Source organism: Psychrobacter sp. 1176_08, assembly GCF_052850615.1.
On the sequence record NZ_VXCU01000002.1, the window covers coordinates 230,686 to 288,356 of the forward strand.

General features: G+C 43.0%; 53 protein-coding genes (2 of these 53 only partly in view). 29 read left to right on the forward strand and 24 right to left on the reverse strand.

The window, feature by feature from the left end:
- Positions 1-801, forward strand: partial view of a DUF2628 domain-containing protein gene (locus tag FW759_RS03595; RefSeq protein ID WP_062845336.1) — the 3' portion only. The gene continues 129 nt to the left of window position 1, outside the view; the window shows 801 of its 930 coding nt (coding positions 130-930); its start codon lies off the left edge, out of view; the stop codon is at positions 799-801.
- Positions 802-814: 13 nt separating this feature from the next.
- Here FW759_RS03595 and FW759_RS03600 read toward each other — a convergent pair whose 3' ends face one another.
- The 8 genes from FW759_RS03600 to gmk all read right to left on the reverse strand — a co-directional run bounded on the left by FW759_RS03600 (position 815) and on the right by gmk (position 11,671).
- Positions 815-2,701, reverse strand: a complete 1,887-nt coding sequence (locus FW759_RS03600; protein WP_095569879.1) for a monovalent cation:proton antiporter-2 (CPA2) family protein — start codon at positions 2,699-2,701, stop codon at positions 815-817.
- A gap of 84 nt (positions 2,702-2,785) precedes the next feature.
- Entirely contained in the window at positions 2,786-3,490 is a 705-nt protein-coding gene (locus tag FW759_RS03605) for a hypothetical protein (protein ID WP_446442218.1), read from the reverse strand.
- Between the two features lie 181 nt (positions 3,491-3,671).
- Positions 3,672-4,829, reverse strand: coding sequence for a cation diffusion facilitator family transporter (locus FW759_RS03610; protein WP_446442219.1), 1,158 nt, complete (start codon positions 4,827-4,829; stop codon positions 3,672-3,674).
- 150 nt (positions 4,830-4,979) lie between these two features.
- A complete protein-coding gene (locus FW759_RS03615) occupies positions 4,980-7,256 on the reverse strand; it encodes a primosomal protein N' (RefSeq protein ID WP_446442220.1) in 2,277 nt (758 codons plus the stop codon).
- Positions 7,257-7,416: 160 nt separating this feature from the next.
- Entirely contained in the window at positions 7,417-7,797 is a 381-nt protein-coding gene (locus FW759_RS03620) for a RidA family protein (protein WP_062845331.1), read from the reverse strand.
- Positions 7,798-8,028: 231 nt separating this feature from the next.
- Positions 8,029-10,227 (reverse strand): RelA/SpoT family protein, encoded by a 2,199-nt coding sequence (locus FW759_RS03625; protein WP_062845330.1) that lies wholly within the window; start codon positions 10,225-10,227, stop codon positions 8,029-8,031.
- Between the two features lie 381 nt (positions 10,228-10,608).
- Entirely contained in the window at positions 10,609-10,869 is a 261-nt protein-coding gene (rpoZ, locus tag FW759_RS03630) for a DNA-directed RNA polymerase subunit omega (RefSeq protein WP_062845329.1), read from the reverse strand.
- A 175-nt stretch (positions 10,870-11,044) separates the two neighbouring features.
- A complete protein-coding gene (gene gmk / locus FW759_RS03635) occupies positions 11,045-11,671 on the reverse strand; it encodes a guanylate kinase (RefSeq protein WP_062845328.1) in 627 nt (208 codons plus the stop codon).
- Positions 11,672-11,990: 319 nt separating this feature from the next.
- On the opposite strand from gmk, the gene ispH reads away from it, so the two are divergent.
- The 11 genes from ispH to FW759_RS03690 all read left to right on the forward strand — a co-directional run bounded on the left by ispH (position 11,991) and on the right by FW759_RS03690 (position 22,273).
- Complete coding sequence (ispH, locus tag FW759_RS03640; protein WP_446442221.1) at positions 11,991-12,947, forward strand: 4-hydroxy-3-methylbut-2-enyl diphosphate reductase; 957 nt, start codon at positions 11,991-11,993, stop codon at positions 12,945-12,947.
- Between the two features lie 98 nt (positions 12,948-13,045).
- Complete coding sequence (locus FW759_RS03645) at positions 13,046-13,297, forward strand: hypothetical protein (RefSeq protein ID WP_446442222.1); 252 nt, start codon at positions 13,046-13,048, stop codon at positions 13,295-13,297.
- A gap of 157 nt (positions 13,298-13,454) precedes the next feature.
- Positions 13,455-14,270 carry a thioesterase family protein gene (locus tag FW759_RS03650; RefSeq protein WP_446442223.1) on the forward strand — a complete coding sequence of 272 codons (816 nt, stop codon included), beginning with the start codon at positions 13,455-13,457 and terminating at the stop codon, positions 14,268-14,270.
- Between the two features lie 487 nt (positions 14,271-14,757).
- On the forward strand, positions 14,758-16,719 hold the full coding sequence (gene htpG / locus FW759_RS03655; protein WP_446442224.1) for a molecular chaperone HtpG: 1,962 nt from the start codon (positions 14,758-14,760) through the stop codon (positions 16,717-16,719).
- Between the two features lie 317 nt (positions 16,720-17,036).
- On the forward strand, positions 17,037-18,515 hold the full coding sequence (locus FW759_RS03660; RefSeq protein WP_446442225.1) for a C13 family peptidase: 1,479 nt from the start codon (positions 17,037-17,039) through the stop codon (positions 18,513-18,515).
- Positions 18,516-18,616: 101 nt separating this feature from the next.
- A complete protein-coding gene (gene fghA / locus FW759_RS03665; protein ID WP_131392667.1) occupies positions 18,617-19,525 on the forward strand; it encodes an S-formylglutathione hydrolase in 909 nt (302 codons plus the stop codon).
- Between the two features lie 250 nt (positions 19,526-19,775).
- A complete protein-coding gene (locus FW759_RS03670; RefSeq protein ID WP_353671590.1) occupies positions 19,776-20,060 on the forward strand; it encodes a TIGR03643 family protein in 285 nt (94 codons plus the stop codon).
- Between the two features lie 123 nt (positions 20,061-20,183).
- A complete protein-coding gene (rpe, locus tag FW759_RS03675; protein WP_446442226.1) occupies positions 20,184-20,876 on the forward strand; it encodes a ribulose-phosphate 3-epimerase in 693 nt (230 codons plus the stop codon).
- 68 nt (positions 20,877-20,944) lie between these two features.
- Positions 20,945-21,301, forward strand: a complete 357-nt coding sequence (locus FW759_RS03680; RefSeq protein ID WP_062845319.1) for a hypothetical protein — start codon at positions 20,945-20,947, stop codon at positions 21,299-21,301.
- Positions 21,302-21,422: 121 nt separating this feature from the next.
- Positions 21,423-21,734, forward strand: coding sequence for a hypothetical protein (locus FW759_RS03685; protein WP_131392661.1), 312 nt, complete (start codon positions 21,423-21,425; stop codon positions 21,732-21,734).
- 227 nt (positions 21,735-21,961) lie between these two features.
- A complete protein-coding gene (locus FW759_RS03690; RefSeq protein WP_095569891.1) occupies positions 21,962-22,273 on the forward strand; it encodes a hypothetical protein in 312 nt (103 codons plus the stop codon).
- A gap of 113 nt (positions 22,274-22,386) precedes the next feature.
- On the opposite strand, the gene rpmG is transcribed toward FW759_RS03690, so the two are convergent.
- Both rpmG and rpmB read right to left on the reverse strand, forming a co-directional pair.
- Positions 22,387-22,542 (reverse strand): 50S ribosomal protein L33, encoded by a 156-nt coding sequence (gene rpmG / locus FW759_RS03695; RefSeq protein WP_010201403.1) that lies wholly within the window; start codon positions 22,540-22,542, stop codon positions 22,387-22,389.
- Positions 22,543-22,676: 134 nt separating this feature from the next.
- Positions 22,677-22,913: a 50S ribosomal protein L28 gene (gene rpmB / locus FW759_RS03700; protein WP_057761372.1), complete on the reverse strand. Its 237-nt coding sequence runs from the start codon at positions 22,911-22,913 to the stop codon at positions 22,677-22,679.
- A gap of 483 nt (positions 22,914-23,396) precedes the next feature.
- Between rpmB and FW759_RS03705 the strand changes: the two genes are divergently transcribed.
- Together FW759_RS03705 and purU are read left to right on the forward strand one after the other, a co-directional pair.
- Positions 23,397-29,099 (forward strand): hypothetical protein, encoded by a 5,703-nt coding sequence (locus tag FW759_RS03705; RefSeq protein ID WP_446442227.1) that lies wholly within the window; start codon positions 23,397-23,399, stop codon positions 29,097-29,099.
- Positions 29,100-29,314: 215 nt separating this feature from the next.
- A complete protein-coding gene (gene purU / locus FW759_RS03710) occupies positions 29,315-30,247 on the forward strand; it encodes a formyltetrahydrofolate deformylase (protein ID WP_227681072.1) in 933 nt (310 codons plus the stop codon).
- A gap of 105 nt (positions 30,248-30,352) precedes the next feature.
- Here the strand turns inward: purU and FW759_RS03715 are convergent, their stop codons facing one another.
- A complete protein-coding gene (locus FW759_RS03715) occupies positions 30,353-31,156 on the reverse strand; it encodes a cytochrome C assembly family protein (protein ID WP_062845315.1) in 804 nt (267 codons plus the stop codon).
- Positions 31,157-31,566: 410 nt separating this feature from the next.
- On the opposite strand from FW759_RS03715, the gene ffh reads away from it, so the two are divergent.
- The 7 genes from ffh to FW759_RS03750 all read left to right on the forward strand — a co-directional run bounded on the left by ffh (position 31,567) and on the right by FW759_RS03750 (position 38,033).
- The gene (gene ffh / locus FW759_RS03720; protein ID WP_095569893.1) at positions 31,567-33,114 is read left to right on the forward strand and encodes a signal recognition particle protein; all 1,548 of its coding nucleotides are present in this window, start codon (positions 31,567-31,569) and stop codon (positions 33,112-33,114) included.
- Between the two features lie 256 nt (positions 33,115-33,370).
- Positions 33,371-34,075 carry a tRNA (adenosine(37)-N6)-threonylcarbamoyltransferase complex dimerization subunit type 1 TsaB gene (gene tsaB, locus FW759_RS03725; protein WP_446442228.1) on the forward strand — a complete coding sequence of 235 codons (705 nt, stop codon included), beginning with the start codon at positions 33,371-33,373 and terminating at the stop codon, positions 34,073-34,075.
- A 90-nt stretch (positions 34,076-34,165) separates the two neighbouring features.
- Positions 34,166-35,008 carry an undecaprenyl-diphosphate phosphatase gene (locus FW759_RS03730; RefSeq protein WP_095569895.1) on the forward strand — a complete coding sequence of 281 codons (843 nt, stop codon included), beginning with the start codon at positions 34,166-34,168 and terminating at the stop codon, positions 35,006-35,008.
- Between the two features lie 207 nt (positions 35,009-35,215).
- Positions 35,216-36,109, forward strand: coding sequence for a class I SAM-dependent methyltransferase (locus FW759_RS03735; protein WP_446442229.1), 894 nt, complete (start codon positions 35,216-35,218; stop codon positions 36,107-36,109).
- 80 nt (positions 36,110-36,189) lie between these two features.
- Entirely contained in the window at positions 36,190-36,429 is a 240-nt protein-coding gene (locus tag FW759_RS03740) for a hypothetical protein (protein ID WP_131392648.1), read from the forward strand.
- A gap of 34 nt (positions 36,430-36,463) precedes the next feature.
- On the forward strand, positions 36,464-37,381 hold the full coding sequence (gene ubiA / locus FW759_RS03745) for a 4-hydroxybenzoate octaprenyltransferase (protein ID WP_446442308.1): 918 nt from the start codon (positions 36,464-36,466) through the stop codon (positions 37,379-37,381).
- A gap of 40 nt (positions 37,382-37,421) precedes the next feature.
- Positions 37,422-38,033 carry a DUF4112 domain-containing protein gene (locus tag FW759_RS03750; protein ID WP_446442230.1) on the forward strand — a complete coding sequence of 204 codons (612 nt, stop codon included), beginning with the start codon at positions 37,422-37,424 and terminating at the stop codon, positions 38,031-38,033.
- 130 nt (positions 38,034-38,163) lie between these two features.
- Here the strand turns inward: FW759_RS03750 and FW759_RS03755 are convergent, their stop codons facing one another.
- The 6 genes from FW759_RS03755 to FW759_RS03780 all read right to left on the reverse strand — a co-directional run bounded on the left by FW759_RS03755 (position 38,164) and on the right by FW759_RS03780 (position 43,041).
- Positions 38,164-38,790, reverse strand: coding sequence for a hypothetical protein (locus tag FW759_RS03755; protein ID WP_446442231.1), 627 nt, complete (start codon positions 38,788-38,790; stop codon positions 38,164-38,166).
- A gap of 83 nt (positions 38,791-38,873) precedes the next feature.
- Complete coding sequence (locus tag FW759_RS03760; protein WP_446442232.1) at positions 38,874-39,299, reverse strand: secondary thiamine-phosphate synthase enzyme YjbQ; 426 nt, start codon at positions 39,297-39,299, stop codon at positions 38,874-38,876.
- 84 nt (positions 39,300-39,383) lie between these two features.
- Positions 39,384-41,447 carry a tRNA (5-methylaminomethyl-2-thiouridine)(34)-methyltransferase MnmD gene (gene mnmD / locus FW759_RS03765; RefSeq protein WP_446442233.1) on the reverse strand — a complete coding sequence of 688 codons (2,064 nt, stop codon included), beginning with the start codon at positions 41,445-41,447 and terminating at the stop codon, positions 39,384-39,386.
- 132 nt (positions 41,448-41,579) lie between these two features.
- On the reverse strand, positions 41,580-42,026 hold the full coding sequence (locus FW759_RS03770; protein WP_443505034.1) for a hypothetical protein: 447 nt from the start codon (positions 42,024-42,026) through the stop codon (positions 41,580-41,582).
- A complete protein-coding gene (locus FW759_RS03775) occupies positions 42,023-42,364 on the reverse strand; it encodes a YciI family protein (RefSeq protein WP_062845305.1) in 342 nt (113 codons plus the stop codon). The genes FW759_RS03770 and FW759_RS03775 overlap by 4 nt, the downstream gene beginning before the upstream one ends.
- 125 nt (positions 42,365-42,489) lie before the next feature.
- A complete protein-coding gene (locus tag FW759_RS03780; RefSeq protein WP_446442234.1) occupies positions 42,490-43,041 on the reverse strand; it encodes an inner membrane-spanning protein YciB in 552 nt (183 codons plus the stop codon).
- A gap of 189 nt (positions 43,042-43,230) precedes the next feature.
- On the opposite strand from FW759_RS03780, the gene FW759_RS03785 reads away from it, so the two are divergent.
- Together FW759_RS03785 and FW759_RS03790 are read left to right on the forward strand one after the other, a co-directional pair.
- Positions 43,231-44,112, forward strand: coding sequence for a PHP domain-containing protein (locus tag FW759_RS03785; RefSeq protein WP_443529784.1), 882 nt, complete (start codon positions 43,231-43,233; stop codon positions 44,110-44,112).
- Between the two features lie 200 nt (positions 44,113-44,312).
- Positions 44,313-45,788, forward strand: coding sequence for a diguanylate cyclase (locus FW759_RS03790; protein ID WP_446442235.1), 1,476 nt, complete (start codon positions 44,313-44,315; stop codon positions 45,786-45,788).
- A gap of 22 nt (positions 45,789-45,810) precedes the next feature.
- Here FW759_RS03790 and truD read toward each other — a convergent pair whose 3' ends face one another.
- A complete protein-coding gene (gene truD, locus FW759_RS03795) occupies positions 45,811-47,010 on the reverse strand; it encodes a tRNA pseudouridine(13) synthase TruD (RefSeq protein WP_446442309.1) in 1,200 nt (399 codons plus the stop codon).
- A gap of 258 nt (positions 47,011-47,268) precedes the next feature.
- Here truD and FW759_RS03800 point away from each other — a divergent pair, with 258 nt between their 5' ends.
- The gene (locus FW759_RS03800) at positions 47,269-48,876 is read left to right on the forward strand and encodes an FAD-dependent oxidoreductase (protein ID WP_446442236.1); all 1,608 of its coding nucleotides are present in this window, start codon (positions 47,269-47,271) and stop codon (positions 48,874-48,876) included.
- A gap of 88 nt (positions 48,877-48,964) precedes the next feature.
- Complete coding sequence (locus FW759_RS03805; protein WP_443529779.1) at positions 48,965-49,561, forward strand: GNAT family N-acetyltransferase; 597 nt, start codon at positions 48,965-48,967, stop codon at positions 49,559-49,561.
- Between the two features lie 144 nt (positions 49,562-49,705).
- Here the strand turns inward: FW759_RS03805 and FW759_RS03810 are convergent, their stop codons facing one another.
- Complete coding sequence (locus tag FW759_RS03810) at positions 49,706-49,915, reverse strand: hypothetical protein (RefSeq protein ID WP_443505037.1); 210 nt, start codon at positions 49,913-49,915, stop codon at positions 49,706-49,708.
- Between the two features lie 303 nt (positions 49,916-50,218).
- Between FW759_RS03810 and FW759_RS03815 the strand changes: the two genes are divergently transcribed.
- Entirely contained in the window at positions 50,219-50,587 is a 369-nt protein-coding gene (locus tag FW759_RS03815) for a hypothetical protein (RefSeq protein ID WP_446442237.1), read from the forward strand.
- A 56-nt stretch (positions 50,588-50,643) separates the two neighbouring features.
- A complete protein-coding gene (locus FW759_RS03820; RefSeq protein ID WP_446442238.1) occupies positions 50,644-51,711 on the forward strand; it encodes an XAC2610-related protein in 1,068 nt (355 codons plus the stop codon).
- Positions 51,712-51,744: 33 nt separating this feature from the next.
- Here the strand turns inward: FW759_RS03820 and FW759_RS03825 are convergent, their stop codons facing one another.
- Together FW759_RS03825 and FW759_RS03830 are read right to left on the reverse strand one after the other, a co-directional pair.
- Positions 51,745-52,197 carry a threonine/serine exporter family protein gene (locus FW759_RS03825; protein ID WP_062845298.1) on the reverse strand — a complete coding sequence of 151 codons (453 nt, stop codon included), beginning with the start codon at positions 52,195-52,197 and terminating at the stop codon, positions 51,745-51,747.
- Position 52,198: 1 nt separating this feature from the next.
- Positions 52,199-52,987, reverse strand: coding sequence for a threonine/serine ThrE exporter family protein (locus FW759_RS03830; protein ID WP_443508661.1), 789 nt, complete (start codon positions 52,985-52,987; stop codon positions 52,199-52,201).
- A 134-nt stretch (positions 52,988-53,121) separates the two neighbouring features.
- On the opposite strand from FW759_RS03830, the gene FW759_RS03835 reads away from it, so the two are divergent.
- Positions 53,122-53,403 carry a DUF503 domain-containing protein gene (locus tag FW759_RS03835; protein ID WP_446442239.1) on the forward strand — a complete coding sequence of 94 codons (282 nt, stop codon included), beginning with the start codon at positions 53,122-53,124 and terminating at the stop codon, positions 53,401-53,403.
- Between the two features lie 26 nt (positions 53,404-53,429).
- Here FW759_RS03835 and FW759_RS03840 read toward each other — a convergent pair whose 3' ends face one another.
- Together FW759_RS03840 and FW759_RS03845 are read right to left on the reverse strand one after the other, a co-directional pair.
- Positions 53,430-54,398: a hypothetical protein gene (locus FW759_RS03840; protein WP_446442240.1), complete on the reverse strand. Its 969-nt coding sequence runs from the start codon at positions 54,396-54,398 to the stop codon at positions 53,430-53,432.
- Positions 54,399-54,506: 108 nt separating this feature from the next.
- Positions 54,507-55,202 (reverse strand): P-loop NTPase fold protein, encoded by a 696-nt coding sequence (locus FW759_RS03845; protein WP_446442241.1) that lies wholly within the window; start codon positions 55,200-55,202, stop codon positions 54,507-54,509.
- A gap of 233 nt (positions 55,203-55,435) precedes the next feature.
- Between FW759_RS03845 and FW759_RS03850 the strand changes: the two genes are divergently transcribed.
- The gene (locus FW759_RS03850) at positions 55,436-56,065 is read left to right on the forward strand and encodes a LysE family translocator (RefSeq protein ID WP_446442242.1); all 630 of its coding nucleotides are present in this window, start codon (positions 55,436-55,438) and stop codon (positions 56,063-56,065) included.
- A 114-nt stretch (positions 56,066-56,179) separates the two neighbouring features.
- Here the strand turns inward: FW759_RS03850 and uvrA are convergent, their stop codons facing one another.
- Positions 56,180-57,671, reverse strand: the 3' portion of a protein-coding gene (uvrA, locus tag FW759_RS03855) for an excinuclease ABC subunit UvrA (protein ID WP_062845293.1). It continues 1,415 nt past the right edge of the window; only the last 1,492 of its 2,907 coding nucleotides appear in the window; the start codon falls outside the window, past its right edge — the gene reads right to left on this strand; its stop codon occupies positions 56,180-56,182.

Sequence of the window (57,671 nt, forward strand, 5' to 3'; positions counted from 1 at the left end):
CAATTTGATCGGCAAGGGTATCTATCGCCACAATGGCATTGGGCAGCATTTTTTGTAACTTTTCCTTGGCTACTCTATCGTAAGCGTTATATGGATGCCATTGTATACAGCGTAGCAGGGTGGTCATTTATACAGCTTAATATTGCCATTGTGTTGGTCATGTTCGAGTTTGTGGCTATGCCTTATGTTCCTGACATTTATCAGATGGCAGTACGTATAGGGATTGCTGCACTCATTTGGGTGTTTTGGTCGTTTATGGTGGCACGTTGGACGGATGCTTATTATTATCGAATGGCGCGACGTGAAATTGCTGATGCGCTCAATGACCATCCACGAGATGAAGCCATGCAGCAAGCACATTTGCGACGAGAAGGCGGGGTCAGTTTATTTGGTTTGGGATTAGGCTTTGGGCTTTTCGCCTTTGCTTTAATAGTGATTAAGGTGCAGTTTTTGCCTCTAGTTGCTAAGCCAAAAGCAAATGAAGTATTGTTCGACGCTTATGATACAGTCAAAACTGCACAAAATCGGGTGGCATTAATTTATCAGCAAACAGGTCAATGTCCGGTTGATTTGCCTTTAACAATGGGCAGTCAGCAAATACGTATTGATATAGACACCAAAGCTGCAGGTGTTGCCAAAACAGATTGCGCCGTTATTGCAACCATCCAAAACGTGACATTTCCAATACGTTACCTAAATGATCAAACGCTGGTCTTTTATCACCTATCCGATAGTGATGATTGGCGCTGCATGAGTTCACTGAGTAAAAAACAAGCTCCTGAAAGTTGCAGCGCTGATTAGAGGATTCTAGCGATTAATTTTTAGAGTCGGTAGCGATGTCATTGCTGCTATCAGTAGGTGTCGCTTGACTCTTTAATGCATCATAAAACTCGCTTAAATCCATCTTACGAGCTTTATCAATGTCTTCATCAAACAAACTCTCAAGTTCTGCAATTGCTGATTGTGCTGATTCTATCATACTGGCCTCATCATCATAGATGGCTTGCTGGCGCTCAATCAAATCATCGTCATAATCACGGAAGGTTTTTACGGTTTCTCGCGCTTTTTCTGGTGAGATACCAAGCAGCTGTAGTGACTCTCGCGACATGTCTAAAGATGATAAATAGGTCTCACGCCAAATGTGACGTACGCCAACCTCGCGTAAACGGTAATAATGCTGACGGTCACGAGCGCGTGCTAATACGATAATTTTGGGATAGTTTTTGCGTAGGTATTGAGCCGTTGTAATGGAACGTTCTAAATCATCAATAGCGAGAATAAAGAGGCGGGCTTTTTTGATACCAGCTGCGCGCAATATTTCTGGATTTTTTGGGTCACCGTAATAAACCTGATTACCGAATTTACGGACAAAATCTACGCGATTTGCCGAGCGTTCAATCGCGGTAAACTCGATGTTATGCATACGTAGTACACGACCAATAATCTGACCGACTCGTCCAAAACCAGCAATAATGACCTGATGTTCATGGTCTGGAATAGCATCATACTCCCGGCTAGGTTTACTCTTAGCAAATAAAGGCTCACCGATTTTTTCTAACAATAAAAATGCCAAGGGCGTTAGCGCCATAGAAATGGTAACGATGAGATTGAGCGTATTGGCAAGCTCTGGTCGCAAAACATTTTGAGCAGTTGCAACACTGAATAAGACAAAGGCAAATTCACCACCTTGAGCCAAAGTCACACCCAGTCTGATACTAGTCGGCCACCGATTGCCCAAAACCTTAGCAATTGCGGCAATGACACCAAACTTGATGACCATAAGTCCTACAGCACAGCCAATAATAAAGAGGGGCTCTGACAAAATGAGCTTGACGTCGGTTAACATACCAACCGACATAAAAAACAAGCCTAACAACAGTCCTTTGAAAGGTTCGATACTGGCTTCTAGCTCATGACGATACTCTGAATCCGCCAGCAACACCCCTGTCAAAAATGCGCCCAATGCCATCGATAGACCAATTTGCCCCATCAAAATAGACACACCCATCACGATAAATAATGCGACAGCTGTGAGTAATTCTGATGCACCGCTTGATGCGACAAACTTAAAAAATGGTCGAATGATATAACGACTAGCAAAGATGAGACCGGCAAAAACGGCAAAAACCTTACCAAAATAAATCAAATCATAGCTTTGTTCACGTACGCCTGATAAAAACGGAATGACAGCCAGTAGTGGAATGACAGCGATATCTTGGAATAATAAAATTGTAAATGCTTCACGGCCATGCGTGCTTGAGAGCTGCTGTTTTTCGGTTAATATCTGAAGTACAAAAGCGGTAGAAGAAAGGGCAAGGCCAAAACCGACGATAAAAGCGGTGTCCAGTTGTAAGCCAAAAAACTGATGTAAAAGCCCCATTAGTAATGTGCCGGTAAGACCGACCTGTAGACCACCCAACACAAATATAGAGCGCCTCAATGCCCAAAGCCGTGATGGCTGAAGTTCAAGACCAATGATGAACAATAGCATGACCACGCCAAACTCAGAAAAATGCAATAGGCTCTCAGCATCGCCCGCTACATCTAAAGCACTTGGTCCCAGTATCAACCCTGTGATGAGATAGCCTAATACAGTTGCAATACCGAAGCGTTTGCCAAGAGGTACAAAGAGCAGCGCTGCGCCCAAGAAAATCGTAGCTTGTAACATTAAATTTGGTGAGCCGGCGGCGGCAGCGAACATTTTGTATCCTTAAGGGTGACGATAAAATAAATAATATAGAATGGTAAAGCTTAAGCCGATGTTACGATAAGCCATCGAATTGAGTTATTTTTTACGGTAAATTTTCCAAATGCCATTATCCGCAAGTGGATTGCTATAAGCATCATTACGGCGCTTACGCGGCGTCTGCCGACTATCTACGATCTTAAAATCAGGTAGGGCATGTACGATAAGCCCTGTACGATAAAAGCGAACGCGCTCTGGCTCTAACATCTCACCTTTGCTATTACGGCAAAAAACATACGCGCGCAAATCGATAAATTCACGGTGCGCAACCAAACGTGCTTCCTCATCATTATCAAACACGGCAGACATGCGCGCAATTTCATCAGGCGTATAATCACCGCATTTGTCAGTCAGTGCCCCTACCGAGCCGAAGCTTTTGGATTCTTTGGCGCGTGTCTTGGTCAGATGTAGGCGTTGAACATGATAAATAAACTGCGGTATCTCAAGGCTGGCAGGTAATGGCAGGTAATCAGGTGGCAGATTGGCAGCAGGATAAAAAGCCATTGCGCGCGTAAGCAATGGCTGCCAATCCTGTTGATAAGCCTGCACTTCGGCTAAATTGCCTTCATAAATAGGCATGTCACGAATTTGACGCAAAATATCAGGTGGAAACTGCTCATTACGAAAACGGGCGATGTCTTCTTGTAGCGTTGACAGCAAAACTTTGGCGTGTTTTTTGCCGTCCTTTGACGTAGGGTCTTCGATATGGTCTGGGGCAACAAAGGGCGCTGAGCGTTTAGACATAATAGAAGGTCACCGTGATGATGAATAAAGCGTGTAAGCCTCAAGTATACAGAATTTATATAAAAAATATGACAATAAGACCGATTTTTTCAACGTTTTTCATGTGCAATTGCAATGACAAAAATGAATGTAACGTGTGCTCAACTCAGATGACGTCTCTTGTAAATTTGCTCTGTTTATTTCAATGATGATGACCCATATGGCTATCCATAATTTCTGTACGTTCTGATATATCACAAACCAGCGCACTGCTATGCGCTTGAGTTTGCGGATGTGACGAGCTTTCAATCTGAATGGTGGCATGATGAATATCAAGGGCAAGCAGTCTTTGCTCAAGATTGGCAATCAATATACTTGAGTCATGAATACTCATATCTCCATCGACAGTCACATGACAGGATAAAGCGTTTAAACCGCTAGTAATGCTCCAAACATGCAGATCATGGACTTCTTTTACTTGTGGGTGTTCTTGTAGTTCTTGCTCAATCTCGACTAAAGATATGTGAGACGGCGTACCTTCCATGAGAATATGGACGGAGTTACGTACGACACGATACCCACTGACTAATATCAGGACGGCGACGATCACTGAGGCGACTGCATCTGCCCAGACCCACCCAAATCCCATCATCAATAGAGCAGCAATGATGGCAGCAACTGAACCCATCAAATCACTCAATACATGCAAATAAGCACTATGCATATTGAGATTGACAGGTTCTTTTTTACTTGATGGTTGATTTTCTTCTTTACCATGACTGTGTGTATGATCGCTGTCATTGTGTTGGCTTCGATGCATGAGCCACGCCACCAAGATATTGATCAACATGCCGACTATCGCCACAATCAGCATACCTTGAGTCGCAATTTCAGGAGGTGAGCTAAAGCGTTTGATGGCTTCATAGAAAATCATTAAAGCAATGACAATCAATGTTGCCCCATTTACCGTCGCAACTAAAATCTCAAAGCGCTTATAACCAAAGGTTTTTTGATGCGTGGCAGATTTTTCGCCAATTTTAAAAGCCATCAAGGTGACACCAAGTGCTATGGAATCACTCAGCATGTGACCTGCGTCAGACAATAACGCTAAGCTTCCTGTCAGCCAGCCACCAATCGCTTCGATGAACATATAACTGGTAATAATAATAAAGCTAAAAAGTAACGTTCGCTGATAGCCTTTCGTATCTCGCGCTGCGACACACCGTGTAGAGTGTGGCTCATGCTCATGACTGTCATGTGTATCGTATCCATCATGCGTATCATCAGAGTGCGGCTGATGTGTATGAGCAGCACTTTGATGAGGATTGTTGGATGTAGAGTCTGACTTTTCTGGCGTCATAGCAACACTCAAATTCAGAAGGGTGGGAGGAACTAGTCTACACTGACTCTGCACCGTACAGCGATGCAGCTTTAAGTAGTAGCCTATATCGTGATTATAAATTTAACATAGCTAGGTATCAGAGGTTGTAGTGACGACGTAAAACTCACATCACCAGCCTATAGGATCAATATCTAAAGTAAGCTTGAGGTATTTGGCGCTTGGAAGCGCGATTGCAGGTTGCCACCACTGGTTTAAGACGCGGTGTAATTGTTGTCGATCCTTAGCTAATAGTAGTACTTGCGCATGGTAACGGCTGTTTTTTTTACTCATTGGTGCATCGATAGGGCCAAGCACGGCTAGATTATGGGCAGTTGGTAACAGCTCAATGGCATCTTTTAGGGCTTGCGTGGTAGCTGCCATTGTTTTGCCTTCACAGCGTATGAGCGCGGCATGGCTATAAGGAGGCAGACCCATTATTTTGCGTTCTTGTAGCAATTCACGAGCAAACGACAGATAACCGTCCTTGACTAGTTTTAATAATAGCTCATTGTCAGGTTGCAAGGTTTGAATCAGTACGCGTCCTGCTTTGTCACCACGTCCAGCGCGTCCAGCTACTTGAACCATCAATTGGGCAGTATGCTCAGGCGAGCGAAAATCTGCTGATAAAAACCCGCGATCGGCATTGGGCAAACAAACAAGGGTGACATTGGGAAAATGATGACCTTTGGCAACCATTTGTGTACCGACTAAGATAGCAGACTTACCTTCATTGATACGTTGATAAATATTTTCCCAGCTGTTCTTCAACCGTGTGGTGTCACGATCAATCTGAATAATAGGGTAGAGATTTTTACTGGTTTGTGGGTTGGCAAAGATGGCATGTAGGTTTTCGCTCAGTCTGGTGGTCCCCATACCTTTAGCGTCTAAGTTTTGACTGCCACAATCAGGACAGGCAGCAGGGATGTAAGCTTGCCAATCGCAGTGATGACATTTTAAATAAGAATGGCTGTGCTGAGCTTGATTATTATAATGAACCGTTAAATGAGCATCGCAACGAGGACAGTCTGCCTGCCAGCCGCAGGCTTTGCAGAGCAAAACAGGCGCATAGCCACGACGGTTTAAAAAGATCAATACTTGATCGCCTGCCTCTAGCGTTTGACGTATTGCACCAATGAGTGCATCGGTCAGACCAGTGTCATAACGTGCGCCATCGTCAGTGGTTTGCTGATGAGTACTTTGTAGCCGAGCATCAATGAGCTGCATCGTCGCAGGGTTAGCATTACCAGGCCGAGTCAGCAGTTGATACTCTACTAGTTTACCTTCATCGACCAATTTTAGATGCTCAAGAGAAGGCGTGGCTGTACCAAGTACGACAGGTATGTTGTGCTGAAAGCCACGATATAGAGCAACGTCAGCGGCATGATAACGCAACGTGTCTTGCTGCTTATATGAGCCATCATGTGCTTCATCAACGACAATAAGTCCCAGATCTGCAAAAGAATATAAAAGAGCTGAGCGTGTACCAATGATGATTTGTGCATGACCAGTACGGCAGTCTTGCCATCCTTGTAAGCGGTGGGTGTTGTTCATTCCTGAATGTAGTAAGACGATGTGCGCTGCAAATCGACTGGCAAAGCGCGCACGTGTCTGCGGTGTCAAACCAATCTCTGGCACAAGAATCAAAACCTGCTTTCCAGCTTCTAATACCGCTTGCATCGCTTGCAAATAGACTTCCGTCTTACCACTACCTGTAATGCCATTTAACAAAATACCTGTGTAGCGCTTGGCTTCATGGGCTGCAATAATGGCATCAACGGCACGCTGTTGCTCCGCATTCAGATCCAACGGCATTTTTGCTAATTTGACAGGAGAAGGGGCTTGTTTTGACTCAATATAACGTTCGATGAGTCCTTTGTCTTCGAGTGTCTTCAAGAACTCTCTTTGCATTCCTTCTAGTAACAGAATGTCCTCACTGGCGCCGCGTTCGCCATGCAGCTTTAGCATATCAAATTGCTGTTTTTGCTTTTTGGCATTGGCACGGAAATCATCATCCGTCACATGAGGCAAAATCCGCCAATGGGTGATCAGAAGATCTAAAGGTTTACCTTGTCGCACCAAGCTTGGCAAAATGACGGCTAAGACATCCCCCAATGGGTAATGGTAATAGCGCGCCAGCCAATAGGCCAGCTTTAGCATACTATCGTCTAAGATGGGGTCAGCATCCAAGCACTTATTAATAGGTTTTATCTTATTCAAAGGAACGCTACTGTCTGCCTCAGAAATATGGGCAATGACAATACCGATTAAGGTTTGGCGACCAAATGACACTTCGACACGAGTGCCAATTTTCGGTATCGATGCATTTGGCAACGCGCTCATCTCTGCTGGTAGACTATAGTCAAATACCCGATAAAGGGGGACGGGCAGAGCAACTTGTACCAACATAAAATACACCCATCGCCTTTAGGCAGTTAAATTTTAGACAATTGCATGATGATTGAGAAAAGATAATAGCAATAAGCCCAAATAGTGATATTTGGGCTTACGTTGAAAAAGGTTACGTAATCTTAAGTATTTGAGCATTTATACGGTAGTGATATCCGTATTAGTCAATGTATAGAATGGACTCAATCTCAACCACGCCACCTTTTGGCAATGCAGCTACTTGTACCGCAGCACGGGCTGGATATGGCTCGCTTAAATTGGCAACAAACACTTCATTTAAAACCGCAAAGTCGTTCAAATCGGTTAATGACACATTAAACTTAACCACATCATTCAAGCTACCGCCAGCAGCTTCGCAGATGGCTTTGATGTTTTCAAAAACTTGCTCAGCCTGCGCTTTAAAACCTTCTCTTAATTCCATAGTCTCAGGATCAAAACCGAGTTGTCCTGAGATATAGACGGTTTTGTCAACTTTTACGGCTTGTGAATAAGTGCCAACGGCGGCAGGGGCTTTGTCTGTCTGAATGGTTTGACGAGTCATATTATGTCCTCTTTACAGCTTTTGGGTTTATAGTTTTCGGGTTAATAGCTTTTTGGTTTGATTTACAAAGACGCATTGCGTGTCTAAAGACGACACTATAAATAAAAACACGCTTTTCGTCTATTTACTAGTAAGCAAAACAGTTTATCACTGTTTTACGTCTTTCTAAATGGGGCTTATTTTATATATCGATGCCATTGAATAGTTAATAAAGCCAATCTTATCATCTAATTACAATTGGTATAGACGTATGATATTTGGGAAGCCAAGTAAGGAGCGCAGTTCACGAATACCCTGTGCTAAGTGATTGCGGCTACGTACAATAATGTGAACAATAGTGTCACTACTACGCACATCAATGGTTTCAACACCAATATTCAACTGGCGTAAATGATAAATAACTTCTGTAATTTGTTCATCGCTTAAAGAAATAGACAATTTCAAATAAGCTGGAAAACGAATCTTTCCTGTATTTTTTATGTCATGTTCACCCGGATCACCTTGCTTGACAGCTTTATCACTGCGCCAGCGCAGCTGTATCACTTGATAAGGATTGTCTTTGCGAATGTCATCAATGGAGAAACATTTATGTCGATGCACAACCAGACCGTGACGCGATAAATGACCAACAATAGGATCACCATAAATGGGATGACAACAATTGGCAAAATCAAGCTCAACGCCAGACGCGTTGACAATTAATTGCTGGGGCTGGGTCATATCTTCGTTATGTTCTTTTGCTTGCAGATCATTTACTTCATCACTAAACAAGCGCGTAACCACCAATTGCGGCAGCAAGGTACCAGAGCTGATTTGCTCAAACAAGGCGTCTTTTTCTGTCAATCCGCGCCATTCTGTAAGATTTTTCCAGTCATTCTCTGTTAAGTCGTCAAGGCTTTTTTGGTAGGTTCTAAGGGCACGATCCAGTGCTTGCTGACCATGATGACGTTTATCATCAATAGATAAATCTTTAAACCACCGCAAAATCTCTTCACGAGCTTTGTTTGTCACGACAAAGCCAAGCCATTCTGCTTTTGGTTCTGAGTGACTGTTTACCTCAATCTCAATGAGCTGTCCGTTTTTGACCACCGTGCCCAATTTTGCCGCTTTGTCATCGATGTTAGCGCCGACTGCGACATTACCGACCATGGGTCCAACGGCATAAGCAAAATCTAGTGCGGTTGCGCCTTGTGGTAACTCATAAGCGCGACCTTGCGGACTGTAACAGATGATTTTACTAGAATGCAGGTAATCCATCAGCTCATTAATAGTAGAAACAGCTGCTGAAAAATCAGGACTATTTTCATTCAAATTGTCTTCGTCGACCAAGTCTTTCATATTACGTAATGAGGCTTGAATCACCGACTGACTGATATCGGATGCGTGCTCTGCACCAATAACACCAAGTCTGGCCGCGTTTTGCATTTGCTTGGTCAAAATGGTTACTTTTACAACATCATTGTCACGCTCATAAATTAATGTGAGCGACTGACTACCGCCTGGGAGCGGCCTGCGAATATTATCAGCGATATGACTGTCATCAATTTGATATTTTTTAATCAGATAATAAGCCAGCTTGTCACAAGATTCGATATTGTCGAGGACAATCTCAAACGCATAATGACGCAGTAAAGCATTGATCTCACCGCGATTGCGGAAAAACTGACGGTAGATGACCACGCGATTGTCTAAGACCTTGACCAGTCCATTCAATTCTAAATTGGTGAGAACAATATTTAAGTAGCGATGAATGGCTTCTTTTTGAAAGTTACGTCCAAGACCATGTTGCAAAAGCTTATCAGAGATCTTGTTATACATATCCGAGTTGAGATTGCGATAACAAAGCACCTCGATATAATCAGCAATATCATTGAGACCCATTAGACGCGCAAACGGTACATAAAAGTCCAAGGTTTCTTGGGCCGTTGTACGCTGCTTTTCAGGGCGCACAGCGTCAAGCGTGGACATATTGTGTAATCGGTCAGCAAGCTTAATAATCAAGACACGAGGATCGGCCAATGTGGCAGTCAAGATCTTATGAAAAGTCGCGGCTTTATTTTGTTGCTTGTTATGTGAAGATGATTTGAGTTTGGTCACCCCATCAACCAACCTTGCCACTGCCTTACCATAGCGCTCTCTAAGCTGCTCATCGCTCACATCAGTATCTTCGACGGTATCATGTAAAATTGCTGCGATAATCGTATCTCGATCTAAGCGAAAACCGGCCAATATTTCAGCCACCGCAATGGGGTGAGTGATATAAGGCTCTCCTGATTTGCGCTTGTCTTTAATATGCGCAACATCACCGAACTCGCACGCATCAACAATATCACGCCGTTCAGCAGCAGTGAGATAACCTACTGAGCGCAGTAAGTTATATTGAGCTTCATCTACCAGATGATGACTGAGTTTGGGTAAGGTTTGACTCATAAAGCAACAATCCTATTTCCATTATCTATTTGTCTAACTGCTTATCAAAGTAATAAACTATCAAGATAAACAGGACTTAATTGAATGCTGACTACTAAATAGAAGCCTAATGAAAAAGCTAAAGACAGTTAGACCATTCTCTAATTAATCGCAAATCGTATTCAAAGTCAACTGATAAGCGAGTAGGGATGATAAAAACTTAAAAATTCTGCCTCAAAGGTTTATTTTGAGGTATAAATGGCAATTACAACCATCAAAACGATGTCGTTACAACCAAAAAACCACAGCCTGTGCTGTGGTCTCTATCGTCACCATGTATAGCATCATAAAACAATCACTTGCTTTATGATGCTATACAGTGGACGTTATCAAAGCGATTTATTAGAAGCTGTGATCGCCTGACAATGCCAAATCCAGTGAACTGGTTGCAAAGTGATGCTCTGGCTGATTTAAAATATCACGTGTGATTTTACCAGCAGCAATTTCACGCAATGCCAATACGGTAGGCTTGTCGTTATCGACGCTAACCAATGGCTCAGCGATACCTTTAGCCAATTGACGGGCGCGTTTGCTTGCCACTAAAATCAGTTCAAAGCGATTATCAACATTATCTAAGCAATCTTCAATCGTCACTCGTGCCATAAATAGCTACCTCGGTTGTTTTTACCAGTCACGGACACGGGCCGCCACTCAATAAAAATAATATCAAAAATATAAAAAAGTAATAGCCAGACATTATAGCATTTTTTGCGCAGTCGCGTAGTTGCTTTTTATATTCACTTCTCAAATGACTTATGAATAGTAAGCCGTACTTTGCTTATTCGTCTGCTTTATCGCTCAGTAGATTGGTAATGGTACGATGATAGCGTTGTTGTTGGCGTTTGAGGGTTTGTCTATCAGCCACGATAATGGCTTTTAGTTCAGCCAAGGCCACCTCAAAGTTGTCATTGATAACCACATAGTCCGCATTTACGTATTGTGCCATCTCAGTGACTGCGCCAGCAAGGCGCTGCTCAATCACTTCTACGCTATCTTGTGCACGGGTTGAGAGACGTTGACGCAGTGTCGTCAGACTGGGCGGTAAAATAAAAACCATAATGGCATCGGCAAACATGTTTCTGATCTGCGTCGCTCCTTGCCAGTCAATCTCCAAAATCACGTCAATACCTGCCGCAAGCTGGGTGCGGACACTTTGCTCAGACGTGCCGTAATAATTGCCAAATACCTCAGCATGCTCCAAGAACTGGCCTGCAATGATACCGTTAGTAAAGCTGTCGACATCAGTGAAATGATAGTGCTGACCATCAATCTCGCCAGGACGTGGTGCGCGAGTGGTATGTGAAATACTGACGGTCAAATCATTGGTGGTGGCAAGCAGTTGTTTTACCAATGAGGTCTTGCCTGTACCCGAGGCGGCGGTGATAATAAATAATGAACCTGTCATACAATATGTCCTAGTAAAAGACCAAAAAATGTCCTAGCGAAGGGCAAAAGGCTGGTAAAAATAAAAATCGCCATCATGTATGGCGATAAGAGTTAAAATCGATGCGTTATTATAAACTGCTTTTGTGACTTTTATTTTAATAAAGCCGCCCTGATTAATTCACTATCCATATACTGGCGTTTAACAATAGAATATGGGTATTTTCAAGGGCAATAAAAGCAAATTATGATAAAGTAGAGCGTTGCTTTTGTTCCAACTTTTACATTGAAGCGGTGTAAAATACGCTTTAACTATAAATTATCTAATGATAGGCCTGTTTATGCAAATTTATCTTGCCAACCCTCGTGGATTTTGTGCTGGTGTGGATCGTGCGATTGCGATTGTGAATGAAGCATTGACGCGTTTTGAGCCACCCATTTATGTTCGCCATGAGGTAGTACATAATAAATTTGTTGTCTCTGATTTGGCAAATCGCGGTGCCGTATTTGTGGAAGAGCTCGACGAAGTACCAGATGGGTCGATTGTTATTTTTTCGGCACATGGTGTGTCAAAAGCCGTTGAAGATGAAGCTGAGCGTCGCGACTTGACAGTATTTGATGCCACTTGTCCGCTAGTCACCAAAGTGCATATCGAAGTTGCAAAGTTTGCGCAAGAAGGTATGGATGCGGTACTGATTGGCCATGCTGGGCATCCTGAAGTTGAAGGTACGATGGGCCGCTTTAACCGCCGCCACGGTGGTCAGATTCATTTGGTTGAAAATGAAAGCGATGTCGAAGCACTCAGCGTACAAAATCCTGAGCGCTTAGCGTTTGTTACCCAAACCACGTTGTCGATGGATGACACAGCACGCGTCATTGATGCCTTACGGGGTAAATTTCCTAGTATCCAAGGGCCGCGCAAAGACGATATCTGTTATGCCACCCAAAACCGCCAAGATGCGGTAAAGGATTTGGCCAGTCGCTGTGAAGTGGTCTTGGTTGTGGGCTCACCCAATTCTTCAAACTCTAATCGTCTACGTGAGTTGGCTGAACGTATGAATTGCCGGGCTTATTTGATCGACAATGCTAGTGAGATGAATAGCAGCTGGTTGGAGGGTGTACAAAGTGTTGGCGTGACGGCTGGTGCTTCAGCGCCTGAGGTGCTCATTCAAGAAGTCCTACAGCAGCTGCAAGATTGGGGTGGGGATTTGCCTAGTGAGCTGTCAGGTATCGAAGAAAACGTAATATTTAGCTTACCAAAGGCCCTACGCATTCCTGTCACACAGGTAGGTAAGTAGGGCAAGAGCTTATGTATGTAGAGCTCTAAGCACCTATAATTTGATAAAAAATCTCTAATCAGCCTTCGTTAAAAGTCACCTACTATGGATAAGGTAGAATGAAAAAACAGAAAACCAAGTTTGTATTGGCAGAGTCCACCCTTGAAGAGGTGAACAAACAGTTAAAAATAAATATGTTTGTTATTGTCCTAGTTGCCTTGATACTTCTCCTAAATATCGCAAATTTTATGCAAAGTTATAGTCTTTTTTATGGCTTACTCGTTGTGATTATGATTTTTTTCTTGTTCATTATTATAAAAAGCCGCCAAATTCTTGAGATGAGAAAAAAAGCGCTAACGAGAGTTGAGTAGACTGGCCTCTAAAAGAAAAATATTCAGTCAGGTAGAGCAAACAAGTCCTCTGATTTTTACGGATAAAGAATTACGATACATTTCCCAATAATAGATTTTCATGTCATTTAATAGCGAAGATACATGAGAAAGCTTCGGTACAAGAACAAGGATGGTCATGCCAGCTTATTACACTTTTATTAAACGCGAACAGCAAGAAAACGGTATTAGTGTCGCACATTATCAGCCAACTAAGCATGCGCAGGGCGCTTGGAATGAGCACGAGCAACATATGGCGCCAGCAACGGGGGTGCTCACCGCTGAGCTAAATGGTTATGCGCCGCAAGACAACATGCGTATTGCTCGCATTAGTCTTGATATTTTAGGCCTGATACCGCTTGATGACTTTACCATTACCACGCGCTGTATTCGACCCGGCAAAACCATCGAATTGATTGAGGCAGTCATGAGTAGTCGCGGCCGTGATGCGATCATCGCACGAGCATGGCGGTTGATGACGCAAGATACTAGTGAGATTGCAGGGATTGAGGATCAGCAGTCTGCGCACAAGCCTGAGGATCTATCCGCTTGGGACGGTATGAAAGGCTGGCCAGGGGGATTTATTGAAAGTGTGCGCCTAGTAACCGATACGCAGCGTCGTCCGGGGCGCGGTATGATATGGATCACCAATGATGTCGAGATGGTCGAGGGTATACCAACGGATGATTTAGTACATTTATTGGGTATGGTCGATACCGCCAATGGTGTTGTACCACGGGTTGGTCTTGGCTTATCAAAATTGGAATGGATGTTCCCAAACACCGATTTGCAAATCCACATGCACCGTGCGCCGCAAGGCCGCTGGCTAGGTATTGACGCTGTTCAGCAATACGGCGATGATGGTATCGGCTTGACCAGTGCCATACTACATGACACACAAGGCCCATTTGGTCGTAGTGAGCAAATCCTGACCATTCGACCGATGCCTCGCTAAAAAATAAAGTATTATTTAGCTAGTGGTTTTGGAAAATGAAACAATAATTTGTAATCAATTAATTATACAAATATTGGAAAAATGGTTTTAATAGTACCTAATAAGACGATGTTAATCGATATAGAGGTTGCTATGAAAACACACATTCATTTTTCAAAAAAATTGACTGCTATCTGGGAGTTATTGCTAGAAGCTTATTCAGAATAGTTTTTAGCGTTATCGTTTTTAGTATCTGCGCTTGGATGTTTATTTCTTAAACATTTCTATGAGAAAAGTAATCACCTAAGAAAAACACTGCCTTGACAAATATGGGTGGTGTTTTTTTATGGGATAAGGTTTTTGTGCTTGAATTTTTTTTCGTTGCCCCTATTAGTATAGACAGTTTAACGGTATCGCATACGGCAGGCTCTCTAATATTACGAGAGCGGCTTTAGTGAGTATATCGTTATCTGATAATAGGTCTTTCATAGAATTTAAAGGAGTTTTTATGAGTGAAGCAACTCAAGCTGAAGGTCTGAATCCAGAATTAAAAAAACACACGTTTGAAGCGGAAGTGGCGCAGTTGCTGCATTTGGTGACACATTCACTATATTCTAATGCTGATATTTTTGTGCGTGAGCTGGTTTCTAACGCCTCTGATGCCTGCGATAAATTGCGCTTTGAAGCCACCAACGACGACAGCCTATATGAAAATGACGGTGAGCTGCGCATACGTATTGCCGTTGATGAAGCGGCCAAAACCATCACCTTTACCGACAATGGTATTGGTATGAATGAAGCTGACGCCATTGAGAATTTGGGTACGATTGCAAAATCGGGCACCAAAGCATTTTTGGACAAATTATCTGAATCACAAAAACAAGATGGTCAGTTGATCGGACAGTTTGGCGTTGGTTTTTACTCAGGCTTTATCGTGGCCGATACCATCAGTGTTGAATCACGTAAAGCGGGCGAGCCTGCTGATAAAGGCGTGCGCTGGGTATCAGATGGTACTGGTAGCTTTACGGTTGAGCCTATCAACAAAGCAGAGCGCGGTACCGCCATCACTTTACATTTAAAAGAAGAATATTCTGAGGGCGAAGATAGTTATCTTGATCGCGGTAAAATCAAGCGTTTAGTGAATAAATACTCAGACCATATCAGCTTGCCGATTCAGATGCGTAAAGAAGTTTGGCAAGAAGATGTAAAAGAAGACGAAAACGACGACACGCCAGCTGGTGGCGAGATGGTGCTGACAGATGAGTGGGAAACCATCAACAAAGCCAGTGCGCTATGGACACGTTCAGCGTCTGAAATTGAAGATGACGAGTATGTCGATTTCTACAAAAACATCACTTATGATATGGATGCGCCGCTCGCTTGGACGCACAACCGTGTTGAAGGCCGCGTGCAGTATACGCAGTTATTGTATATCCCGAAAAAAGCGCCTGTTGATCTTTATACCCGTGAGCAGCAGCATGGCTTAAAGCTGTACGTCAAACGTGTGTTTATCATGGACGAAGCTGAGCAGCTGCTTCCAATGTATCTGCGCTTTGTTAAAGGCGTAATCGACTCAGCAGATTTGCCGTTGAATGTCAGTCGTGAGCTGCTACAAGAGTCACGTGATGTCAAATCAATCCGTGATGGTAATGCGCGCCGTATTTTGACCTTGCTATCAAGTTTGGCAAATAGCGAAGACAGCGACAAGCAAGAAAAATTCGCTCAGTTCTACGCAGAGTTTGGTGATGTGATCAAAGAAGGTCTTGGCGAAGACATGGGCAATCAAGAGCGTATTGCCAAACTGCTTCGTTATGCGACCAGCACGCAAGACGGTCTTGAGACCAGCTTTGAAGACTATAAAGCTCGTATGAAGGAAGGCCAAAAAGCCATCTATTATCTAACCGCAGATAACTTAGCAGCGGCAAAAAACAGTCCGCAACTTGAGCTGTTTAAGAAAAAAGGCATCGAAGTTATCTTGATGACCAGCCGTGTTGATGAATGGGCAATGAATTTCTTAACCCAGTTCGATGAGACCCCGCTACAGAACATCGCCAAAGGCGCTGTAGATTTGGGTGACTTGCAAGACGAGGCTGAAAAAGCGGAAGCCGAAAAAGCACAAGAGACATTGAAACCTGTGGTTGATAAGCTAAAAACAGCTTTAGGCGGCCGTGCTAAAGATGTGAAAGTATCGACACGTCTGGTCGATAGCCCAGCGTGTTTGGTGGTTGGAGAAGGTGAGTTGTCACCGCAAATGATCCAGATGCTTAAGCAAATGGGGCAGGATGTACCAGCAAGCAAACCAACGCTTGAAGTCAACCCTGATCATCCACTGATCAAAAAACTAGAAAGCAGTGAGCAGTTTGATGATCTTGCTCAAGTCATCTTTGATCAGGCTTTATTAGCAGACGGTGGTCAGTTAGAAGATCCAGCGGCTTATCTGAAGCGTATCAATGAGTTATTGATGAGATAATATATCGTCTTGAATCAAAAAGGAGGTCTTAGATATAAGACCTCCTTTTTTTGTCTGTTTCTATATTAATTTAAGCAAATTTTACAAATCAGCCTTATCCTCTTAACCGACAATCCGTTACAATCGCGATAGATTAGCGAGCTAAACTAAAAGCTTGTATTGTTCGCTATTTGTCACCATTTCCTAGTGAATTCAATATGAAATTGATGTCCACGCACCACGCAAAAGTTATCAATTGATGACTTTATGCATTGGCTGTCCAAAGGCATTTATACTTGACTCACTTTATTTTCTTGACTGGCTAGAGGTCTAAGTCTTTGTCACTTGCGTCGTTAAAAACCGTATCACTTCAGCGTTTTTCGCTCAATTTCGCTGCCAATATTATTGCAACGTTGTGGATGCTGGTCGGGTCAACACGGGCATTTTCTTGGGTAAAACCGACCTTTATTCAATTTGCTGTATTTGCCTTATTAGCGCTTGGCAGCAATGTGCTTTTTTCGTGGCTTGCGGCTGAAAGCGGGAGCCTCTTTAATGAGCAAGGATTGGTCAGTTATCTGATTTGGCCGATGATTATTCTGTTAGGCGGCATCATTTTGGCACGTCGCGCAGGCAATCAATCGCTGGTTTTTGTGCCTGTGATTCTGTGGTTGGTTGCTGATACTTTATCAGCACTTCTACAGAGCCTAATGCAGCTTTTGGGCAGTTATGGCTGGTTACCTGATTGGAGTTACTCGTTTTTACCAATTTTATTTTTGGTGCTGTTTTTATGGCAAACGCTAGCCTTATTATGGATTTTTTCTCGCCGCTTACGTATACCGTGGTGGGAGCGGATTATTGTGTTGGTGGGTGCGGTTGCACTCCTAACTATCTGGCAGCGTAATGTCGCTGATCAGCCTATATTCAAACAGACGCCAGTAACGCCTGTCTTAGAAGAAGCGGCGTTTTATGAACAGCCTCGACTGTTACAACAAGCATTGAACAGTATTGATGCGGGTGTTTTGGGCAGAACAGATTGGTATTTTATGGGCGTTGCAGGTTTCTCTGAACAAGATGTCTTTCGTTCTGAGATTAACAAAGTGCGCGAATTGTTTGATGTGCGTTTTGGTACCAGCGGCCATTCTTTGGCGTTGGTCAATAATACCTATAGTTGGTTAGATGAGCCAATCGCGACTAAGACCAGTATTTTGCGAGGCTTAAAAAAAATTGGTCAGCAAATGAATGCGGATGAAGATGTGTTGTTTCTCACTTTATCTTCACATGGTAATCAGGACATCATTCAATTGGCCAATCCGCCACTTGTGATGGAAAATCTAGATGCTGCATGGTTGCGTGAGGCACTCGATGACTCTGGCATTCGTTGGCGTGTGATTGTCGTATCTGCCTGTTATTCAGGTTCATTTATTGATGAGCTGGCGTCTCCAACCACTGTGGTAATTACGGCATCAGCCGCTGATAGACCGTCGTTTGGTTGTACCAACACCGCTGAAATGACGTATTTTGGGCAAGCGTTCTTTGCTGAGAGTCTGCGCAGCAATACCAGTTTTGAAGCTGCTTTTAAGGACGCAAGAGTACGTGTGCATGAGCGCGAGGAGTTGATGGGGTTTGAACCATCAGAGCCGCAGATGGCCGTTGGTAGTCTTATGGAAACAGCGCTTCCTGCATTCGAGCAAGTGCTGTTTGATAAAACAAGACCCCCTGTGGCAAGCGTGATTAATAATGAGGCAGCCACGATTAATATATTGCCTGAAGGCGCTTCTTCTCAGTCAGTGGATACTACTGTAGCTACAACTGACTGATGATTCAACAGTATCTAAAATTTTAACATTGTCGGTATTATCTTATAAGTGCTTCTTATAAGTCATTGTGTATTTTACTTTGGATAAAAAGGATGTCACTCATGAAAAAGTCTTACAGTCATCGCTTGTCTGCCAATAGCCAACTCACACAAAAAAGTGTGAATCGCTGCTTTAATGGTGAACAGCACTATTATAGTCATCAATCAACCGCCACCAAAACACCGATGACGTTCAGTATTTACTTGCCTGATGAAGCACTCACAGGTCAGCGCTGTCCTGCTATCTTATACTTGTCAGGTTTGACGTGTAATGCCGATAACGTCACTCATAAAGCGCATTTTCAACAGAGATGTAGCGAGCTTGGCATGATCTTCATTGCACCCGATACTTCCCCGCGTAGCGTGCCAGCATCAGACGAAGCAGAAACCGTAGAGGTTCCTAATGATGAGCGCTACTTTGTCGGTCAAGGGGCAGGGTATTATGTCGACGCGACAGAAGCACCTTGGGCAGACAACTTCAACATGGAGAGTTATATCGTTGAAGAGCTGTATGATTTGTTACGCTCAGAGTTTCCCATTGATACGATTGGCATCACAGGGCACTCGATGGGTGGTCATGGGGCACTATTACTAGGATTTAAGTTTCCTAGCAAATTTGTTAGCGTGTCGGCGCTATCGCCTGTCTGTGCCGCCAGTGAGTCAGCATGGGGACAAGCGGCTTATACTGAGTACTTTGGTGATGATAAGTCATTGTGGGCGCAAGCAGATGCTTCAAAGATGATTGAAAAAGTCGGTCGGCAGTATGCGAGTATCTTGGTCGATCAAGGGGCAGCCGATAACTTTTTAGCAGAAGGTCAATTGCAAACGTCTACATTACAAGACGCTTGTGAAAAAGCCAAGCAGCCCTTAACACTGCGTTATCAAGGTGGTCATGATCACAGTTATTATTTTATTCAAACCGTGATTAACGACCATATCGATCATCATTGGCGTATGGCGCAGCTTCGCTAGATTTTTAGTTAAGTCTTAATATGATGTTTTTTTTGTTGTATCGTTTGATTTAAAAAAGGTAAGTCTTATGGCAAGTTATCAAGATTTGGCCGCAGTAGATTTAAAAGATCAATCATCGAATTCTAGTGAGTCTGAATCCACGCTCGCTACCATGCAAGCGGACATGGATGCAGCTTTGAAAGATAAACAGCATGCCGATATTGGTACTCATTCCAACGAGAAGCTGACAAGTTCAGTGCAATCAAGTGATATGATTGAGCAGTCAACGAATGAGGCTGGGAATAGAGTGCTGGATGAGGCTCAGGTCTCACGAGTAATAGAGATGGCGTGGGAAGACAGAACACCATTTGGTGCCATTGAACATAGCTATGGTCTTAGTGAGCCTGACGTTATTAGGCTCATGCGCCAAGAGCTCAAGCCGTCGTCCTTTCGCTTATGGCGTCAACGAGTCAGTAACCGTGCGACCAAACACGAGGCGAAGCGCTCTTTTGAAGTTGGCCGAGCATATTGTAAGACGCAATATAAGCCGCGCTAGTCATTTAAGCATAAAATGGTTCGTATCTTTGATATGATCTGAATATTAAAAGCGCTTCCGTCCGTTATAACATCCTTTATATTTTGCTCGTCTTTTATTTAAACATAAATTAGGTAGATCCTTATGATCAGTTCTTCAAAACCTTATCTTATCGCACCTTCGATACTGTCAGCCGATTTTGCACGTTTGGGCGAAGAAGTTGAAAAAGTACTGGAGTCGGGCGCTGATGTGATTCATTTCGATGTCATGGACAACCATTACGTGCCGAATCTGACATTTGGTAGTATGATTTGTAAAGCACTGCGTGACTATGGAGTTGATGCGCTTATCGACGTACATCTGATGGTCTCGCCTGTTGATAGCATGATTGAACAGTTTTTAGATGCAGGTGCGAGCATTATTACTTTTCATCCAGAAGCCAGCGCGCACGTTGATCGTTCTTTGCAGCTGATTAAAGATGGCGGGGCAGAATGTGGCTTGGTATTAAATCCAGCAACGCCATTACATCATTTAGATTATGTTATGGACAAGGTCGATCAAATCCTACTCATGAGCGTCAATCCTGGATATGGTGGGCAGTCGTTTATTGAGAGCACTTTAGATAAAGTTCGCCAAGTCCGTCAACGTATTGTTACTAGCGGTCGAGACATCAGGTTAGAAGTCGATGGTGGTATCAAGGCCAGTAATATTCGTGCAATTGCTGAAGCAGGCGCGGATATGTTTGTCGCTGGTTCTGCAATTTTCAACCAAGAAGATTATAAAGCTGCTATCGATGCGATGCGTGAAGAGTTGGCACTGGTTAGGGCTGATCAATAACATCGGTATCATTAAGATACGCAGTGTACTCGTCATTTATACGATGGTAGGTTATGTAAAGGTAAACTATGAACACAAACAAACCCGTTCCCTCGTCAGTGCGCTCTGAGCCAATCACAGATACTAGGCCGCATCGTAGCTTAGTACCAAAAGGGATTACGATTGGCTTGGCGATTTTTGCGCTTGTGCTAAGTTTAGCAGGCTATGGTTTTCGCTTAATGATTGGCGATGACGTTGGCGTCGTATTGCGTCATGCTGCTGTAGTCATACCTACCTTTGTGCTTGGCATCCCATTGTTTTTTTGGCTTGGCTCGCGAGTGCTTAATAAAGTTAAAGGTCTGCATATTGAAACCAGAAATGCGCTGACGCTTGGTTGGTTGACTGCTTGTGTGTCCATGTTGTGGTTGATGGGGAGTTATAGTTAACATCACAATCAGCAAAAATAATGTGCATTCATAAATATAGCGTTGTTATTTTTTTATGAGCTATCTTTTACACTTTTTTTAATCATTGAGCCATACCTTATAAGTATGGCTGGAATCTTATATGCGAATCGTACCAGCTAGTATTGCCAAAATTATCTACCCAAAAGACTTACCCAATGGCTTGTTTACTAGTTTGATTATAGCTTGCCTATTCATGGGCTTAGCATCGCTGCGTCATGGTACGGGTTTCCAAGACTGGCTAAATGTGATTGAAAATTGGCTCATTATGCTACTAATATTCCCTACCGCTACTGCCACTGTGGCACTACCATTCAAATATCGTGATCCAACCTTTGAGTTAAAATTGACGTATTACCTTGGCATGTTTGTCGCATTTTTATTCACCTTAGCCAAACTAAGGTACTGGCGTTGAGTTTGGATAGCCTCTCAAACGCATTACTTATATAGAAGACTTGTGTGACAAACCTTGAAATCCAAGGTCAAAGCGTCCATTGTATGAGTAAGACAGTTTTACCCGCGTTACTAAAAGACGAAAGATTTAAGACGAGAAATTTGCTGAATGGATTTTTGTAGTGAATAGATTTTTTGCCATTACCAATTCGTTTGCAAGTATCAGACGGGACAATAAGGAACAAATGAATGCCATACGATATCGATAATGATATAGAAGTAGATAACGAGAGTACCGATCAATTTGCAGGATTTGCGAAAGAGACCACCCTTGAGCTAGTCGAGGCTGAAGATGGTAAGTTGCTGTTGCGTGATGCTGAACAAGATGAGGCACCGCTGATGACTATTGATTTTTCCGATAAGTTAAAAGAGCTACTGGGTAGTGATACGCAAGCCATTGGTCAACATATGATTCATGCGGCGATTCAGGTCATCATGCAAAAACAGATGAGTAAATGGCACGCTCACGTCTATGATAAAGAGCCAACACACTACAGCTGATCTTTAGTTTATTAGCGAGCTGAAGATAGCTAAATATACAAGCATAAAAAAAGGGTTTATCGATTGATAAACCCTTTTTTTTGTTCAAATAGTACCATCTATAAAAATGGAGATTATTTGATTTTAGCTTCTTTAAAGATCACATGCTGGCGTACTTTTGGATCAAATTTTTTGATTTCCATTTTGCCAGGCATAGTGCGCTTGTTTTTAGTAGTGGTGTAGTAATACCCAGTACCCGCTGTTGATACTAATTTAATTTTATCTCTCATGATAGCTTTCCTGTAAATGAGGGGTCTTAAAACGATAGGTATGCGTCTCAAGTAATAAGTTGCTACTCATGTGGTAGCAGAAAAGCAGCTTTAATAACGAAAATTATCATTATTTATAAGCTGCTAATATTCACTTAAACTTTTTGACCTTGTGCGCGTAGATCTGCTAACACTTTATCGATACCTAGTTTGTCAATGATGCGCATACCCTTGGTAGACACACGTAGACGTACAAAACGATTTTCAGACTCTACCCAAAAACGATGGTTGTGTAGGTTTGGTAGAAAGCGACGACGGGTTTTGTTGTTTGCGTGCGAAACATTATTACCCACCATAGGGCGCTTTCCAGTCACTTGGCAAACTCGAGACATGGCGAACTCCTAATCTATGAGGTATGAGTTTTTCTCATACCAGTCTGGGCAAGTTGCACGTTTTTGCGGCATGGACACAGCAAGCGGCAGCTTTGCACCAAACAAAACTATATGAAGGTTGAGCTGATATGACTGTTATCTAAAGGCAAATAACAGGCTAACCAATTCAGAAAATTTTAAAGCCGACATTTATACCATAAAACAGATGAATACTCAAATATTTTTATAATTACTGCCGATCTAAAGGATGGATATTATACCCTGAAATAAGCGCTCTATGTTGTTGATTATTTAATAGTAACCATTAATTTTTAGTTGTAAGTTATAACAAAAGTCAGTAAAGTTGCCGTTATATATTTAATACAATCTGTTAAATAAGTCGCTTCAATGTAAACATATGTATCATTACCAATCACTTATGATTCTGCGTAATGGTTTTTGCCTATTTACTCTAAAAAATTACTGCTCATGCGGAGTCTAAAAATGTCATATAGCTCATTACCTTTTACTTCTAAGCTGTTTAAACTTACTTCTCTGACTTGTGCCTTAGCATTGGCAGGTTGTGGTGGTGGTGATGGTACTGATACGATCGCACCAGAGCCTGATACGGGGGTGCAGCAGCCTGGTAATGGAACAGGTGGAAATAACGGTAATGATGGTGGCGGTGAACAAGTGCCAGACGTTGAACCTAACTTCTTTTTACAAAGACTAAGTACAATACCGACCATTATTGAGTTGTCCGATGAACAAACCAGCTTTAATGTCACTGTTAAAGCGGCCGAAGTAAGCTCTGGAGGAGCCATTTCCGGTAAAGCTGTTACGTTGAGAGTTGTTAACTCTGAAACTAACGGTATTACTATTGAAGGTCAAAGTACTCAAACGACTGATAGTGATGGTAATGCGATATATACACTCAAGCTCAATCCGCAAGCAGTTGCTGATAAAAATGCATTGATAACAAACGGGTTTACTTTAGTGGCAACTGCTAATAAAGCAGATGGTACTGCTATAGCTCCACAAGAATTAAAAGTTTCGGTTAGCAAGAAGGGTAGTGGCGATGGAACACCAGTTACTGAAAGCAAATTGGATATTACACCAGTATTGAGTACAAGTTCAGTTTCTAATAATGCTTTGAATCCGTATGGCGATAGTGCACAGCTCACTGTTACGGCTAAAAACAGTAATGGCGCTCGTGTTCAAGATGTGAAAGTTGGACTGGGTATTGCAAGTATCAAAGGTATTTCTATCGTAGGTGGTAACAGTAAAGTTACAAATACTGATGGCGTAGCGATTTTTAATATTAAAGTCGATGAAAACCTTTCAAAAGCTGAGCGTGATGCTCTGTTACAAGGCGAAGGTATTGCGTATGCAATCAATATTCAAGAGCAAAATGGTGCTACAAAGCAAAATACAGGTAATCTTTCTATTGCGTTGCCAGTCTCTGATTATGAGCTGAGTATAGCTAACCTCTCAAAACCACTTAGTGCCTATGGTGATACACAACAACTAATTCTTACTGCTAAACCGAAAAACAGTAGCGTACCAACTACTATTGAAGGCGCTAAAGTCTCTGTTAAACTCAATAACGCACCTGAAGGTGTGAGCTTAACAAATGAGCAACTGGTTTTGGATAGCAAAGGTCAAACCATCATTGCTTTGACAGTAGCCCCAGAACTTAAAGAATCTGTACGTAAAGCACTTGCTAAAGATGGTATCAGCTATACAGTGACATTGTCAGAGCCTAACCGTTCAGTCACGCCCAAGACGTTCAAGAGCTCAGTTGAAATACCGATTGCAAAAAATGTAGTCAGTTTTGAAGGAAGTGACAAAAAACAAATATCAAGCTCAGGTGGTAGTGCTGTTGTGAGCTTTAGAGTAAACAATAAAAACGGCGGCGCAGTAACTGAGCAAGTGGTATCTGCAAGTCTACCAATTGCACTGACTAGTAAGGGCTTATTAACTATTGATGGTAGTGCTGAGCAAACTACCAATAGTAAAGGTGTTGTCAGTTATACGGTGCGGGTGCCAGCAGGACTGACTGAGCCACAAAAAGCGGAATTAGAAAAAGCGGGCAGCTTTGTGATTAATGTAAATGCTGTAGAAACGTCTGGTGCAAGTGCTAATGCAAGTAGTGAACGTATTACCATTGGTTCAGATATTGGTCAAAGTGATATCGCATTAACTGCTAAGAGTATTCCTACTGTTGTAAATGTTTTAGAAGATCAGTTTAAGTTGCAAATTGCAGCCAAACGTAAAAATGGTAGTGCGGCCGCAGCAAGAACAGTAAAACTAGTAATCAATGAAGGTTCAAGTACAGGTGTTACTATTCGAGGTAACGAGCAAGTTACTAATGATAGTGGTGTAGCAGAGTTCAATATTGGTATCAGTCAAAATCTTACACAAGCCCAACGTGATCAACTGATCAAATCTGGTATTAGTTATACAGCTGTCCTAACGGACCAAGATGGTACACATTCTAAGATCACGCAGACTATCAAGGTAGAGCAGCCTGTAACCAGTATTCAATTTGCCTCTATTGCAACCCCATCGATCAGTGAACTTGGCGGTAACGGTAACATTGATATTAAATTAACGACTAAAGGTAGCAATGCTAAACCTGTCGAATCACGGGCAGTTGCTATTCAACTAGGCGCTAAAGCCCAAGAGTATGGCATTACTATTGCGCAGAATAACGCCACTACTGACTTTAGCGGTGAGGCAACTTTTGTTGTTACGATTCCAGCAGGTCTAACCGCGAAGCAACGTGCTGACTTATTAAGTACAGGTATCAACTATCAACTTTCTTACGTCGAAAATAATATTACTTATAAATCTGAAATACAAAAAGTTAAAATTATTACGCCTACAGTTGAGCTAAGTATTCTTAATGCAACGAATAACATTGAGAATCAAGCAGGTTACATTCTCAATAACGTAGGTAGTAATGCTACGATACAAGCCCAGCTGAGTAATCAGTCATCTGGTGAGCAAGTAGCCGATCAGCCTATTAAACTAGCGTTTGCAAATAAAACGTTGGCAAGCTTGTTGACGGTCAATGGTCAGATTGGCTCAGCAAACATTATGGCCAATACAGATGTCAATGGGTCGGTTAGCTTTGATGTTGTGGTTCCGAACAACTTGACTGACGAGCAAAAGGAAGCGCTTAGTAAGCAAGTATTGACCGCTACTTTGACAGAGACACTCACGGGCAAACAGCAGCAAGTCAAAATCAAAGTACAGTCTATGACGGCTGCAATCTCTTTAATAGCAAGCCCTACCAAAGCTCTAAACTTGAACGGCGGCGAAACACAGATTGAAGTAGTAGCAAAAGACAAAAAAAATAACATCGTTACTGGACAACGAGTGTTCCTTGCATTACCTGCAACTGTCGCAAGTAAAGGCGTTACTTTAGTATCAGGAGGTAGTCAAACTACTGATGATTCGGGTAAAGCGGTATTTACCATAGCAGTACCAAGCAGCTTAACAGATGAGCAGAAAGCGGCTATTGGCCGTAGTATCAATGTTGTACTATCTGCGGCAGATACTAACGGTAATATTGTTACCCAGCGTACCTCAGTTAGTACTGTTGCTCCGACAGGTACGTCAGAAGCATTGACGATGGGCGCAAATAAAGTTGTTAATACCAAAGGAGATACTTTTAAGGTATTTGTTCGTTTAGAGAATAAAAACGGCGGTATTGCCAATCGTAGCATTCGCTTAAACGTTGAAAATCCACTACAGACTGGCGTAAAAGTAACCAATGGAACCGCTACAACAAATAGCGATGGTGTTGCGACCTTTGATCTGAGTCTTGAGGCTGGCGCTAATGTCAATCAAGCCATATTGGCAGCAGGTATCAAGTTAACAGCCACCACAACGACTGCAGAAAATGTGAAATTAACGCAAAACTATATTGTGGCTGTAGACACCGCTACGATTGATAGTTATCAGCTAATAGCCTCTTCTGATAAATCTACCTTGAATACAGGCGGTGACCAAACCAATGCAATTTTCCGCGTCACTGATAGTAAAGGCGGTATCTTAACGGGTGTGCCTGTACAGCTTAGCATTGAAAATCTTGAAGCCAGTGGCGCTGCTTTGACTACTCCAAGTATGGTGACAACTGATGCTAACGGTCAGATAGATGTTGGCATTATCTTAGCGGCAAATACTGTCAATGCCCGTTTAAACCATAGTGTTGTGATCAATGCCAAAATTGTCACGCCGCAGTATGATGTAGATGGCAAAGTTAGCATGCAAGTGCGTGAAGAAAACTCTTTGAGTCTGTCAGCAATAGGGACAGAAATTACGCTTACCTCTACAGAAACTAAACTTAAGGATGGTGGATTAACGACTATCAGTACTACTCTAGTAGACGGTACAGGTCGCGCTATCGCTAATGCTGGTATAGAGCTGGTAGATGAAAACGGGGATGTTATTGCTACTAATGCAACTGCCTTTACTGATGCCAATGGTAAGACCAGTGTTACGATTCGTGAGAGCAATCTATCGTTTGATAATAGTGGTAACTTGCGTGTGTATGCACGTGCTTATGGCGAAAATAAAGTAAACACACAGCGCAGTTTGAACAGTATTGATTTGGTCAAAGTCTCACAGGCAGGTATTAGCTTCATCGATATCAAAAACGTCTACGATGTCAATACGCCGCAAACCATCAATGTTCAGATTCGTCGTGATACAGCAGCTCAGGCAGCTCAACTGATAGGAAAGCAAGTTGAAGTACAAACGACACTTGGTGCCTTTGCTAATGGCAGCGCTGCCAGTAATAATGTCATCGTTACTAAGACGATCAGCGCAGCAGATATAGCGGGTAACATTATTACAGTGCCTGTTACTTTAACATCACAGCTGGCTGGAATTACCGCATTACAAGCGACTATATTGGGTGACACATTACCAAATGGCGAACCTCGCTACCGTGCAACAGTTGACACGCGCTTCCGTGCGACGACACCTGCGAAGATGATTTTTCAAGCAGCTAAATCTGTGATTACACCGGGCGGCAGTACTGAGGTAGTGGCCACTGTCAAAGACAAAAATGATGTACCAGTAGAAGGGAAAACTGTGGTATTTAGTCGTGCTTCTGATTCTTCAGCCGGCCGTTTATCAGCTGCAACAGCAGTGACAAACAGCAAAGGTGAGGCACGCGTTATTTATCAAGCCAATGCCAGCTCTCCTATTGGCGGCGTGACTATCAACGCGCGCTTATTAGAAGATAATGCGAATATAGGTAGCAAGAGCACGAGCATTACCGTATCAAAAGAAGCAGTATATACGACCTTAGCTTTTGGTAATAAACTGTCTTCTGATGATATTTACTACACTGTACGCGGTTCTATAGCGGTCATGGATGGTTCAGGACGCGCTGTACCAAATCAAGCAGTATCGATTAAGTCCTACGCTACTGAATATGCGCAAGGTAAATATTGCCTGCTAGATAGTACCGTGACTTATCAAGCAGCTGATATTACAGATAAAGATGGAAATGTCACAACACCAGAACCACAGTCGTTCTCTGAAAAAACCCCAGTGCCTTTACGTTCTGATTGGTATCCTACAGAAGATGCCAATTACAACTATACGTTAGATAGAGATGCTGACCTTATTGTAAACGAAGATAAGAATCTAAATGGCGCACTTGAAGCCATAAATCCAGTCACTATTTTAGTCAATGGGCAGCTTGCGGATGATAATTATACGCTGACAACAAATGCAGAAGGTCGTGCTGATTTCGAAATCCGCTATCCACTGCACTATTCAAATTGGGTAAAAGTACGTTTTGATACCACTACTATTGTTAATGGTAGTGAAAATATTCAAAGTATTAATTATCAGCTACCGACCTCAGTAGATGACTTAACAGTAAATGGGTCGACACTGTTAACGCCTTGGGTCAACAATACCAGTCCGTTTGGAGATGGTGGGGCGATGTGCACCAACAGTATAAATGTCAATGTTAACGAAAACACGCCACGTACCAGAGTGACGTTATCTCCTTATTCACCAAATTATAGCGTTGCTATTGAGGGTGAGTCATCATTTAACGCCCCAACGGTTGGTTTTAATACATATATGATAGATTTTAATAAAGCTTTTGAATTGGGTTCAACTATTAGTGTCAGTAATAATGGATTTGGTTTCTCTAAAACAATTAAAGTGGAATAACCTTTAATTTTTACGTAGCATATTTTTCTCTATTAAAACCCTCAACGCCACGTTGGGGGTTTTTGCGTTATCTTCTCAAATAGCTAAATCAATCTGAATAACCAAAAACAACCAACACGCTCAGCAAAACATTGCAAAAAAGATTAAAATGATCGGTTTACTACGCTGATAATAGTTTTTCAGCGATCAGTCATTATTTTTTAATTGGGCGTATTATGTCAGACACTATCAAGACGGTTCCCTCATCGGATATCGAGTCAAACACTATTTCTAGTGCTTCACCTACCACTGATGCTAGCGACACGGCGACACTGTTGATCAAATGCAAAGACCAAGCGGGTATCGTACAAGCGGTTTCTGAGTTTATCCATCGTTATGGCGCTAATATTATTACGCTCGATCAGTATTCAACGGCGCATGAAGGCGGTCAATATTTTATGCGTTTGGAGTTTGCTTTGGCAGGGTTAAGCGAAATTATTGACAATTTTGAGGTCAGCTTTGGACATACGGTTGCCAAACGCCACAACATGGATTGGCGTCTCCATAACAATGCTATTAAGACCAAAGTGGGTATTTTGGTATCCAAGTTCGATCACGCATTGTTAGATTTATTATGGCGTCATCAGCGCGGTTTGCTGGACTGTGAGATTACTTGTGTGGTCAGCAACCATCCTGACTTGCGTCAAGCCGTAAAAAACTTCGGTATCACATTTCACCATGTGGCTGTCAATAAAAACAATAAAGAGCAGGCAGAAGAGCAGATTCATAAACTGATGGAAGGTAATGATTTGCTTGTATTAGCGCGTTATATGCAAATACTGTCACCTGATTTTGTGAAGCGCTGGCCGATGCAGGTGATCAATATTCACCATTCATTCTTGCCAGCCTTTGTGGGTGCCGATCCTTACCGTCAAGCGTATGATAAAGGGGTGAAACTGATTGGTGCCACCGCGCATTATGTCACCGCTGAGCTTGATCAAGGGCCTATTATCGAGCAAGATGTTCACCGCGTGACCCATCGTCAAGGCGTGACAGAATTGCGAGCCATTGGCCGTGATATCGAGCGCAACGTCTTGGCGCGTGCTGTGAACTGGCATGTGCAAAATCGAGTGATTGTCGCAGGTAATAAGACCGTGGTTTTTAATTAAAGCAGCGTTTGAGTATAACGAACTTTCTAAAATCTCATCTTGTTTTTAGATAATACCAAAGCGGCAGTCAGTACTCGTATGAGATACAATTGGCTGCCGCTTTTTTTATTGGCCAACACCTAGCAATAGCTCTAGCACAAACTTGCTACCGACAAAGCCAATTGCCAATAAGATAAAGGCATAAATAGTGATATTAGCCGCACGCTTGCCACGCCAGCCAGCACGCCAGTTGCCAACCAGTAGCGTACCGAATAATAACCAAGACAAAAGGCTAAAGACGGTTTTGTGTACGATATGCTGCGCCATCAGGTCGTCTACATAGATAAAACCAATGCCCAACGCAATACTCAATAAAACAAACCCTACCAAGAGCATATCGAATAATAAACCCTCCATGCTTTGCAGGGATGGTAGCTTATTGACCCAAAATCGATGAATGGTATGATGCTTGAGCTCGCGTATTTGTAAGCGCAAAAACAGTGCTTGTATTGCTGCCATTAGCAGGACACAGTAAGCCGCGAAAGACAGTAAGATATGTGCTTCTAGCCCTGCACTGATATTGATGATCGGCTGATAGGGCGCGCGTCCAATGTAGCCAATGGTCATACCTAGGAGTGCTGTTGGTGCCGCTAAGATGCCCAAGCTGATAATAGGCCGGTACAGAGAAAATAAGACGTAAAAGAATAAAAAAAACAAACTGATCAGGCTAATGACATTGAATAAATTAAAATTCAAACCATAAAGCGTAACAACGTAGGGGTAGAGCAGCAGCGCATGTGCGACCATACCGACCATCAGTAACCCCAAACCAATGCCTTTACGAACAGGTTTGTCCTGAGTCAGCGCCCAACCAAGGTAAACACTGACTAAGATATAAGCTAGACTAGCAAGTAAGAATGCAAAGTGCACAGATATAAAGCCTCATCTCATATTGAGCGCACAATGGCTGCTCAATGCAATGCGAAAGTGGTATTATCGGAATGATTAGAATAATTGTCCAATTTATCATAAAATGGTGATCAATTGAGTACCATCTTACGTATTCCCTATAAATGCTCAGCTCTGTCCATCTGAACTCAACCCAGTATGCGTCAGTGACAGCTCAAATATCCAAGCCTTTTGCAAAACGATGATAATTGTTAGATCATCTTAATGCTATAGTGTTGATAATAGACTGTTTTTTGTAATACCGTTTCTAAAAACCAAATCTAATATATTATTGCGCATGCCCTTACATTATTGGTAAGCCATTTGATTGGTTTTACTAAAAAAGATTTTAACAAAGAATTATTTTAACTGATTTTAACTGAGAGTTATTTATGTTTGATACCTTAACAGAACGTTTATCGTCGAGCCTCCGTAATATTGTGGGGACTGGACAACTGACTGAAGACAATATCAAAGACACCTTGCGTGAAGTACGTATGGCATTGTTAGAAGCTGACGTGGCGTTACCTGTCACGCGCGACTTTGTTAAGCGTGTTAAAGAGCAAGCGCTGGGTGCTGAAGTCTTAAAAGAGTTGGCACCAGGACAAGCGTTTGTCAAAATCGTCCATGACGAGCTGACCGAAATGATGGGCAGTGCTAACCAACAACTAGAGATGACCGGTAAGCCACCAGTCGTTTATCTACTAGCGGGTTTGCAAGGTGCGGGTAAAACGACGACTGCTGGTAAATTGGCCAAATTTTTACAAGAGCGTCATAAGAAAAAAGTCATGCTGGTTTCAGCTGATGTCTATCGTCCAGCCGCCATCAAGCAGCTTGAGCAAGTAGCAGGTCAGGTTGATGCCAAGTTTGTGAACTCAAGCACTGACGAAAATCCGATTGATATCGCACTACGTGCCATTGAAGAAGCCAAAATTCAGTATCAAGATATTCTAATCATTGATACGGCAGGTCGCTTGCACATCGATGACAACATGATGGATGAGATTAAAGCGCTAACGGCGGCGGTCAATCCTTCTGAGACCTTGTTTGTCGTCGATGCCATGACTGGTCAAGATGCTGCCAATACAGCCAAAGCGTTCAATGATGCCTTGCCATTGACTGGTGTTATCTTAACCAAGACTGACGGCGATGCTCGCGGCGGTGCAGCACTTTCTGTACGTGCCATCACAGGTAAACCGATTAAATTCTTGGGGCGCGGCGAAAAGTTGGATGCCTTAGAGCTGTTCCATCCTGAGCGTATTGCCCAGCGTATTCTTGGTATGGGTGACGTACTGAGTTTGGTCGAAGAAGTTGAACAAAAAATTGACCGTGATAAAGCCGAAAAAATGGCGAAAAAGATGCAGAAGGGCGGCGATTTTGACCTTGAAGATCTATTGACCCAGTTCCAGCAAATGAAAAGCATGGGCGGTATGGCAGGCTTTTTAGATAAGATGCCAGGTATGGGTGGTTCTGACATGCAAAAAGCGGTCGAAGATGCCAAACCAGAAGAAAAAGTGCGTGAAATGGAAGCATTGATTAATTCTATGACGCCATTTGAGCGTAAGAACCCTGATAAGATCAATCCAAGCCGTAAGCGCCGTATTGCTGCGGGTTCTGGTCGTGAGATTCAAGACGTTAATCGTTTGCTCAAACAGCACAAGCAAATGGCAAAAATGATGAAGATGATCTCAAAACCTGAAGGCATCAGTAAAATGATGAAGTCCATGCAAGGACTAATGGGCGGCGGCGGCAGTGCTGGCGGTGGCGGCGGTCCTCTATTTGGTGGCGGTCAGCAAGGCGGCGCTAAAGACGTCAATCCAGAGCAAATGGCAAAACAAATGGGGCTTGATCCTAACAATATGCCAAGCACTGAAGAGATGCAAAAGCAGATACAGGACATGCAAAATCAAGCGCCTAAGAAGTTTAAAACCCGTTTTTAATACTTCCATAAGTAATATCTACATTTAAGTCTTTTGATCATTGTTTCTAATAAAAACCTCAAAGCGGAGATTGTTTTGAGGTTTTTTTTACGTTTGTCTGATTTGGAGAGATTCTCATGGATAAAGTATGAAAAAAGCAGAAAGTGATAAAAATAGCCTGCCCTAAATGCTATGATAGGCGCTGATTTATTTATGAAGCCAGTGCTTTTTTTATAATGCCGTGCTTTTTTTAATACCGATAGTATAGGCCGAGAGTATGAAGTTTTTAGCCATGGATACCGTGTTCGATCAGTGCTCGGTCGCAGTTTTAGATTCGAATGGTCACGTACTAGCGAGTCATACCGAAACAGGCAAACGCCAACAAACCCAGCAAATCCTTCCTATGATTGATGCTGCGCTGTCAGAGGCTCAGTTAAAACTTGCCGATATAACTGCCCTTATATTTAACCGAGGGCCTGGTGCCTTTAGTGGTATACGCATCAATACCGCAGTGGTGCAAGCGCTATCTGTGGCGCATGATATTCCTTGCGTGGGTGTCTCAAGCTTACAAGCGATAGCGCAGAGAGCCTATCAGCAGTATGGCTTGAGTGAGGTATATAGCGCTCTTGATGCTCGTATGCAGCAAGTTTATTTTGGTCAATATGCATTGGCAGATGACAGTCGGACAGACTATCTTGTCATGCAGCCAGTATTGGTTGGTGATGGCGATAGTACGGAGCAGTTGCTAGACTATGACAGTCAGACAGCCCTTAATCTGCCTATCGTTGGCAACGGTTCGATGCTATTAAACGCTCGCAGCGAACAGATATGTCATGAAGATGTCTGGCCAGATGCGGTGGTTATAGGACAGCTGGGTATTGCACAATTTATGATCTTGGGCGGTACGGATGCGGCCAATGCACTACCCAAGTATTTGCGCAATCAGGCATGGAAAACGTTAAAAGAGCAAGGTAAAGCTTAATCATTGTCATCGTCGTTGCCCCTCAAAAATATTAGAACATACTAAAAACTATACTGAACAATCGGTATATCTTTGTCTAGGAAAGCCATCGTGGATATTATTTTATTACTTCAAGCTGTCATCATGGGTATCGTTGAAGGTATCACTGAGTTTTTACCCATCTCAAGTACAGGCTATTTGATTCTATCGGCAGATGTGATGGGATTTTGGACCAAAGAAAAAGTGGATCTGTTTGTCGTTGTGGTGCAGCTTGGCGCTATATTGGCGGTTATCTATGATTACTGGGGTAGATTGTGGCAGGCGCTCATGGGTTTGTTGACTGGCAAAGCAGAAGGCATGGCCAATCCAAGACAGCTGGGGCTTAGCTTAATTGTAGCGACTATTCCCGTCATGATCGTAGGCTTCACCTTTGCTGATGAGATCAAAACCTATTTATTCAATCCGATTGTGGTCGCCATCATGCTCATTCTTGGTGGGCTATTGATATTTTATGTTGAGAAACGCCCTAAAGAAATCATTGCGCAAGAAGCGGAAGATGTCAGTTTAAAAACAGCATTGCTCATCGGTCTTTTTCAATGTATTGCCCTAATACCAGGCACATCGCGTTCAGGCGCCACTATCATTGGTGCACTATGGCTTGGCGTATCGCGCAAGGCATCCGCAGAGTTTTCTTTCTTTTTGGGTATTCCTGTCATTGTCGGTGCCGCACTATTGGACTTACTCAAACACGGTGATGTACTGAGCAGCAGTGAAGATTGGATAGTGTTAGCGATAGGAACGATAGTGTCGTTTGTGGTGGCACTATTATGTATTCGCTTATTGGTCGCTTGGGTGAGTCGCCGTGATTTTACTATCTTTGCATGGTTACGCATCATTACGGGTGTTATCGTATTGATCGCAGCATGGGGCTTTGGTTATCAAATGACGGGTTAGATCGTCACTCCCTTTGTCGTCTTATTTTCTATAATTAATGTAGAATAAAGACGATATATTAATCATAGCCATGTAAATAACAACGTGCTACTGGTATACATTTTCTTTGCTCACGGCGTGTTTTGCGCTTCAGAGGCAATGAAGATTAACGCCAGTGGCACTGTTTTTTGAGTGTTTTTATTGTCTGTCGCAAAAGAGGTGGCTATCATGACCCGTGTACAACAAGAATCATGCGCCTTTATGCGCTGCCAACTTATCTACGTCAACGAATCGCAGCAAATACAGATTGAAAGTCTCAAAGCTCTGATAGCAGAGCATAAATTGCCCATTGTTTTGGAAACTGAGCAGTCCATAGAAAAACTGACTCAAAAGCGCCGTCAACAATTGAGTCAGACGTCAACTCAGCCCATACTATTACTAGATGATAAAAACGCGTTGTCGTGGCTTAGTAACGGATTAAGCGTGGCGCCTGAATGGGATAAACTACAAAGGCGTATAGTAAGCGCTGGTCGCAAATCAGAGTTATTATTGCAAGCCGCCAAAATCACTTCGGATAGCAAAGTCATTGATGCCACTGCTGGTTTTGGACATGACAGTTTGATATTGGCCAGTACGGGTGCGCAAGTGGTGATGCTTGAGCAGCAACCCTTGATGGCTATGCTACTGCTAGTAGAACAGCAACGCATGAGTACAGTAGCAAATTGGCAAAAACTTATGTCACGTTTGCAGATTATAAATACTGATGCCCTCAGTTATTTTGCAAGTGTGAACAGCGCGCCTATATCTGAAAGTAATCGGGCAGTCGATGTGGTATATTTAGATCCTATGTTTCCAGAAGACAGCTACCAAGATAGCAAGACAGGAAAGGGTGCTAAAGTTGGCAAACACATGCAAGCCTTGCATCAACTGGCTCATCCACCCACCTCAGATGAGGAGCAGCAGTTGCTACAAAGCGCGCTCGCTGTGGTCGGTCATAATGAGCAAACATCGGGTCGAGTGGTTGTCAAACGTCCCCAGTTTGCGCCGCAACTTGCTCATCAATCATCAAGTGAGTGCTGGCATAATGAAGCGGTGCGTTTTGATGGTTATTTTGTCTCATAGCCATTTTGTATGATGGCGGTTCTGCTTTAAAACAATAAATGGATGTATTGAACAAGCCTACGTTAATTTAGGAGTAAAAAATGTCAGCGCTGATTATTTGGGTGATGGGTGCCGTTTTATTAGTCATCAATATTATGCTGCGTACTCGAATTCTTCGGCTAGAAGCGCGTCTAAAAGCGCTGAGTAATCCGCAAGAGCAACTGGCATTTTTGCGTCAACAAGCTGCCAAAAAAGAAAAAATTGCCGCCATCAAATCATTGCGCAAACAATATCCTGAAATATCACTGATAGAAGCAAATCGCTTATGGCAGAAAATATAGGGACCAGCACACAATGATACAAGACCCTTCATCTATGACGCTTACCGATAAGCTCTACGCTTATATGCAACTGACACGTTTTGATAAGCCTGTCGGTATTGAGCTATTGCTATGGCCAACGCTATGGGGAGTCATGCTAGCGGCAATGGGTAAAGCGCAGCAGCAAGCGATGCCAGCAGGTCTGCCGACGCTTAAAATATTTGTACTATTTGCGCTAGGTGCAGTATTTATGCGAGCAGCAGGCTGTGCCATTAATGATTTTGCTGATCGTAAAGTCGATGGTCATGTGACCCGCACAAAAAATCGACCATTGGCCGATGGTCGTTTGTCCGCAAAAGAAGCCATTGCTGCCTTCTTTGTGTTGGTTATCTTAAGCGTCAGTTTGTTGTTGTTTTTGCCTATTGAAGTGTTCTATTGGTCGTTTGGTGCCATCATACTGGCATTTATTTACCCCTTCATGAAACGCTATACCCAGTTGCCACAAGTATTTTTGGCAGCTGCGTTTGGGTGGGCAATACCAATGGCATATGTGGCGGTGCAAGGTACGCCAGATATTTGGTGCTGGTTACTATTCTGTGCCTATATGTGCTGGACAGTGGCATATGATACTCAATATGCAATGGCTGACCGCGATGATGATTTAAAAATTGGTATCAAATCGACGGCGATATTGTTTGGTCGTTATGATGTAATTATCATCTCTATCTTACAGATGTTGTTTTTGCTCATCATGGGCGCAGTATTGTGGCATTATTTTGAGCCAACCAGTTTGAGTATGATTCCAATATTTGGCTTGGGGTTGATAGCGATGATGTTTGCTAAGCAAAATAGTGCTTGTGCGAGTCGCCAAGCGATCCCCTGTTTCAAAGCATTTTTGGCCAATATTTGGGTAGGGCGTTATGCCTTTGCAATCATAGCCATTGCCTGCATGTGGACCACCTTCAATGGATAGGTTCTCAAAGCTAAAGAGGACAAGAGTGCCGAGCGCAGGCATGTCTACTGCTGATTATGAGGCAAAATTGGCGGCGCAAGGATTGACACGTCAACAAGTCATCGCAACTGAACGTAAACTGGCAAAGTTCGCCAATATCATGGATTCGCTGATACGTGTCCCTTTTACCAAACAAGGAATTGGGGCTGATTCTGCGCTTTCTACCATTCCATTGGCAGGAGACTTGGCAGGATTGGCATTGACCAGTTATGCGTTTATATTGGGTCGGCAGTTGGGTGTGCCTGCACGCAAAATGACCCCCGCTGTTAGGTTAGCACTTATTGATATGGTCGTTGGCATTGTGCCTGGTATTGGCACATTATTAGACATCTTCATTCGCCCTAGTCGTAAGACACTCGACATCGTCCATCAACATTTACAAGATGAGTATGGCATTACAGATGTGATGCATATGGATCGACCATTCTTACATCAATCGTTAGAAGACAAACAGCAGCAAGCTGGCTTTTGGCGCAATCCATTCATTGCTTGGCTGTACTTGCACATCCCCGATATTCTTGGACTCATATTTATTGTGACGATCGGCTGGGGTCTGTGGGCAGGTATCAGCTGGCTTGTTGGTTTATTTGGAACCACCACTGGGTTTAGTTGATCATAATTGAAGTATGGTTGGTTCATTCTATCCAAGACTATAGCAAAGGCAGCCACGTTATCGACGTGTGCTGCCTTTTTGCATAACAATTGGACTGGATAAGCGTTGGTACCAATTTGCTTTATTAATATTATTCCGCAACAACTTCAGCATCAGCGCTGACAGCCTCAAAACTTGTGATTTTATTGTTTTGAATGAGATCAATCGTGCCGCCACCTGCGTGACTGACCAGCTGAGTATTGCCATCGCTTGAGCGATAGGTAGGATTATTGCCTTGACCCTCAGGTGCTGTGAGTGTCATTTTTGGTTTGTTGGGTAGTGTCACGATAGCATTTAGCAAGCCTGCTGCTGACGTCTCAAATACGACAGATAATGACTCTCCTGCAGCACTTTTATAACGCACATCAGTAATCTGTGCGCCTTTGATCGCTTGTTCAGGACTTGGTGCGGCACTTGCATTCGTTGAGGAAGTATCCGTAGCCTCAAGATTGTCTTCCAATTGGGTTAGGCTGACATCGCGCTCTGTATCTGCTGACGAAGCAGTATCCTCATTTGCATTATTATCGTTAGGATCAGCGACATTGATATTGGTCGTCACGGGTGTTGTCTGGTCTTTTGTTTCTACTGGCGTCTCTTCAGCTGCTTCAGGCTCTGGTGTTTTTTGGCAGGCTGTGAGGATTAACACACTTAAAAAAGTCGCAGGCACTATCTGATAGTAACGTTTGAGTTTTGAGGTATTGGAAGCATGAATATTCATGATAATGTTTTTTCCATTGAGTGCTTTATGAGAATAGTGAGATAAATTGGGTTTAGCTATCTGTTGAATTTGGATATGTCTTATTAGGTATTGACGGTAATGATGAGTCTTCGCTGGCCGCCATCATTTCTATGCTCGCATAAATAAACACCTTGCCACATTCCTAGACCCAACCTGCCATTGATAAGCGGTACTGTTAAACTGACTCCAAGCATCATGCTTTTAAAATGGGCAGGTAAGTCGTCTGAGCCTTCTAATGTGTGACGATACTCTGGCTGATCGGCTGGCGCGATTTTGTGTAGCCAGTCTTCGGTATCTAGTCTAACATCAGGATCTGCATTTTCATTGATAGCAAGGCTGGCTGAGGTATGCTGCAAAAACAGATGCACCAAACCAGCACAAGAAGCATTAGGTATTAGGCTGTCAATTGCTTGTTCAATCATTGGCGTAATGATATGAATACCACGTGCATGGGCAGGCAAAGTAAGGGTAGTTTGATGGTAGGGCATGTAGCATTTCTCATTATTATCATCAGCTTTATAATGAATACTACAAGATAGTCACCGTGGTTGAAAGCGATGACTCAAATCAATCTAAACAAGCGGCGTCTGCAAACGGACACGATTTGGCGAAAGCCGCGCAAGCATGGCTTCTGATAAAGGGGAAAACGTCCCTGTCATCATATCTACCAATGCATCAGCACATAAGGGTGCCAAGGCGTAGCCTTTTGCGCCCATTGCACTCATGACCCATATCCGCTCGCTATCGCTCAATCGTCCGACAATCGGATGATAATCAGGCGTTTGAGTACGAACGCCCGCGCGCCCTTGCCATAAACGGGTATCTGTCGGAATGATAGTGCTCATCTCAGGTATAGCGGTAACGAGCTTGTCGCGGCTAATCTGGTGCTCTTCATGATGAATATGAGTATCAATATCATTGCGTATAAAGCTGGCCCCCAATAAAAACTGAGGCTGGTGAGCTGCCTCATTATCGAATGAATCGTCGTTCGTTTGAGCGGTAAATAACGTACAGTAACCGCTATATTTGAGCGGTATTTTGGGTAAGTGAGTGAGTTGTTCTCTCGTAGGTGTAAACCAAGAGAGCTGCCCACGAATCTTGCGGCAATCAAAAATACGCTTGTCGATGTCATGACTCTCAAAAGCGGCGCAAATCACGACGTTATCAGCGTCGATAGTAAGGACAGACTTGTCTTTGTCTAATCCACGAATCGAGACCTGCGTTTTTGTTTCATTAACACTATCGACAGTCAGCTGCTGAAAATGGATGAGCGGATGCAACAATATAATCTGCTTTAAGGTTTGTGGATTGATCAAGCCTGCATGTGGTAAATACAAATTTGTCGCCAAATCCTGTTCTTTTAAGCCACTGAGACTGTGTGCTTCATCAGGTGATAACGTCGTTGCCATATCGTCAGGATAATCGGCGATTTGCTCTGTGCCGATATTGGCTTTTATAAGCAAATCAAGAGCGCCCGTCGATTCAATGATTGGCGATATGCTTTCTGATTGGGCCATGTCATTAAACTGTCGGTATACTCTACTGCTATAGAGATAACCGATGGTGTGCAGATGCTCATCGACATGATGAATGGGTGTCATTTTGGGCGCAAGTAAGGCACGAGGGTTGCCTGATGCGCCTGCTAAAGGTGCAGACTTATCTACTAGCGTGACTTGAATGCCGCGATTAGCCAGCGACCAAGCGACGAATAATCCTGAGACACCAGCCCCAATGACAACGCTGTGAGACTCAGATAGAATGACGTTATCACTAATATCAACTCCTATGGCATCACGCGCTATATCTGATCTGATGGCATTACTCTCTGAACATGCAGCGTTCGTCATGATTGCTGTGAGCATTTCACGCTTTCGACCAAACCCTTTTACCTTGCTAATTTCAAAACCAGACGCACGTAGGGCACGTTTGACCACACCTGCGCAGCTATAAGTCGCAGCAGTTGTGCTTGGACGCGATAAACGCTGTATTTGTGCAAAGATGTTCTCAGCCCATAGCGTGCTGTTACAAGAAGGGGCAAACCCATCCAAAAACCAAGCATCCACAAAGGGCGTAGGCTCAATTGATTCGTCAGAATATAGCTTGGTTAAGCTGGTAGCTGCATCGCCAAACCACATATCGACAGTCAGATTATCAGTAAAAAAATTCAAACGATGACAGCCTGCAACAAGAGGCGGATAAGCATCTAAAAATGGCGTAATCAGTTCTGTTAGCTCGGGCGCGCGCTGTCCCCATAAATCGAGTATTTTTGTCAGGTCTGTAAGGGGTATTGGGTGTTTTTCAGTCGTGATAAAGTGCAGGCGAGCAGTGGCTAACTGTGGGTGTGTATCGCGTAGCTGACGCCAAAGAAGCCACGTTGCCAGCAGATTCAACCCTGTACCAAAACCCAGTTCGGCTATCGTAAAGCTTTGCTGCGGCGCAAGTTTTGATAATCGTTCTGGTAACTGGTTGTGCGCCAAAAATACGTGACGCGTTTCTGCCAGACCATCAGCGTGCGAGAAGTACACATCCCCAAACTCACCTGATACAGGCACCTTATTGCCCGTATCATCCGTTTGCCAGTCGATGTTGGCTGGCGTAATGACGCTCAATGTTTCATCAGTTTGGGTAGTAGACATGGCAAGTTTCTTAGCAGCATGAGGCGTTTAAAAAAGAAGAGTACGTTTTATAAAGTGACAGGTTGTCGTGTGTCGGTTGTTCGATTAAAAGCGATCTATATCACAAGCAATCTATATCACTAGAAATCAGGACTACCAACGGTCACGGCGTACAAATACCAGCCAAGAGACGAAAATACCAACCAATAAGCTGATCAAGACGGTAAAGGCACCATATAAAAACAGTTGTCCTTTGCTCTCATAAACCAAAACATTGGCTTGCGTCTGCAAGTCATTCACTTCGCGCTGAAGCTGGGCATTACGGCTCAAAAGCTCTTGATTGGCATCAGAAAGCGCTTGGGTAGACGGCTGTAGCTGCGCGGCTAACAACGTATTATTGGTGCTGGCGGGTGTGCTGGCAGTTATCGCTTGTTGATTAGTTGGCACTGGCGTCGTTGATGCTGAAACGGCCGCAGGATCATCAATAGCGTTCGTCGTCGGAGCAGCATTTACTGATACAGCCATAAATAGCATGACGCTTGTCACACCAGTTTTATAAACAGTAAGATAAGTGCGAGGGTTTAGTAGCCATTGACTCACGATGCAGTTACCTTTACTGATGATGTACTGTCAGTCGTATCATTAGGGGCTGGCAGAGTTTGAACAAACGGTTTGACATCGACATGACTGTAGACACCATCACGCAAGTAAGGCTCAGCGCCTGCCCATTTTTTTGCTGCATCGAGTGATTCAAAGTCAGCAATAATTAGGCTGCCTGACATCTCGCTTTTACCATGTTCAATGGGTGTTGGGCCAGCAATAATGAGGCGCTGTTCGCGACCCAGTGCTTGCAAACGCTCAACGTGTTCGGCGCGTGTTATTTGACGCTGCGCACTACTGTCTGCAACGTCATGACCAATAATGGCAAATAAGGACATAGTACTTCCTCAGTAGATAATAAAAATAAAGCACCATTTCTTTTAGTAATATTTGCAATCAATATTCGTGATTAATCATTGTCACTATTAGAATTTAGAAATGGCGTATTATTATAAGATAATAATTACTTGACGGTCTTGTCAGTCAATGCTGGGTTGAGATGTTTTTTCAATACCAAAAACTGGACAACGACAAACACTAGCATAATCGGAATCCAGCCATAGGTTTTGAAGTTAATCCACGCCTCATCTGACATCATAAATGCTGTGATATAATGTAATACGCCCATAAAGGCGAAAAATACAGCCCAAGCAACGGTCAGCTTTTTCCAGCCACTCAATGTGAGTGTAAACACTTCTTTCATTGCAAGCTGCATCAAAGGTTTGTTGATAGCGGCACTGATGAAGAGGGTAAAAGCGAAAATACCGTTAATGATGGGTGATTTCCAGCGCAGATAGATATCGTCGCGCAAGAGCAACGTACCACCGCAGAATAAAATGGTGAGTAACAAGACAACCCATTGCTGCTTATCGAATTTGCCTTTTTGGCGCACAAAATGGATAGCATAGATGACGATAGTGGCGATGAGTAATGCGCCAGCTGCCGCTAAAATACCGCTATGGCGAGCGGCAATGAAAAAAGCAATTAAAGGAATGAAGTCTAGTAAGGCTTTCATAACAGATAAGATGTCCAACAAAAACGTATGGGGTAGTTTACACGTCTACTGCGCCAAAAAAAAGCAATCAACACTATAATCATCTTATATGCTGTGTCTTAACCGCCTATCATGTACTTTGATGATAATATGTTCATTATTAACCTCTACTCAGATTGACACTATCTTCAAAATTTTAAGGTCAGCTTTATGAAAATCGATTTACATTGTCACAGTACTTGCTCTGATGGTACCTATGCACCAGCGGAAGTGGTACAGCGTGCCCACGCGGCTGGCGTCAATGTATTGGCATTGACTGACCATGATACGCTGGCAGGTATTGATGAGGCGAGCGAAACGGCGAAAGCCTGCAACATCCAACTCATCAATGGCGTTGAAATAAGCTGTGAGCATACACTGACTGGTGGTTATGGTAAAAATAAATCCACCAATAAAATCATACATGTGCTTGGGCTTGATTTTGCCGATCGCGAAAAAATGCATCAAACCTTGCAGCAGCTGCAAGACAGCCGAGCATCGCGTGGACAGCAGATGACAGAGAAGCTCAGTGCGCTATTGGCGGTCGATTACGATGAGCTATGGCAAGCCATACTTGATAAAGCAGGTGGTAACCCACAAGCGGTAGGGCGCGCTCACATTGGTCAAGTACTCTTTGAACACGGTCATGTCAAAACGGTACAAAAAGCCTTTGATAAATATTTGGCTGATAATAAGCCTGCCTATGTCGCTATCGAAGCGCTAACCATGGAGCATGGTATTGAATTGATACATGCTTGTGGTGGAAAAGCTGTGTTGGCGCATCCAACGCGTTATCAACTTTCAGCGACAAGAGTGCGTAAGCTTATTGAAGAGTTCGCACAGCTTGGCGGTGATGGTTGTGAGTTACCTGCCAGTAGTGAACCTGTTAGTACCCGTAAAATGGTTGACCGTAGTATCGCTGAACACAATCTGGTTGCCTCTATAGGTAGTGACTTTCATGGAAGTAACATGCCATGGCGACGGTTGGGTGATGTGCCAAAACTCAACCCAGAGCAGCAGGGTATCTGGCAGTCGTTTGCCGCTTTGTCTTAGGCAAGTCGATAGCGCGACAGGCATACTGCTACTTGCATGACAAGCCGCTTTCAATCCCAAACGCCGCACCCTTTAACGTAGGCTGTCATGCATTGGCGCACCCATCAATCAAATGAAGAGTTGGCTTAGATTTTTATAAGCCTTATTCTTAATCTACTACATTAATCGTAGGTTGTTTTTCACTGTCCGCGGTATCCTTTATGGCTATATCAGTATCTCATCTAGGCTACAAAAAACTCTCGCGAGTGATTTTTGAGTGGCAAGCTGCTGATAGGGCGTCGCTATTGGCATTGTTTGTCTTAATGGAAGTCTTTTCACATTGGCTTTGGTGTTTGTTTGTTTGGTGGCAGCGCGATGTTTATGTGTCTTCTGTCGACATGGATCTGCTTTATCCTTCATGGATCGGGGTGACCCTGACAGGTATCTTCTTTTTTTGGATGGCAAGCCGCTTGTCACCCTTGAGAAAAGACGGTCATTCGCTACATAAATGGCAAGCTGTTTTGGTAGCGGTTTACAGTATTTATATTGCTGTGGTTATTTTAGTCATGGGTCATAGTAGCTTGGTGTCAGGTGTGTCGTTAGTTGGTGGAGCGATGCTCGCGATGATGCTCATACGCCGGCGCTATGTATGGAAAGCGTTTTTGGGTCATATCGTCTTGATTGTGGTATTTACTGTTTTTCCTTATTTTGGATTTGTATTGCCCACTTTGCGTCAGACGGCCGCTACTAACGCTAATGCGTTTCCTGTCGTGACCTATACTTATATGGGCTATAGCGCAGTCACGTCAGTTGAAAGTAGTATCTATAATTCTATTTTGCAAAACAGTAAGTTAAGCTGGGAGACGTTGAGTCAATTGCGTTTTTCTTCTGCATTTTTTTGGCGTGCCACTCACCTTTATATGGCATTGCCCAAAGCTATTTTTATTGTTTATACCTTTCGTACCTTACTGCTTATATTGGATGCCAGTAAAAAAGAGATACTGCAGCATGCCAATCAAGATGAGCTGACACAGCTCCAAAGTCGCCGCTATGGTTTGATGCAAATGAAAGAAGCCTTGATCGCTATAAAAGATCAGCAAGACTTTAGCGTCATTTTATTGGATTTGGATTGGTTTAAAGAAATCAATGATAAGTATGGCCACGAAGTGGGTGACCGCGTTTTAGCGGAAGTGGCACAGACACTATTGCAGTCATTAGCTGAGGAAACGATTATTAGCCGTTATGGCGGTGAAGAGTTTTTGATTGTGTTGCCCGATACAAAACATGATAGCGCGATGATTATTGCTGAACAAATACGTCTCAGTATCGCCAATCAGGTCATCACTGTTGAGGATGACATCACTTTCAATGTCACCACCAGTTTGGGGCTGTATACGCTGACGCACGAGGAGCGTAACTGCATCAAGCAAACACAGGAAATATTGGCTCAACAAGAAGCGCCCCACACTGCTATAGAGACGAAGAAAGCTAAGTCACGTGCGATCAAGTTCACACGCGATCAAGTTAATCACCCAGCCTCTATCGATCAGCCTCCTCATGACATTTGCCAGCGTCTCATTCGTGCAGCAGACAAAGCGCTGTATGAAGCCAAAGGCCGTGGTCGCAATCAAGTGGTCAGTGCCAATGAGATGTGTGACTCAGAAGAAGGAGTGGCAACTTCTCTTTATGGTACGTAATCTAAATCCCCTATGATGAGTTTTAGGTAGTTAATTGCTGTACGACGCTTGCTAAGACGCTGGTCGCAAAGCTACCCGTTGTCAACGTAAAGCTCAGTACCAATGTCTCCTCATCATCCCAATGCCAAGACAGTGCCTCGATAGGCAGACGTAGCGCGCGTCGTTGCGCTTTTATATCGCGTTTCTCTAAGCCTGTTGCCAGTTGTGATAGTAGCGGATTGTTTTGGACAGTGCTGTTTTCGATGGTGGCTGCTGTAGCGCTGACCTTGTCATTAGCCGTACCCCACAAGACGCCCGTTGGATGGATATCACCGCTGTTAAGACGCGCGCGTAACGTGTCATCTATCTCTTCGCTAGTAAATATCGATCCCGACCCATCTAAGTTAAATACTTCACCTGCTAGACCTTGGTTCCAACTGCCATCACGGACTCGCGCTGCCAATATCTCATTAAATACCAAGCTACGGGCTGCGGACAGCTCCATGGTGTTCTGCTCACGTGGTGCACGCTTGCGTTTGCTCTTCTTGGGTTGTGGTCTTGCCTCGCGCGGTGGACGCGCAAACAGTGCCAATGCTTCTCTCACATTATTGCCTTCACGACCAAAACGCTGTGACCCAAAGTAGTTGGGAACGCCAGTTGCACTGATGGTTTTTAAATGTTGTTCGAGGTGCTGCTTGGCAAGGCGTGTTTGCTCTGGCGTTTTAGTTACTAATTCTTCACATTGAACATTACGCAAAGTAATAATAAATTCATTGGCTCTATGCGTGCCGCGGTTCAGTTTTTTATTGTGCCAATGCTGGGTAAGAATGATGACCGACTCATTGTCGCCGATATCCTCTGGGGCAAATTCAGTCGTGGGCAATTGCTTTTTTGGTATTCGTAGGCTAAACCACTGCGTTGTCACTGCATGACGGTCTTTGAGTCCTGAATAACCCACATCACGTAATGGAATGTCAGCCCACTCTGACAATAATTTGGCAAGATAAGCGGTATTTACGCCTGATTTTTGAATATGTAGCCATAAATGCTCACCATCATTAGTAAATTCCAACGGCAGCATCTCGTTGACGATAAAGTCTGTGGCGTGGGTTTTATAACTCGCTTGTGCTAGCGGTGGTTTGACTGGCTGTGGCAATTGCGAGGTATCTGTAGCAGCTGTGATATCTATATTTGAAATATTGGATGCAGCCTCTGTGAAAGCGGAGGGAGAGTTAGTCGTCATTTTTATATTTTCGTCTTGAGAAGTCATAACTGAGTCTTTTATTTTAAGAAGATGTTTTAAAGGGGCGCGATAAAGGTATTAGAGAACAGTAAAGAATTACGTTTTGCAACGTAGGGAACATACAAAAAAACATGGTGAACCAGCGGATATTGATATTATCAATAACAATGCAGTTATGGATTTAGCGTTACTTCATTTGAGACGACTGCCTTTAACATGCACTTATCAAACAATAACTATAACCGTTAAGGAAAACCTATGAGTAATGCAACGATTCCGACCGTCACCATCAGTAAGGCTGACATCCCAAATGGTGGGATGAAATCTTACAAACAAGATGACGATAGTATCATTTTAATCACTCATAACGAGGACGAGTTTAGCGCATTTGACGGTAAATGTCCGCATGCAGGTGCAGATTTAGGCGAAGGTCTACGCTGTGGTAACCGCGTGGTCTGTCCATGGCATCATGGGACTTTTGACAGTCGCGATGGCACGCTATTAGAACCAGTGGCAATGGAAGGCTTGACTCAGTATAAGCTGACAGAGGATGACGACAGCCTGATAGTAGACACCTCATCAGCAATAAACAAGCAAATAAAAAATGACCAACTGACCGACACCCAGACCATCATTGTGGGCGGTGGCGGAGCAGGCTTTATGACGGCGGATCAACTGCGCAAAACTGGCTACGGTGGCAAAATCACACTCATCATCGCCGATAACACCGCACCTTACAACCGTCCTTTATTGTCCAAAGCATTTTTGGCAGATCAGATGGGAGAAGACAAATTATTGCTGGGCGGAACTGAGTGGGCCAGTAATAACAACATTGAGCTACGTCTCAATCAAGTAGTGAGCGAAGTACTGCCAAATGAGTGCAGTATCGTTATGACAGACAATGACGGCAATAGCGAGCAACAAACGGCTGACTTCTTGGTGGTGGCAACGGGCGCAGAACCCAAAAAACCGTCATTTGCAGGCGTTGATCTTGAAGGGGTGTATACGCTACGCAGTATGGATGACGCAAAGACCATTAAAGCAGCGAGCGATGGCAAACATGTGGTGATTGTTGGGACAGGCTTTATCGGTATGGAGGCGGCGTCGGCATTGATACAAGCAGGTAATGCAGCCTCTGTCACCATCGTAGGTCGCAGTCGCCGCGTTATGGGTAACATCGTCTCTGAAGCGGTCAGTAATGCCTTGATCAATCTGCACGAAGAAAAAGGCGTTAAGTTCGTATTTGGTGCCGGGGTTGAGACGATTGATGATGATAATGGTTCAGTCAGTGGTGTCACATTATCAGATGGTAGTACGCTTGCAGCCGATATCGTTATTTTAGGTACTGGGGTAGCGCCACGTACTGATCTATTAAATGCAGTCAATGATCCCGATGGCATACAAGTCGATGGTCATTTACGATTGCGTGATGGTGTCTATGCGTTAGGGGATATTGCTAAAGCACCGACTCAAATGGGACGTATGCGTATTGAGCATTGGCGAGTGGCATTGCAGCATGGATTGGTGACGGCAGCTGCGATATTGAACGATGAGACTGTCGATTCACTTGAAGATCGCATTCCTTTCTTTTGGACGGCGCAATATGGCAAAAGCCTACGCTATAGTGGTCATGCGACAACACCAGACAAGGGTATCTTATTCGGCGCACCTAATGATCTTGATTACATCGAATACTATTTCGATGATGAAGGCGCGGACACGCGCGCTAGTGCAGCAAGCTCACTTGGGCGTGACAAAGAACTGATTGCATTCTCTGAGCTGCTCCGCTGTGGTCATGCGCCAACGCGAGCACAAATCAATGCTGGGTTCGATATTATTGAGCAAGCGAATGCCTTGTTGTCCTAGTATTTGGCAGACAATACGTATTACTATTAAGGCTGGCCTGATAACTTAGGTCAGCTTTTTTAATAAGTAAAAAACAAAAGGATAAAAAATGAATCAAGCATCTGTATTTTTACGGCAGGCCAGTGCTGATGACATTGAGGCATTAGAGCAGCTACTTAACCGCTGTTATCGGCAAACAGAAGGCTGGACCAATGAAGCTGACTTAATCGGTGGCATTCGAATTACTCCCAATGAGCTGGCAAACACCATTGCCAATCCCAAACATTATCTTTTTGTGTATCCAAAGACGACGATAGGCGATCGGGACGGAGAGGAAACAGGGGAATTGCTTGGTTGTATTGCGGTCGATATAAAAGTTGATGCTGACGCGAACAAAAGCGCCTATATCGGTATGTTTGCGGTCCATCCTGAGTTACAAGGACAAGGCGTTGGTCATCAAATATTGCAAGCCGCAGAGACATTTGCAGAGCGCCATTTGCAGTCAGACATACAAGTGACGCATAAAAATCCTGCGCGTCTTACCATGTCTATTTTGAGTCATCGTCCTGAGCTACTGGCTTATTATCAGCGCCGTGGCTACAAGCTTAATGGTCGTAAGATGCCGTTTCCAAATGATGGTAATAATGGCGAGCCCAAACGTCAGGATTTAGAGTTATTAGAATTAGAAAAAATCGTTAGCGAGTAGCGCCTATCGTTGATGTTCTATAAAAGACACATATTACTGGGATATATTTTACGCAGCCTCTATCGCCGAAGGCACAGCAAGCAAGGAAAATGTATCCCAGTAGCACATTGTCATGTGTTTTTTTATATAAAACGGGTTATATCTTTATCGACCCCAAAAATGACCAAAAGTCATAAACAACCCAATACTCAGTAAAATAAATGCCACGATGATTAAGCGCTTAAACCAGTTAAACGCTGGTAGGCGTGTGGCATTATCATCAGACATGAGGTAAGCAAAAAAGAATAACAAGCTTGCCGCCAGCGTCATGATGCCAAGACCAATCGGCAATATAAAAAGGTAGACCTGCCACACAATTATCTCTCAACAGTCATTGTTAGTCGTATCATAGCAGTAACAGGATTGCGCTGTCAGTATAGTCACGCCACTATAAAAGTGTTACGACATTAACCTTGTTTGAAGTATGACATATACCTCTGCACTCGGTTGTCTCATAACACTTTCAAATTGAATCGACGACATGAGTAGTTTTTAAACCTGTCCTCAAACTAAAAAATGGGCAAGGCTGCAATCCAAATAAATAGCATGAAATTAGATTGGGTTTTGAACGTTAATTATATATAGTTCAGGTAACTTTATAACTATAGTGAAAGTGACGTGAAGCAGGTAAAAAAACTGACCGTGATAGCGTTATTGATTCCACTATCTACGGCATGTTCGAGTCCGCCTTCCGAAAGCATCGTTGAGGGACTCATCATCGCTCAATATAAGCAAGGCGATCAGATAGTGAGTGAGGCTGTGGCAAATGCAGGCAATGATAAAACATCAATAGCCATGAGCAATATGATGGAGCGCATGATGCCAAAGCTTGAACGTATCGAAAATATCAATTGTGATACGACAGAAGGCTGGAATACTTATATGTGTACAGCGGATATCACACAGACGATTGCTGGTGCTAGCCGAATCGATAAGACGCGCTTTAAATTGTCTAAAGTAAATGGTGAGTGGGCCTTGAAGGATTAAAAATATACTCGTGTGATCTGTCGCTTTTTAATTTTATTATGTTGTTAAGGATATCTATGACTCTCTCTTTTATCCCTAAAAAATTATTTAAGGCATCCACTTTACCAGTTACCTGTCTTTTTTTACCTTGTTTAATTTGTCCTGCCATTGCGCAAACGTATCAAATCCAAGGTTTTTCGGATGATTATGATGCCGTTATTAAACCTATAAACGATGAAGACAGCGAAGCAAATAGTGTCATCAATATTATCGATACCAAGACCAAAAAAATCTTGATTAGCCAACCTGCTGACATCGACATAGATTATGAGCTGGATAATGGCCAAGAGCGTCAGCTGGTTAAAAAAATCAGCGCCAATATTGTCAGTATCCCGTACGGGGAACACAGCGTATTGATTTATGAGGATTTTAACTTTGATGGACAAAAAGACTTGGCACTGAAAGATGGACGCAATGGCTGCTACGGTGGGCCTTCTTATCAAGTATTTTTAAAAAAAGGCGCTACATTTGCTCATAGCGAGGCATTTACCGAATTGGCACAAGGATATTGCGGGTTTTTTGACGTTGATGAAGACAGCCAAACCTTGAGTACCATGACCAAAAGTGGGGCGGCGTGGCATCAATATTCAAAGTATAAAGTGATCGATAATAAACCCGTAGCTGTCCATATCATTGAGGAAAAGTATAACGATAGAGGAGTGGTTTCTATCACTGAAAAAACAGAAGTAAATGGCAAAATGCTGGTAGAGAACTATGAAATGCTACCACCGACTGACCACTCAGAAGAAAGTGAGATATCTTCTTTTGTTTACAGGTTTGATTTGGAAAACGGTAAAAAAATGGTGTTAGATAGCAGTTATAGTAATGACACTGACGGCGAGCAGCTGTTTTATGTGTTTGCAGACAAACGCGGTAGAGTTGAGCTGTTTTATGATGGTCGGTTCGACTATGATGCATCAACGCAAACGCTTAGTTTTATCAACAAGCCCGTGCGCTATCAAATTAACCAAAAAGGCATCACAGTAAAACTGTCTAATAAAACTACTTTGTTGAAATCGCAGCCTAGAAGTGAACATGGCAGCTTGGACAATCTTGCTCAGTTTAAGAATGTCAGAGTCAGATAAGTGTAATCGAATAAATGACAGCCATTCTGCCATCTATACAATCGCACGGCGTCTATAAAATAACAGTCCAGGAATAGACAAGCCAAGCACCAAACCAGAAGTCACAAACAATGCCTCAAACAAATACACCATCATCTGACTAAATAATTCGTCCGAAAAACCAAAATAGCCAATCTGCACCATACTGACCATCGCTTTATAAGCAGCAATACCGGGCATCATACAGATGACACTGGGCGAGATAAGTGCTTTGGGCGGTAAGGTATACTTCTTAGAAAAATACACGCCCAAGAAGCTGGCAAGCATCGCTCCAAAAAAGCTGGCGATCACAAGATGGACATACTGATGGACAAGTGCCGTCTTGAGTCCAAATCCGAAAGCCGTCATGAGCAGACACGGCAAAATATAGCGTTTGGGAACGCTAAACATCAGCGTCCAACCAAGCGTAATGATACAGGCAAGCACAACCGTTTCAATGAACCACATCTCAAAACCCCCAGTGCTGTATTCTGAGTAAAACCAGTGCCATCACGATGCCAACGCACGCTGATAAGGTCAGCATATAGGTAAACACGGCACGACCAATGCCAATATTGACATAGCCCTTTAAAATATCTGAGAAAGAATTGATCAAAGGAAAGCTTGGTATCAATAACAACACGCTAGATGCAACTGCGATATCGGCATTGTTACCAATATCAAAATAATAGGTCGTCGCGCCAATGAGCGAGGCGATAAAAGCGGTTACAATGACGGTGATAAAAGGGTTAAAGTGATGCTTGGACAGATAGATACGGGTGAACATCGCCACCATACCTGCGATAAAGGTCACCGCCGTAATCGACCAACTACCGCCATTTAAATAAGCGAACGCGGCACAAGATGCGCCCACAAATATGCTCACTAACCACGTCGGATACACTGTTTTATCCAACTCATCAAATGCAAGCGTGGTACGGTCAATCAAATTGTCATTATCGACAGTGGCTTCGGTTTTATTGATGATTTGCTGAATTTGTACCAACAAATTGACATTGATGCTTTGGTTGATCGTGTCTCTGGTGGTGGTGATACAGCGCTCATCACAGATGGTCGTCAGGGTAATAGCGTTGAAGTTCAGCGAACATTCGACGCTGTTCATCCCCAAGGCGAGCCCCAAGCGTTTGGATAAGTCCACCACCACGGCAGACTCAGCGCCATACTGCATAAGGAGTAAGCCGCAGCGCACGCATAATCGAGTGATACGCTGCTGCTTGACGTAGCTGATAGAAGTCATGGGAGAGATACGCAGATTGGTTGACGATTGATACGCTATTATAAAGGGTATAGATGCTGACGCGCAGACAATATCAGCCATTATCAAATATTATATTGGCTGCTATCATAAACTTTTTCGGCAAGGAGCATAAAATGCATATCGCTATTTTGACATTGACGTTTTCATTGCCCGGATGCGGCTCGCTAAAAGAAAAGCGCCAACGTATGGGTGGCTTGCATGCGCGCTTTGGCAATACGCCAAGCGTCGCGGTGTGTGAGAGCGGTGAGCGTGATCGGCATGATGCTAGCGAGTGGACGTTTGTGATTGTTGGACTGTCTAAACGTGAGGTGGAGTCGCAATGTAGTCAGATTGAGGAGAAGCTAGAACGTACGGTAGATGCACGGGTAATTAATGTTGAGCAGGAGTTTGTTTAGGTCGTGAGCTTTGACTAGCCTGCGAGCTAAGTTAGGTTTTCTGTCAAATTATTAGTATTATCTAACCACATTTTTATAGATGGTTCACTATTTGGATTATGTTTAATTTTCTCTTGAAGCAATTCTAATATCCATAATCTGATTGTCTCTCTCTTACCTTCAATATCATTAAAACTTGGATGAAGTAAGATTGAATGAATAAATAATTTGCGATTTCCTAGAAATACATCGGTATTTATCCAAATTATTTCTCTCAATATATCTTTATCAATTAGCTCCAGTACTTCTTTGTCATTACTATTCCAAGTTCTACGACTATGCTTATGAAAGTCCAAAAATATCGATGATATGGTGTTGGAGCTGATATTTTTATATTTATATTTTGCTATCTTATTAACGGTGAAATTATAAAATCGATCATTTTCTTTTCTACCAAAGGAATAAAAATCATCAATAGAGATTCGTATCTGATGATAGTTGATACTATTTTCGATATGTCGGTTTATGTGTATTTCTAACTGCTGGGCTAAATTTTTTTTATTACACGTATCAAGAATATCACAGTAAAAACTCAAGTTAGTAAGTTGTGCTCTCCCTATCTTAGCACAGGCTACATAATATAGGCGTTCTGCAAAGTCAGGTTCTAGATCTATATTATGAAATTCATTCAAAATATCAGAAGCTAGTCTATCAACGATTAAGTTTTCTTCAGTAATTTTATCTTTTAATATGAGTTCGCTAGTGACTTCTTTATCAAAATCTAACTCTGTAACCCAAGATACAATGATTTCTCCCCAATCTACAATTTCGAAATAGTTATAAAATGGATGAATATAATCATTAATCTCATTAAATTTCACTATATTATCAGGAGTTTCATCTTGCCCTTTATATGCGTTTTGTTTTTTGTAGCCTCTAAAGTGTCTAATGTTTTTAGAATTAAAACTATCAACGAAAAATTTGAAGTCAATATCATTACCTAGTACGGATGGCATATCATAAGCCATTCGTATTATTAAAATAAACCTTAATATTTGCTCTTTACTTAATTGTGATAACGAATGAAAAGTGTTGTCGAAGAGCTTAAAAGACTTATCCACCCGTTAATAAAATCGTAAGTTCTTTATTCCAATTATTTCGTAAAACTGCTCATATATTGCAAATAGGCTACTATCGACTATACTCTTTATAATAGATAATGAGTCATTTAGAACCAGCAATTCGTCAAAAACTTTCTCTTTGTGCTTGTCAAAATAGTCTTTGTCTTCCGATTGCTCGTTGTGTAATATCATGACAACTTGGCACTTACGTTCATTTTTAAGATAATTTACCAACCCCATTATTTCTGACATCGATAAGCTATCTGATCTCCTTTCTATATCATCTAAGCAAACTAACGTATTTTTAAGATGTGAAAAAACTACGCTAGTAATAATATTATTACCAAGATTTAGTCCTATGCGTACATCAGAAGTAGTCCCAATACTGCTACCTGTGAGGGATGATAGAACCTTTTTAGTAGGTTTGAGAATGTCTTTTTTCCATATACTGCCATTAGCGCCAACTGATTTGTGCACTTCTATAGCAATTGCAGATTTAAGATTTGCTAGTGAATCCAACCCAAACAAAGAAACATAGGCATACTTCTTACCAGAAAATGCTTTTTCATTATTATTATGAAGTTCTTTCCATAAGTGTGTTTTGCCGATACCCCATTCGCCAGTCAGCGCGATAGCAAAAGGATTGTTATTATCAACTAGTTCTAAAATTCGACTATCGATATTTACTGCATTTGCCATTGCTAGTAACCTTACAGGTGTTCTTAAATTGATAATGATATTAACATCAAAATCAAAAATCTACCCAACAAAAAAGGCCACTCCCTAAAGAGTAGCCTTTTATCAATCATTCACTGATTTGTGTTAGCTTACGTCTTTGAGCCTATAAATATTCTAAAACAATCATACTAAACTAGAAATTTGTTTATTAAATCAATTATACTTAGGTATTAATGTACATATAAAGGACAGTCATGACCATCACCACTATCCAGCTATTTACTTTCATCATTGCTGTATTCATATTTATCATGACGCCGGGTCCTGGTGTATTTGCCACTATTGCTAAAGCCATGACACAAGGCTCTTGGGCGGCGCTACCTTTAATCATTGGCCTTGCCGCAGGCGATACTATTTATATGGTGTTCTCAGCTTATGGACTGAGCGCATTGGCAAGCAATTTCAACACATTGTTTACCGTAGTCAAGTTTGTAGGGGCAGGTTATTTATTTTACTTGGCGTACAAAATGTGGACGACTGTGCCAACTGAGATTATCACTGGAAATGTAGCATTAAAGAATAAGAACGAGGGATTAAAAAGTGTGATGTCAGGCTTTTTGGTGTCCATTAGCAATCCAAAAGTTATTTTATTCTACATCAGCTTGTTACCGAGCTTTTTCCCAGTAACCAGTCTGACAGGAGTAGATATTACGATTCTATGTCTGGTTATTTTTAGCTGTGCCATTATTGCCATGATGATGTATGCCTTTATGGCGAGTTACGCCCAAAAACGTCTGAAAAGTCCTAAAGCGCGTCAGAAATTTAACCGAGTAGGGTCTTCATTTATGGGATTGGCTGGCACATGGTTAATAGCAAAGGGTTAAATTTACCATATAACATTGGGTAAAATATGATGCCTAGCAGTTATGTTTTATTTTTTCACTAAAAAAAAGGCCACTCCCTAAAGAGTAGCCTTTTCATCATTATTTAACTATTAATTAGCTGACGTCTTTTAACCCTTGCTCCAGCATTGGCTTTAAGAATTCACCCGTATATGAACCTTTCACTTCCGCTACTTCCTCAGGCGTGCCTTCAGCGATGATTAGGCCACCGCCTTTACCGCCTTCAGGACCCAGATCAATTACCCAATCGGCCGTTTTGATGACATCGAGGTTATGTTCGATGACCACGATGGTATTGCCTTTGTCGCGTAAGGTATGCAGGATATGGAGCAGCTTATAGATATCATGGAAATGCAAGCCAGTGGTTGGCTCATCCAAGATATAGAGCGTCTGTCCCGTATCGCGTTTGGCAAGCTCACGTGCCAATTTGACACGCTGCGCTTCACCGCCTGATAGGGTTGGAGCGGACTGACCCAAACGAATATAACCAAGACCGACATCCATGAGCGCCTGCAGACGACGATAAATCGCTGGAATCGCTGAGAAGAACTCAGTCGCATCTTCCACAGTCATATCAAGTACATCGGCAATGCTTTTGCCTTTATAGTGAATCTCTAAGGTTTCGCGGTTATAACGCTTGCCTTCACAGGTATCACACGGCACATACATATCTGGCAAGAAATGCATCTCAACCTTGATAAGACCATCACCTTGGCACATCTCACAGCGTCCGCCTTTGACATTGAAGCTAAAGCGACCTGGCTTATAACCACGAGCGCGTGCTTCTTGTGTCTGGGCAAACATTTCACGCACAGGGGTAAAAACGCCTGTATAGGTGGCTGGGTTTGAACGCGGTGTACGACCAATTGGGCTTTGGTCAATATCGACCATTTTGTCCAAATGCTCAAGACCGCTGATGCTCTCATGCTTATCGGCGATCAGCGTTGACGCATTATTTAACTGTGTCGCTGCCAATGGCATCAAAGTACGGTTGATGAGCGTTGATTTGCCCGAACCTGATACGCCTGTCACACAGGTCATGATCCCGACTGGTATGGACAGGTCGACATCGTGTAAGTTATTGCCGGATGCGCCTTTTAGTTCAATCATCATTGGTACTTTTTTGGCTTTGGCCTTACCTTTGACTTCCATATCCATGGTTTTGGCTTGATGACGAATAGCTGGAATCTCAATCTGTCTCTTACCAGACATGTATTGTCCAGTGAGCGATTCTTTATTCGCCATAATATCATCAATCGTACCTTGCGCGATAACGTGACCACCGTGTACGCCTGCGCCGATACCGATGTCAATGACATGATCCGCTTGGCGAATGGCGTCTTCATCATGCTCAACGACGAGTACGGTATTGCCCAAGTCACGTAGACGCGTCAAGGTTTTTAGCAAGCGATCATTATCACGTTGATGCAGACCAATTGATGGCTCATCAAGTACATACATGACGCCCATGAGACCTGCACCGATTTGGCTCGCAAGACGAATACGCTGTGCTTCACCGCCTGATAATGTCTCGGCAGAGCGTGCAAGGGTCAGATAATCTAAACCAACGCTCACCAGGAAGTTTAAG

Bases quoted from the DNA above. Each gene is read 5' to 3' on its own strand.
- FW759_RS03600 (WP_095569879.1), bottom strand. From the start codon at position 2,701: ATGTTCGCTGCCGCCGCCGGCTCACCAAATTTAATGTTACAAGCTACG.
- FW759_RS03605 (WP_446442218.1), bottom strand. From the start codon at position 3,490: ATGTCTAAACGCTCAGCGCCCTTTGTTGCCCCAGACCATATCGAAGAC.
- FW759_RS03610 (WP_446442219.1), bottom strand. From the start codon at position 4,829: ATGACGCCAGAAAAGTCAGACTCTACATCCAACAATCCTCATCAAAGT.
- FW759_RS03615 (WP_446442220.1), bottom strand. From the start codon at position 7,256: ATGTTGGTACAAGTTGCTCTGCCCGTCCCCCTTTATCGGGTATTTGAC.
- FW759_RS03620 (WP_062845331.1), bottom strand. From the start codon at position 7,797: ATGACTCGTCAAACCATTCAGACAGACAAAGCCCCTGCCGCCGTTGGC.
- FW759_RS03625 (WP_062845330.1), bottom strand. From the start codon at position 10,227: ATGAGTCAAACCTTACCCAAACTCAGTCATCATCTGGTAGATGAAGCT.
- rpoZ (WP_062845329.1), bottom strand. From the start codon at position 10,869: ATGGCACGAGTGACGATTGAAGATTGCTTAGATAATGTTGATAATCGC.
- gmk (WP_062845328.1), bottom strand. From the start codon at position 11,671: ATGACAGGTTCATTATTTATTATCACCGCCGCCTCGGGTACAGGCAAG.
- ispH (WP_446442221.1), top strand. From the start codon at position 11,991: ATGCAAATTTATCTTGCCAACCCTCGTGGATTTTGTGCTGGTGTGGAT.
- FW759_RS03645 (WP_446442222.1), top strand. From the start codon at position 13,046: ATGAAAAAACAGAAAACCAAGTTTGTATTGGCAGAGTCCACCCTTGAA.
- FW759_RS03650 (WP_446442223.1), top strand. From the start codon at position 13,455: ATGCCAGCTTATTACACTTTTATTAAACGCGAACAGCAAGAAAACGGT.
- htpG (WP_446442224.1), top strand. From the start codon at position 14,758: ATGAGTGAAGCAACTCAAGCTGAAGGTCTGAATCCAGAATTAAAAAAA.
- fghA (WP_131392667.1), top strand. From the start codon at position 18,617: ATGAAAAAGTCTTACAGTCATCGCTTGTCTGCCAATAGCCAACTCACA.
- FW759_RS03670 (WP_353671590.1), top strand. From the start codon at position 19,776: ATGATTGAGCAGTCAACGAATGAGGCTGGGAATAGAGTGCTGGATGAG.
- rpe (WP_446442226.1), top strand. From the start codon at position 20,184: ATGATCAGTTCTTCAAAACCTTATCTTATCGCACCTTCGATACTGTCA.
- FW759_RS03680 (WP_062845319.1), top strand. From the start codon at position 20,945: ATGAACACAAACAAACCCGTTCCCTCGTCAGTGCGCTCTGAGCCAATC.
- FW759_RS03685 (WP_131392661.1), top strand. From the start codon at position 21,423: ATGCGAATCGTACCAGCTAGTATTGCCAAAATTATCTACCCAAAAGAC.
- FW759_RS03690 (WP_095569891.1), top strand. From the start codon at position 21,962: ATGCCATACGATATCGATAATGATATAGAAGTAGATAACGAGAGTACC.
- rpmG (WP_010201403.1), bottom strand. From the start codon at position 22,542: ATGAGAGATAAAATTAAATTAGTATCAACAGCGGGTACTGGGTATTAC.
- rpmB (WP_057761372.1), bottom strand. From the start codon at position 22,913: ATGTCTCGAGTTTGCCAAGTGACTGGAAAGCGCCCTATGGTGGGTAAT.
- FW759_RS03705 (WP_446442227.1), top strand. From the start codon at position 23,397: ATGTCATATAGCTCATTACCTTTTACTTCTAAGCTGTTTAAACTTACT.
- purU (WP_227681072.1), top strand. From the start codon at position 29,315: ATGTCAGACACTATCAAGACGGTTCCCTCATCGGATATCGAGTCAAAC.
- ffh (WP_095569893.1), top strand. From the start codon at position 31,567: ATGTTTGATACCTTAACAGAACGTTTATCGTCGAGCCTCCGTAATATT.
- tsaB (WP_446442228.1), top strand. From the start codon at position 33,371: ATGAAGTTTTTAGCCATGGATACCGTGTTCGATCAGTGCTCGGTCGCA.
- FW759_RS03735 (WP_446442229.1), top strand. From the start codon at position 35,216: ATGACCCGTGTACAACAAGAATCATGCGCCTTTATGCGCTGCCAACTT.
- FW759_RS03740 (WP_131392648.1), top strand. From the start codon at position 36,190: ATGTCAGCGCTGATTATTTGGGTGATGGGTGCCGTTTTATTAGTCATC.
- ubiA (WP_446442308.1), top strand. From the start codon at position 36,464: ATGACGCTTACCGATAAGCTCTACGCTTATATGCAACTGACACGTTTT.
- FW759_RS03750 (WP_446442230.1), top strand. From the start codon at position 37,422: ATGTCTACTGCTGATTATGAGGCAAAATTGGCGGCGCAAGGATTGACA.
- FW759_RS03755 (WP_446442231.1), bottom strand. From the start codon at position 38,790: ATGAATATTCATGCTTCCAATACCTCAAAACTCAAACGTTACTATCAG.
- FW759_RS03760 (WP_446442232.1), bottom strand. From the start codon at position 39,299: ATGCCCTACCATCAAACTACCCTTACTTTGCCTGCCCATGCACGTGGT.
- mnmD (WP_446442233.1), bottom strand. From the start codon at position 41,447: ATGTCTACTACCCAAACTGATGAAACATTGAGCGTCATTACGCCAGCC.
- FW759_RS03775 (WP_062845305.1), bottom strand. From the start codon at position 42,364: ATGTCCTTATTTGCCATTATTGGTCATGACGTTGCAGACAGTAGTGCG.
- FW759_RS03780 (WP_446442234.1), bottom strand. From the start codon at position 43,041: ATGAAAGCCTTACTAGACTTCATTCCTTTAATTGCTTTTTTCATTGCC.
- FW759_RS03785 (WP_443529784.1), top strand. From the start codon at position 43,231: ATGAAAATCGATTTACATTGTCACAGTACTTGCTCTGATGGTACCTAT.
- FW759_RS03790 (WP_446442235.1), top strand. From the start codon at position 44,313: ATGGCTATATCAGTATCTCATCTAGGCTACAAAAAACTCTCGCGAGTG.
- truD (WP_446442309.1), bottom strand. From the start codon at position 47,010: ATGACGACTAACTCTCCCTCCGCTTTCACAGAGGCTGCATCCAATATT.
- FW759_RS03800 (WP_446442236.1), top strand. From the start codon at position 47,269: ATGAGTAATGCAACGATTCCGACCGTCACCATCAGTAAGGCTGACATC.
- FW759_RS03805 (WP_443529779.1), top strand. From the start codon at position 48,965: ATGAATCAAGCATCTGTATTTTTACGGCAGGCCAGTGCTGATGACATT.
- FW759_RS03820 (WP_446442238.1), top strand. From the start codon at position 50,644: ATGACTCTCTCTTTTATCCCTAAAAAATTATTTAAGGCATCCACTTTA.
- FW759_RS03825 (WP_062845298.1), bottom strand. From the start codon at position 52,197: ATGTGGTTCATTGAAACGGTTGTGCTTGCCTGTATCATTACGCTTGGT.
- FW759_RS03830 (WP_443508661.1), bottom strand. From the start codon at position 52,987: ATGACTTCTATCAGCTACGTCAAGCAGCAGCGTATCACTCGATTATGC.
- FW759_RS03835 (WP_446442239.1), top strand. From the start codon at position 53,122: ATGCATATCGCTATTTTGACATTGACGTTTTCATTGCCCGGATGCGGC.
- FW759_RS03840 (WP_446442240.1), bottom strand. From the start codon at position 54,398: ATGCCATCCGTACTAGGTAATGATATTGACTTCAAATTTTTCGTTGAT.
- FW759_RS03845 (WP_446442241.1), bottom strand. From the start codon at position 55,202: ATGGCAAATGCAGTAAATATCGATAGTCGAATTTTAGAACTAGTTGAT.
- FW759_RS03850 (WP_446442242.1), top strand. From the start codon at position 55,436: ATGACCATCACCACTATCCAGCTATTTACTTTCATCATTGCTGTATTC.